A 57,671-nucleotide genomic window follows, 5' to 3' on the forward strand; every position below is an offset into this window, starting at 1 on the left:
AGTCATTGGTCATTGGGCATTGGGCATTGGTCATTAGGTATTGTAGATTATTCTGCCCAGTCCCCAGTCCCCAGTCCCTAGTCCCCAATCCCCAGTCCCCAATCCCCTACTTCACTGGCCAAGGAATCATCGGATCGTTAGCTAACTTTTTCGAGACTTCGTATGCACCAAAGCGGTTGAGGTGACTAGGATCAGAAAAGTAGTCATTTGCTTTTGGCCACTGTTGGCTCAAATCACGATAAATAAAGTTGGGATTAGTAGCCAAACGCAACATATATTGTTGAAATTGTTGCTCATATTGTTTACGCACTGGATCTAAATAATCTGCCGTCAGAGGCATGTTGACAAACACTAAGGAAATTTTCTGAGCCTGGGTAAACTGAAGCACTTCTTGAAAAGCAGTATCTTGCTGTCCTTCTACCTGGAAAGATTTATAGTCGTTGTCATAATTTCCAGGAACTCTAGAATGTTTTTGATAGTATCTCGCGGGATTAAAGCGAATAGACAAGGGTAGAAAGCCATCAAAGTCAACTGCTTGCTCAGAAATACTCTCATCTGAAGTCCCATCTGTGATCTGTTTTTCTGATGTAACTGTCTGATTATGATCAAATGCGAGGAATTGTTTTTGCAGTAAACCTTTTATTTGGTCACGGTTTTTATAACTAGCAGAAACAGATGCTAGAGCCTGATTTAAGGACTGATTGACAGCTTCATAAGTACTGATCTCCGGTTTTTCTTCCTTTGTCTTTTTTTCTCCTGAATTTACTGTATTCTCTGGCAAATCATTGCTATTTGCAGTGGTTGCTGTTTTTTGCAATGCTTGTTTATAACCAGCTGATGCAGCAAGCGATTTAAAGGTAATATCCTCGCGTCCACCGTTGAAAGCACGAGCGCCATCTGCCCAGATAATTATTTTGGGTAGTTCTGATGGTTCCAGTACATGGAGAATCACAAAGTCTACAACTTGTGCAGTAGCACCGTTGATTCCAAAGTTAAATACGTCAAGATTTGGATAGCCCTGAGTTGCTAAAGCTTTAGAAAGTGCTGCGGGATCTACTCCTCTGAGGGCGCGGGAGGAGCCAATAATCAACACGTCTGGCGGAGTACCAGTTGTAGCTAAACGCTGTTTATACAGTGCTAGTTGCTCATCTAATTGTCTGACGTTGAAACTTGGCATTTGCGATCGCGCTGCTAAAAGAATAGCTGTTGCGGTAGCTTTTTCCTTCAGTGGTGCGGCTGCCAAATTATTTTTTGGAGTATCATCACTTTGGGTAAATTCCGAAGCGTTAAATACAGAACTCTGATTTGGAGGAGATTTCGTTTTGGAAGTGCTGGTAAAAAATGTTGTTTTCTCACTCTGATTTTTCCCAGATGTCAAAGATGCTTGGCGCTCAGGAGATGATGGGAGGGAGACGCTAGCGACTTTTGACGAACTTGGTGTAGTACGTGCAATAATTTGACCCAGTACCCAATCAGTTTGGAGGGTGAGCAATAATCCCAGTGTTCCCCAAACTAGAGCAATCTTAATTCCTTGAACATCAGGGTTATGTTCTGCTGATTGGTTGCTTTCGATAAATACCTGGCTGTTCAACAGGAATTTTTTTGCTGTTGCCCTCGCCGTTGTCAGCCAATCTCGCGCTACTTCGGTTACTAAACTTTGAACTTCTTCTGTGGTTAATTCGGGGCGCAAAATTGGCTCACTAGTCTCAGAGGTTACTAAATCATTAATGTATTGAGAAGTAGCAGCAAATTCTGGGGTTGCCTCTGGTACTAAACGTTGGCGATGTTCAAGATCGACGCCATAATGCCAAAAAGGTTCTTTATTTCCAGCCCGGCGACCGTAGACACGTACTCCCATGATACCGGGAATTTTTAACTGGCGGATAAACTGCGTAATTTTACTTGCTACTTGTTGTCGCACTGGACAAACAGGCGCATCACACATGATGTGTAATAAATCATTTTTGTTCAGTAGCAGTACGCGAATTCCACCTGTTAATAGCCGCCAATCCAGGTCAGGATTAAGTAAACGCTCCAATAAAAATACGATCGCAGCTTCATCGCCAGTATTGGCTAAATCGAGCGGTGATGTGGCAAAGATGGGATTGTTTGCTGCGGGTAAAGTCAGCCAATCAATCCAAGTCGGCTGCATGTCGCCTGCTTTTTGTCCGTAGACGGTGGCGGCGAGAATGCCTTGAGGTGCGATCGCTTCTAGTTGCGGTAAAATTGCCTCTAAACACACTGCCTTGTCTGGGATAGGGGCAGTTCCTAAGAGATCAAAAGCTGGGATACAAAAGATATGTAGCGTTGATTCTTTTAAAGAAACTTGGACACCAACTTTTAACCCTGATAGTACCTCAGTTAATAATCGAGCGATCGCTTGGACATCTCCCCAACGCGCCCACTCTTTCAGCATTACCTCTGGTGGCGTCAAATCTATCCGCAGCAGCCAATCAGGGGCAGTCTCGCCGCTCACCTGAGAAACAATTATGGCATCTTGGTAGCCGGAAAGCTTGAGATAACGCAGCTTTTGTGCTATTGGTTCAGCAAGCAATGATGCATCAGGGCTATAACTCGACTGGCAAAAGATCCACAGGCGATTTTCTTCTGGCTGAGAATTCTTGGGCTTTTTATATGGCTTAATTTTTGCCAGTACCGATACACCTAACGTACTCAGAGTTTCGCTAAGATATCGAGCGATCGCCTCTGGGTTGCCTTGGCGTGCCAAACTTTCGTTAGAGACAATTAGCGCCCCGCCCGATTGTTTGGATTTTTCCGAGTCTGCTAGCAAGGCTTGCTCCACCTGCTCCAGATGCTTGTCTATTTGATTCAAGTGAACTCGATGGCACCATGAGGGGCGCTGTTCCCCTTTTCTGCGGCCATAGACAAATACTTGATATATTGAGGTTTGTTCGCTGCTGGTGAGGATATCTAAGTCTGTTTGCTGTAGTGCTTGCAGCAAGTCAGACAAAGTACGCCAACGCTGAGGACATTCAGTACCTTCACAAAGAATATGAAGGTCATTTCCCCGCAACCGGACTTTCACCCCGAAAGTGTTGATTCCTGTTGCCTGGCTTACCCATTGCGCTAAGGACTGCTGGCGATCTGGTAATACTGTTTTCATGCTCAGTTAACTTTACAGTCAGCGATTGTTGGGGGATAGTGCCTGCACTTGTAAACTAGAACCATAGGTTTATCACACTCTGACGTTTTTTTTTAACAATTTTGTTACCTTCGTAGCTCATAAAATCGTCCAAGATAGTCTTGTACGGGTTGTAAGTCTGACTAATGTTGAGTTTTGCGTTTATTTTACTAATAGGGAGTCAAAAATCAGAAGTTAGGAGTTAGGAGTTAGGAGTTAAAAGTTAGGAGCCAGGAGTCAGAATAATTCTATATGACTGGCTGATGACTTGTCCTTGAAAGCCGGATTTGCGTCCCACTGCCCTAATACCCCAAATGGGCGAAACAAACAATAAGCTTATCTCATTAAACTCCCTCCCTTTATCGTTGGAGTCATCTTAACTCCTAACTCCTGACTCATAACTCATAACTCCTAACTCCTAACTCCTAACCCGGATTTCTCATACTTCCCATAACCAAGAATTAGCAATGCCTCCTGCCAACCAACAGTCTTCACCTAAACCCGCATCCAATCTGGATTTATTTACCATTCCCCCGTCGTTCCTTTTACAAGTTGGTACAGCGTCTATATTACTGCTGCTGATTACCGGCAAAACTACAGTAAAAGCACTAGAAGCCATAGGAGAAGCCAGTGAAGAATTATTTCGAGGCGATCGCCTACCCAACCTAGATTTCCCAGATGAACACGAAATCAATCAAGATGAGAAGATATACACCAAATAATTATTTGCTCAGGAACAACCCAGTGAGCATTAAGTGCAAAACCTAGAACCGTAAACACTAATTAGCTTTACAAGAATAGAGAATATGGGTTCCCTTTTATACTCTTCGTCTCAAACTGCGGATATATACCCGGTGTCGGAATTATTTTTGCGCCATCGTCTCCAGGTAGTGGAAGAATTGTGGGAGTCAGTTCTCCGGCAAGAATGTGGTCAAAATATGGTAGAGTTATTGCGGCAGTTGCGCGATTTATGTTCACCAGAAGGACAAGCAACAAATGACCAAGCATCCTCAGCCGTCAAATTAATTGAACAACTAAATATCAACGAAGCAATTCGCGCGGCTCGTGCTTTCGCTCTATATTTTCAGTTGATTAACATCATAGAGCAGGAGTACGAACAAAGGCAGCAATTGAGTCGCTATGAGGCAGAAACCGAGGAAATAGAGTCGGAAAGACCAGCCAATGTCAACTATTCCTCTAATCAAAGAGAAGATGATGCGCCTGTTAGTAAGGGAATAGCAGCAGAATTCTTGAGAAAGAATTATCTCGAAAAGGCGCCAGTCAAACCCAAAGGTACTTTCGCTGCCTTATTTCCCTATTTATTCAAGCTGAATGTACCACCCCAGCAAATTCAACGTCTAATTGCACATCTGGATGTCCGCTTAGTTTTCACCGCGCACCCGACGGAAATTGTTCGTCATACCATCCGGGATAAGCAGCGACAAGTGGTACAACTTTTGCAAAAATTGGATGCCTTGGAAAACCATTCCGGGACTACACCAGGTGCATATCCTTGGGAAGCAGCAGATGTCCGCGAACAATTGCTCGAAGAAATTCGCCTCTGGTGGCGCACAGACGAACTTCACCAGTTTAAACCCACGGTGCTAGATGAAGTAGATTATGCCCTACACTACTTCCAAGAAGTTTTATTTGATGGCATTCCCCAACTTTATAAACGTTTCAAACATACCCTATCTAATACATTTCCTTGGCTAGAACCACCGAGTAAAAACTTTTGCTCTTTCGGTTCCTGGGTAGGCTCAGATAGAGATGGGAACCCATCAGTTACACCCGAAATTACCTGGCAGACAGCTTGCTATCAGCGCAAAATGGTGCTAGGGAGATATATTCAGTCAGTGAAAAATCTGATTGAATTGTTGAGTGTGTCGATGCACTGGAGTGATGTCTTACCAGACTTACTGGAATCTTTAGAAGCGGATCAATCCCAGTTGAGTGAAGTCTACGACGCACTGGCGCTACGTTATCGACAAGAACCTTATCGGCTGAAACTGGCTTATGTGCTGAAGCGGCTAGAAAATACTCGCGATCGCAATCTAGCTTTGTACAATCGGGAAACGCCAACAAATCAAGATAGTCCCCTGTATCGTTCGGGAGCCGATTTTCTAGCAGAACTGCGGATGATTCAGCGCAACTTGACAGAAACAGGTTTAAGTTGTCGAGAATTAGAAAATCTCATCTGTCAAGTAGAAATTTTTGGCTTTAACTTGACACAGCTAGATATTCGTCAAGAATCATCCCGCCACGCCGATGCGCTCAATGAGATACTGGAATATCTACAACTATTACCCCAACCTTACAACGACCTCTCGGAGGAGCAAAGAGTCGCTTGGCTGACAGGAGAACTGCAAACCCGTCGGCCATTAATTCCGGCAGAATTGCCATTTTCTGAAAAAACCAACGATGTCATTGAAACCTTTCGCGTCGTGCGATCGCTCCAACAAGAATTTGGTCTAAATATCTGCCAAACTTACATTATCAGCATGTGCCGCGACGTAAGCGATGTGCTGGAAGTATTGCTTTTAGCCAAAGAAGCCAGACTTTTTGACCCCGCCATAGCTGTCGGAACCATTCAAGTAGTTCCTCTATTTGAGACAGTAGAAGACTTACAACGCTCCAGAAGCGTCATGCGGAACCTGTTTGAACTCCCCTTATATAGCGCTTTATTAGCCGGTGGCTACGAACAAACAAAAGCAGATAATGAAAATTCATCCCCCCCTGCTTCCTCCCCCCTCACCCCTAATTTACAAGAAGTAATGCTGGGGTATTCTGACAGCAACAAAGACTCTGGTTTTTTAAGTAGCAACTGGGAAATTCATAAAGCTCAAAAATCACTGCAACAAATAGCAGAAAACTACAATCTAAATTTGCGGATTTTCCACGGACGCGGCGGTTCTGTGGGACGTGGTGGCGGCCCCGCTTACGAAGCGATTTTGGCTCAACCAGGTCATAGTATCAATGGGCGAATCAAGATTACCGAACAAGGAGAAGTTTTGGCTTCCAAATATTCCTTGTTGGACTTGGCATTATACCACATGGAAACCATCACCACTGCGGTGATTCAAGCTAGTCTGCTGCGGACAGGGTTTGATGATATTGAACCCTGGAATGAGATTATGGAAGAATTAGCAGCGCGATCGCGTCAACATTATCGTGCCCTAATCTATGAACAGCCTGATTTTGTTGACTTCTTCCACGAAGTAACTCCCATTGAAGAAATTAGCCAGTTGCAAATCAGTTCCCGTCCAGCCCGTCGTCCATCTGGTAAGAAAGATTTAAGTAGTCTGCGAGCTATTCCTTGGGTATTTAGCTGGACACAAACCCGCATTTTACTTCCTTCTTGGTATGGCGTTGGCACAGCTTTACAAGAATTCTTGAACGAAGAACCAGAAGAACACTTAAAATTGCTGCGCTACTTTTACGTTAAGTGGCCCTTTTTCAAGATGGTGATTTCTAAAGCTGAGATGACTTTGGCAAAGGTAGATATGCAAATGGCACATCACTACGTCCAGGAATTGTCTAAACCAGAAGATAAACTTCGTTTTGCCAAGGTGTTTGACCAAATTGCCAGCGAGTTCTATCTGACAAGGGATTTGGTGTTAAAAATCACCGATCACAATCGACTGTTAGATGGCGATCCTGTGTTGCAACGATCTGTGCAGTTACGCAATGGCACAATTGTCCCCTTGGGATTTATCCAAGTTTCACTACTCAAGCGTCTACGGCAGTCCCAAAATACAACTGCTACTTCTGGAGTAATTCATTCTCGTTATAGTAAAGGCGAGTTACTGCGAGGAGCGTTGTTAACTATTAATGGCATTGCTGCTGGGATGAGAAATACGGGTTGATTGGGAATTGGGCATGGGGCATTAGCCTCGTTCCCAGCCTCCAGGCTGGGAATGTATTCCCAGAGGCTCTGCCTCTGGTCAAGAAAGAGGAGGCGGCAGCCCCCCCAGAATGGGTTCCCAGCCTGGAGGCTGGGAACCAGTTTTAGATGACTAATGACTAATGACTAAAAATAGAATTTTAATTTGTACTTTTTTGGCTTTGTCATCAGGTTTTTTTGGTGCTTATACTAGTGGGCAAATCACCATGATGCTGCATAGCCAAAAGTGCCAAAACCAACCTTGGGGTTTAAAGGAGATGTGCAATGCTTGGATGACACCAGGGGCAATGTGGCAAGGTAGCACAACAGGACTTTGGACAGGCACTATCTTAGGGGCGTTTGTTGGTGGTGTGGTGACGCGACAAGCTCGTGATTAGTTAATCTTTGGCGGCTTTGGTGTCAGCAAGGCTGGTAAAATCTACCCATAGCTAAGAAGAGAAAATCACCATGCCTACCGAAACTAACTCAGGGAATCAAACTACTACTGGGGCTGATGCGATTGATGAAGCGATCGCACAGGGAATTGATTTTGATGGTTCTCCCATTCCGCCTGCTAAGTTAGAACTTTATGGTAAAGTTATGGCGCTAGAAGGCAATAGACAGCGCAGTGGTGTATCTAATACGATGCGATCGCGCATTGTGCGAATTGGCGCAAAGCATATTCCCCAAGCAGAACTCGACCAATTACTTGTAGATGCTGATTTCGCACCCCTAAAAGAAAAAGAAATTGCCTTTTTCTATAGCGGTAAATAATTGTTGATGTTTTACAACAGGTTTCATTTATTTGAACCAAATATGTTGTAGGGGCACAGCAATGCTGTGCCCTTAATACTATTCGGTTAAGGCAAGAGACGCGATGAATCATAGGCAAAAGACGCGATGAATCATAGGCAAAAGACGCGATGAATCGCCGTCTCTACAATAATCTCAATTCTTTACCTCACATATCCTAAATTGCCATCGATATTTTGGCTTCTTGAGTCTTTTCTCGATCGCGTTGAAAAGTGTATCTACAGCAAGATATTGTCAACTTTGCCTTGTGGTTGAATTAGCAGATGGCTATATGTACTTGAGTAATAGCTGAAAGACTTGGAGAACACATGTCAGGAACTACGTCAAATTCAGAAATGCAATATCGAGTACTCGGCAGCACAGGAGAGAAAGTTTCCGCGATCGGATTGGGTGGTTGGCACATCGCCTTGAAGCACGTTGATGAGCAATTGGCTATCCGTATTGTGAGAACAGCCATCGATCGCGGCATCACTTTTATGGATAACAGTTGGGATTACAACGGTGGAGTCAGCGAAATTCGTATGGGAAAAGCGCTGCGCGATCGCTACCGAGATAAAGTGTTTCTGATGACGAAAATCGATGGTCGTTCTAAAAAAGAAGCTGCAAAACAGCTAGACGAATCACTGAAACGCTTGCAAGTTGATTACATCGATCTGGTTCAGCATCACGAAATGATTCGATACGAAGATCCCCATCGAATTTTTGACCCAGAAGGAGCGAATGCTGCCTTCATTGAGGCGCGAAAAGCTGGAAAACTCCGATACATCGGCTTCACTGGACACAAAGATCCCCATATTCATCTACATACGCTAGAAGTTGCAGCAGCTCACGGGTTTAAATTTGATACAGTGCAGATGCCGCTAAATGTGATGGATGCCCATTACCGAAGCTTTGCAAAGCTAGTTGTACCAGAACTGGTGAAACAAAACATCGGCGTTTTGGGGATGAAAAGCTTGGCCAACGGTATTCTTTTACGGTCAAATACAGTAACGCCAATTGAGTGTTTACACTATGCTTTGAATCTGCCAACATCGGTTGTGATTACCGGAATTGACAGTATGGAAATTCTAGAGCAAGCTTTTGAAGCAGTGCGGACGTTCCAGCCAATGAATGATGAGCAAGTGCGATCGCTCTTAGCAAAAACGGCAGAAGCGGCATCACGCGGCGAGTTTGAGCCATTCAAAACCTCATCAATCTTTGACAGCACTGCCCAAAATCCAGATTGGCTGGGAGAGGAACCACAGCGCATCCAGCAATTGATGTCAGCGTGATGCTTTACTCCAAATGTGTATAGCATTGTATTGTTTCTACGACTTACGCAAAATATCTCTCAAACTCTGATTTCTCCGTGTTCTCTGCGCCTCTGCGGTTCGTTAGTCATTCCCTAACTCGCGCGTAAGTCCTAGTTTTAATAATTCCCAAAACTTACTGCAAATCTCTTAGACGTAATTGCGATCGCCACGCTATCTAATGCAACGTTCTGCAATGGCATTGTTTCAACTAACAATGCCATTGTTTTGACATGCAATGCCATTGTTTCGGCTAACAATGCCATTGTTTCAACTGACAATGCCATTGTTTCAACTGACAATGCCATTGTTTTAACATACAAAAATTAACTCACACTTTTTTTAACCTTATTCAATCTAAAAATCTCACTTTACGTTAGTTTTTTTGTTCTAATGGGCACATTAAATGTATGACCTATATCAGTATGCCTATATGCCCGCCCAAGATCAAACCCGCCGTCTGCCTTCTCAATCAATTAGTCAAGATATAAACTCATTGCACGGCTTGCAAACCATCAGCACATACAACACAACCCGTACTGATGCGTCTGTAGCAAACTTACAGCAAGCTTATCAGACGATGCTGGCGCAGCAACAAGCCGAAACTGAAAAACTAACTTTATACCGTGCTGCTGCTGACGCGGCGCGATTAGCAGAATGGGAATTTCACAATGCTGTATTAGCCATGAAAGAAGTGATTCGCGGCCAATATGGCTCAGATAGCGATCAAGCCCAAGCAGTCGGACTGAAGAAAAAATCAGAACGCAAGCGTCCCAACCGTAAAAAGTCAGTTGCGATAGCGTAACCACCCACTGGAAGCGATCGCAAGTTAATTAACTCAAAGAGCGATCGCCCATATCCAAAATTTGTAACCTGTTTAATTAGACCCTTGATTACCAAGAAATAATCTTTACTCAAAATTCAATCTATCAAAATAGTGAATTCGTTTCATAACTATTGACGTCAGAATTTCTATCTAGGGATCGATATGGCTAATAAGCTAAATGGAGTAAAAATAGTATACTAAATCACATGAGATTGTCTTTGTATGAAACAGAATTATGTTACAAAACAGCTTTCCACAGTAAAACGCTGGATGGCTACAGCATTGCTTGGTATGTTAGCGATCGCTTTCGTTTGGCAAGGTGCATTTTTCTCAAACATCTCAGCAATGGCTGATCCTGCTGCAACCTTGATCGCATCCTCAGACGCAAGCGATCGCGCTCAAGAAAAAGCCAGTAGAGATGCTGGACGAACCAAAAATTTCATTGATGATGCGGCAGATAAAGTTAAGGACGCTGCCAAGAGCAATGCCAGTAAAGTTGACCAAGCAACAGATAATGGTAGTTTTGCTGAACGCAAAGCCAAGAAGGATGCAGCTACAATTCAAAGAAGAGCAAATGAAGATGCATCTCGGACTAAAGAAGCAGTAGATAAAACAAAAAATGTTGTTGAACGCACTGTCGATAACATTAAAGATGCTTTTGGTAAATAAAGAATAGATATAGCAGCAACCCGTAGATCCCCGACTTCTTCAAGAAGTCGGGGATCTTGTTTTTCACGAATGATTCCGAAAAATATTAGGTTACTGACAATACTGAATTTCGCTCAAATAATTAAGTAATTTTATATACATATATATTGCAACTAGCTGAAGTAGCGATCGCTGATAAAATTAGCTCCTGTCACCGCAGAACAGAAGAAACAATAGTTAAATATTTACCAGCAAATATGCTAGATATATAGTTAGAAATAAAATATTTAACTTTCTTTTTTACTAACTTAAAAAGGTGAAATTGAGTAATCACCGTAGGGAACTTCCGCAAATTACTTCTGAAAAACTTGTTTTTCTATACGGATTACAAACAACTTTTAAGTAGCATCACTTATTGACAAATGTGTTATAACTTTAACTGATTGCAACCTAATTTGACGAATTGTTAATGGTTAACAAATTTTTCACCATTATCAATTACGAAATTATACTTTCCACTACAACTTAGTAACAAAGTAAGGGTTTGATTCTGTGGATAACCCGACCGTGGGAAAATCAAAATACCGAAACTCGAAGTTTAGAGAGGAAAACCTTATAATATGCATCTGAGCGAAATCACCCATCCTAATCAGTTGCACGGTTTATCTGTTCGCCAACTACAACAGATTGCCCGTCAGATTCGAGATAAGCATCTCCAAACAGTAGCAGTGAATGGTGGACACTTGGGGCCAGGGTTGGGTGTTGTCGAATTGACACTAGGACTTTATCAGACACTAGATTTAGATCGGGATAAAGTGATTTGGGATGTAGGACACCAAGCTTATCCCCACAAACTGCTTACCGGACGTTACGATCGCTTCCACACCCTCAGACAAAAGGACGGAGTTGCAGGTTATCTCAAACGCGGTGAAAACAAGTTTGATCACTTTGGGGCTGGACACGCTTCTACAAGTATTTCCGCAGCATTGGGCATGGCTTTAGCGCGAGACTTGAAAGGGGAAAAATTTAAAGCTGTTGCCGTGATTGGCGATGGGGCACTAACTGGCGGTATGGCTTTAGAAGCCATCAACCATGCCGGACACATGCCAAAAACTAACCTGTTAGTTGTTCTCAACGACAACGACATGTCCATATCTCGCAACGTCGGCGCGATTCCCCGCTATCTCAACAAAATGCGCCTCAGCCAACCGGTGCAATTTATTAAAGATAATCTTGAAGAACAGTTTAAGCAAATTCCTTTCGTGGGTGAATCCCTGTCTCCCGAACTCGGACGCATCAAAGAAGGTATGAAACGTTTGGCTGTTCCCAAGGTAGGTGCTGTTTTTGAAGAACTCGGCTTTACCTACATTGGGCCAGTGGATGGGCATAATCTCGAAGAATTGATTACCACCTTCCAACAGGCACATCAGATACCAGGCCCAGTTTTGGTACACGTCGCCACAGTAAAAGGCAAAGGCTATGAAATTGCCGAACTAGATCAAGTTGGCTACCACGCCCAAAGCCCCTTCAACGTAGCAACAGGCAAAGCCATTCCTTCTAGTAAACCCAAACCCCCGGCTTATGCCAAAGTCTTTTCTCACACTCTGGTGAAACTTGCCGAACAAAACCCGAAAATCGTCGGCATTACTGCGGCGATGGCAACGGGGACAGGCTTAGATAAACTTCAGGCAAAACTGCCAAATCAATATATTGATGTCGGCATTGCGGAACAACACGCGATTACTCTAGCAGCAGGACTTGCAACTGAAGGGATGCGCCCTGTAGCTGTTATTTATTCTACCTTCCTGCAACGCGCCTACGACCAAATAATTCACGATGTCTGCATCCAAAACCTGCCAGTATTCTTCTGCTTGGATCGGGCAGGAATTGTCGGTGCTGATGGCCCCACCCACCAAGGTATGTATGACATTGCCTATCTGCGTTGCATTCCCAACATGGTAATCATGGCACCCAAAGACGAAGCAGAACTGCAAAGCATGATAGTAACTGGTGTTAACCATACCAGTGGCCCAATTGCGATGCGCTACCCTCGTGGCAATGGCTACGGCGTACCCTTGATGGAAGAAGGTTGGGAACCTTTGGAAATTGGCAAAGGTGAAATTCTGCGTACAGGCGATGACGTGTTAATCGTCGCTTATGGCACAATGGTCTATCCAGGAATGCAGGCTGCGGAAATTCTCGGTGAACATGGCATTGAAGCAACTGTAATTAATGCCCGTTTTGTTAAGCCTTTGGATACCGAGTTGATTTTGCCTTTAGCTAAGAAAATTGGCCGTGTTGTCACCTTAGAGGAAGGCTGTGTGATGGGTGGCTTTGGTAGTGCGATCGCTGAAGCTTTACTAGATGCAGATATTCTCGTTCCTGTCAAGCGATTTGGTGTACCAGATGTATTGGTAGATCATGCAGAACCCAATGAATCTAAAACAGAACTTGGTTTAACTAGCCATCAAATAGCAGAGAGAGTTTTGCAAGCTTTCTTTAAGCAACAAGTATCTGCTGTAGTTTAGTTAATTTTGCTTAACCTCTACTTCCTAGAATAATCTTATGAAAATAACCTCTAAAACAGGGGTTATTTTTTTGAGTATCAATTTCTCTAGCAACTAATGAAAATTAGCTATGAAAATACCAATAACATACCAAATTAAGACTGAGCGCTGTATCCTCAGATGTGTCTCTTCCCAAGATATTCCATACGTGTTTTCGGCTACACAATTTCCAGGCTTTAACGACGGTATGCCTTGGGAACCTCCAGAATTCATCGAAGAACTTCACGAACACCTTCAACAAAGTTTGCAAGCTTGGGAATCTCATTCAGCCTATACTTTCACAATTAAATGTGCTAGTACTAGTAGATTTATCGGGAGAATTTCTATTAGAAAAAATCATGAATTAGCTCGGATTTGGAATCTTGCTTTTTGGACACATCCAGAACACCAAAGTCAAGGTTATATGACAGAAGTAGCTCAAGCTATTATCAAGTTTGGTTTCACGGTTTTGGCAGCAGATCGTATTGAAGCGTACCATGCTTTATGGAATAGGAGTAGTGAGAAAGTATTAAAAAAATTGGGATGTAATTTCTTCGCTATATTCCAGAGGGTTTTCAGAAGCGTGACCAGTGGGTGGAGGTAAATTTCTTGGCAATTGAAAGAAAAGATTGGCAGACTTAATCCTTTAGCTGACACCAATGTAGCGTGTTAAACTACCAAAGTGCTAACAAGCACTCATTAGCGATTTGATGCTTATTAACCAACTCTTTCTATGACACTTTCCACAAACCAGGTTTATCCCGTTATTTGGCACAACAACTCAGTGTCACTAATCGATCAAACGCGCTTACCTAACGAATATACCTTTGTGGAAATTCACCGCAGCGAAGATATGGCGCGGGCGATTAAAACGATGATTGTCCGAGGTGCGCCGGCAATTGGTGTGGCTGCGGGGTATGGAATGTATCTTGGTGCAAGGGAAATTGAGACTAGCGATCGCACCGAATTTTTGCAACACTTAGATCAAGTAGCCCAGTTGTTGCGTTCTACTCGTCCGACGGCAGTAAATTTATTTTGGGCAATTAGCCGGATGATCAAAGCCGCCTACGAAACTCTGGGAACAGTAGAAGACATTAAGCAAACCCTTTTCCAAACAGCCCAAGCAATCAATATTGAAGATTTGCAAACCTGTCAAGCGATCGGCGATCATGGTTTAGCAGTGTTGCCCACTACACCAAAAAAGCTGACGTTGCTTACTCACTGCAACGCTGGGGCACTAGCTACGGCTGGTTACGGCACAGCATTGGGTGTTGTGCGTTCTGCTTGGAGGGAAGGACGTTTAGAACGTTTATTTGCCGACGAAACCCGTCCCCGCTTACAAGGTGCAAAACTCACCACTTGGGAATGTGTGCAAGAAGGTATTCCAGTGACATTAATTACTGATAATATGGCAGCCCATTGCATGAAACAGGGTTTGATTCATGCTGTAGTTGTGGGTGCCGATCGCATTGCGGCTAATGGTGACACTGCTAATAAAATTGGTACATATAGTGTAGCGATCGCAGCTAAAGCCCATAATATCCCTTTCTTTGTTGCTGCACCCCTTTCCACCGTTGATTTTGAATTAGCTGATGGCAGCAAAATTCCCATTGAAGAACGCGAACCAACAGAAATATATCAAGTTGGCGATACTATTCTCACACCTGCGGGTGTAGATTTTTACAACCCAGCTTTTGATGTGACTCCGGCTGAGTTGATTACAGCCATCATTACAGAGAATGGAGCGATCGCACCTCATCATTTAGCAAAATCACAGCTAAACCAAGTAGTGTGAGTTCCACGAACCTCTCCCTACATTAAACTAAGGGACTTCCAAGAAATAAATTATCCAAATAAACGAACCACAGAGACGCAGAGAACACAGAGAGAAGAGAAATAGAGAGGATTTATGTGTCAGTTTTGGGATATTTTTTTATTTGGAAGTCCCTAAAGTTCAAGTCTGTCCCTCTCCGACTCGGAGAGGGACAGGTTTTGCGTAGTAAAACCAGGGAGAGGTCTTTTATTTTGTTGGGCTGCTAGATCCCCGACTTCTTCAAGAAGTCGGGGATCTAAACACCACTAACCTCTCAAAACTTTTGGGACAGACCACTAATAGACTTAACCAAAATGCTGAATAATTGCCTCGGCAAATTCAGAACATTTTAAGGGTTCAACTGGTGGTTCTAGCAATCGGGCTAAATCGTAGGTGACTTGACTATTTGCGATCGCATCGCTTAAACCTTTCTTAATTAGGTCTGCGGCTTCTTGCCAACCCAAAAATTCCAGCATCATCACCCCAGACAAAATCACTGAACCAGGATTAATCCGATCCAATCCGGCGTGTTTGGGTGCAGTGCCGTGGGTAGCCTCAAATATCGCACTAGAATCGCCAATATTTGCCCCTGGTCCCATTCCCAATCCGCCAACAATGGCAGCAGCAGCATCAGACAAGTAATCGCCGTTCAAGTTCATCGTCGCCAAAATCGAATACTCATCCGGTCTGGTTTGGATTTGTTGAAAAATACTGTCAGCAATCCGGTCATTCACCAAAACTTTATCTTTCCATTTGCCGTCGCCGTGGGTTGCCCAAATTGTGTTAAGAACAGTTTCAACTTCCTTGACAACTTGCGCTTGCTTGTCTGGGGTAAGACTATCAAACCCAGGTTCAATCTGGCGGGCGTTTTCTTCCAAGGAAATATGCGGATTTTTTTCCTTGTTACTCAAAATCCAAGATTCTTGTTCTGTAACAGTTTCTTGGCGAAATTCACTGGTTGCTAGTTCATAACCCCAATCGCGGAAAGCGCCTTCGGTGTACTTCATGATGTTGCCCTTATGCACCAAAGTCACTTGTCGCTTATTTTTTGGCAATAGCAAAGCGTGTTTGATAGCACGTCTAACTAGGCGCTGAGAACCAGTTTTGCTGATGGGTTTGATGCCAATACCAGAATCAAGAGGAATGCGTTTTTTCCCATGTTCTGGGGTGGCGGGGATTAGTTCTTCGTTAAGAATCTTAATTAAGCGATCGCCAATTTCGCTACCTTGTCGCCACTCAATCCCCAAATAAATATCTTCTGTATTTTCCCGATAAACAATTACATCCAGCTTTTCGGGATTTTTGTGGGGTGAGGGTGTACCTGCATAGTAACGGCAAGGACGCACGCAAGCATACAAGTCAAAAATTTGCCGTAATGCCACATTTAAAGAACGAAATCCCCCCCCAATGGGAGTAGTCAAAGGCCCTTTAATAGCTACACCATATTCTTCAATTGCCGTGAGAGTATCTTGAGGCAAATACTGATAAGTACCGTATAAATCGCAAGCTTCATCTCCAGCGTAAACCTTAAACCAGCTAATTTGACGCTGACCCTTATATGCTTTGGCTACCGCAGCATCTAGCACTTTTTGGGTAGCAGGCCAGATGTCTATACCTGTGCCGTCGCCGCGAATAAAGGGGATAATTGGATTGTCCGGTACGATTGGTTCACCATTTTTGAAGGTGATTTTTGCTCCGGCTGCGGGGGGGGTAATCTTTTCGTACATCGTTCACACACTCCTAATCGATACGCTGCTAGTTAAAAAAACCTTATGTGGGAGGCTTGTATATTGGGGATTGGGTACTGGGTATTGGGGATTGAGAAGAGACACGAAGTGATTTTTTCAATAATTCACCCTTGTCCTCCATGTCCCCTCAGTCGTAGTACCCAGTCCCCAGTACCCAGTCCCCAGTCCCAGTCCCTAATCTCCAGATTTTCCCCCTATTCCCCTTGTACATTATTTGGGGATTAAGTGTGGGATTCAGTGAAGCGATCGCAATTTTGTACGATCAAAAGTAGTAAACTACTTTTCGCTATCAGTGCTTCACTTTAGAGAAGCCCAATAGCTTACCGCTCTTTCACTGACCGCTAAAACGAGAATGGCATGACAGACCCAATGATTTTATCAGACTCGGCAAATGACATCGACTCCCTCCGACGACCGTTAATCGCTGGGTCTGAAAAAGTCCAACAACAGATAATCCCACAGTTAGCTGAGTTGGGTAATGAGGGATTAGACGTGTTGATGGAATTTTTACTGAAACGACGTGAGAACCCAGCAACTTGGATTGATGGCAAAGCTTACCAAGTCCTCTATAACTCTGATGCACCTCAAGTCAAAGAATTTCTGCGCTCCTCTTTTCCTGAGGGAATTGTACCTCTAAAATCAGAGTGCGGGATTAACTACAATTCTTTGCAACAGCTACTTGCAGTTCAAGACTTCCAAGCAGCTGATCGCGTCACCATCGAAAAAATGTGTGAACTATCAGGGCCAACGGCTGTACAACGAAAATGGTTGTATTTTACTGAGGTAGAAAATACCTCGGCTGTTGACTTGCAAACCATTAATAACCTCTGGTTAATCCACTCGGAAGGTAAATTTGGCTTTTCAGTGCAACGAGAAATCTGGTTAAATTTGGGTAAAAATTGGGAGAATTTCTGGCCGAAAATTGGCTGGAAAGCAGGTAATAGCTGGACGCGATACCCTAACGAGTTTACCTGGGATTTGAGCGCCCCTAGAGGTCATTTACCCCTCTCTAATCAACTCCGGGGAGTACGAGTCTTTGCTTCTTTACTCTCTCACCCAGCTTGGTCGAAGAATCCAGAAAAATGATTTTGAGCCTATGTATAAAGAGATTATGATCAATCCCACTAACCGAGAATTCTACGTCATCATTGAACGGGATGAAGATGGCTACTATGTCGGAGAAGTCCCTCAGCTAAAAGCCTGTTACAGTCAAGGAGAAATAATTGATGAGTTGATGGCTAATATGAAACAAGTAATTGAACTTTGTTTAAAGGATGTCTGAGAAGTCAAAAATATCGTGCTGTAGTCTACGATCAGAGTATGACTTAAAGAGCCTAAAAGTCAGAAAGTTTGGTTCTGAACGAAAGAGCTTTGGTAAGATAACAATTCGTTTAGAACCTGATGTTGCAGAGGTTTTTCCCAATGCTGATGCGGTCAACGAGGCTCTAAGATTTCTGATTAGATTTGTGCATAACAACCAAGTTTATGCACTTGCAAAGCAGCCTCACAGTTCCTCGGAGGGGGCGGATCAAACCTCCTAGTAGTGAGTTGGAAGTGCCGCAGATCCCAAACTGAAAATATCAAATCAGATCATGGCAAACGTTCGTCTAGAAGATATTAAGCGTAGATTTAACAATGTCACCGCTATTGAGGATATTACCTTTGAAATTCCTGATGGCGAATTTTGGGTTTTAGTTGGGCCATCGGGTTGTGGTAAGTCTACAATTTTGCGAACGATCGCAGGTTTAGAAACCGCTACATCTGGTAAACTCTTTATTGGCGATCGCTTGGTGAATAATATCCCCGCCAGACAACGGGATGTGGCGATGGTGTTCCAAAACTACGCTCTCTATCCTCACATGAGTGTGGCCCAAAACATCGGCTTTGGCTTGCAAATGCGGAAAGTTGACCGGAAAATCATTCAAGAACGGGTGATGAATGTGGCGCGATCGCTTTCTCTGGATCACCTGCTGGATCGTAAACCCAAACAACTTTCCGGGGGACAGCAACAACGGGTAGCATTAGGAAGAGCGATCGCTCGTGAACCCCAAGTGTTTTTACTTGATGAACCTTTATCTAATTTAGATGCTCAATTGCGCGATGATACCAGGGCTGAATTGAAACAGTTACATCAAGAGTTAGGCATTACAACTATTTACGTCACCCACGATCAAGTTGAAGCCATGACTTTGGCTGATAAAATTGTCGTACTCAATCGCGGACGGATTCAACAAATCGGCGATCCCCAAACTATTTATGCAAGTCCTGCTAATCAGATGGTGGCAAGTTTTTTAGGCAGTCCACCAATGAATATTCTGCCTGCAATCTATGAAAATAACAGCTTTGATGTGAGTGGGCAGTTATTAGGAATTTCAGCAGATGTGAAAGAAAAATTACAGTTGCGTCAGGGATACAGTTATGATTTGGGGATTCGTCCAGAGCATATTTTTATTAACGAATCGCCCTCCGGGTTCACAGTCGCCTACGGCGGGAAACCCGCCTACAGCGCTGATTCACCAAAACGCCAAGAAGGAAATGAGAGTCAGCTGATTGTGGAAGTTAAGGTGGTGGAACCTTTGGGGAGGGAAACTTTGATTCGTGCTGGCTTACCTGGTTCGGCGGTGGTGTTGAATATTCAGGTAGGTGGGGATGTGCGCCCACGTCCAGGCGATCGCCTTTCTCTACAACTCGATTTAAATCAATTGTTTGTATTTGATCCCAAAACTGGGGATAGAATATTATAAGCGCTTCGGAGTGTAAAATATAATTGTTTTCACTTTTCACCGCTACACCCCGTTAACTCTTAATTTTCAGGTTACAGCAGAGAGAAGTGTTTATATCCATAATCAGGATGAAATAATGATTCAATCACTACAAAAACTATTTACATTTGATGAATATTTTGAGTTTTTAGAAACACAACCGGAAAACATTCGTTATGAATTACACGATGGAGATATTATTCAAATGCCGCCACCACCAGGGAAACACGAGCAAATAGTGGCATTTTTAACAATGACGTTAGGGTACGAGTGTCTTCGTCTTAAACTTTATTACGGCATACCTAAAACCGCCACAGTGAAGCCAGAAAATAAAATGTCAGGGTACTATCCTGATGTTTTATTAATGAATTTTTCTAACTTGGATAATGAACCATTATGGGAGAAACAATCTATCCTTAGTAAACCAGCTTCAATTCCATTAGTGATTGAAGTGGTCAGTACTAACTGGAGAGATGATTATCATAAAAAGTTTGCCGATTATGAAGAAATGGGTATTCAAGAATATTGGATTGTGGATTATGCTGCTTTGGGTAGCAAGGAATTGATAGGCGACCCCAAACAGCCAACAATCACAATTTACTCTTTAAGTGATGAGGGTGAATATCGTGGTAAACAGTTTAGAGGAGACGACCGTATAGAGTCGCCAACATTTCCAGATTTAAATCTAACTGTTGAACAAATTTTTTCAGTGCGTTATTGATGAATTAGACCGTAACCGCCACAGGCAACGTACTGAAAGACGCTCTAAAAATCCTGTAAAAAATAAAGAATCACACCAGTACTGTCTAAAATCGTTACTAGGCAGTTATAAGTCACTAAAGGTGCGATAATATTTGAAAGCTCTCAATCGGTTTCTGAATTTTAGTATGAAACGTAACTTAGTACTGGTAAAAGCTATTAACCACCCAATACCCCATAATTCCCTTAACACCCCGTAGCGCCTCTTGTGGTGACGGGGTTTATTTTTGGTGGTTGGGTGCGAACCTATGATTAGTTGTAAAAAGATAGCTTAAGTAAAAATACATAAAGTTTTGAATGTTAGTACTTAATATTACAAGTTTAAAAAAAGTTTCTTAAACTGCCAGCAATAATCGCCAATTCCCAATTTTTTGTAGCCACAATCTAAGAAAATAAAAACTGCAATAGAGATTTAATCGATTTCGCTGTAAAACTTATATGACTATTAATCGACGCCATTTCTTGTTCATATTCACAGTAGGTGCGGGTGCTTTTGCATTAGATGCTTGTGCATTAGCAGAAAAATCTCCTGAGGGAAATACTGCAATTCCCGATACAACACCAAATACAACAGGTGCTATCCAAGTGCCCCCTTTAGCTTACGCCTACGAAGCACTGGAACCGCACATCGATGCCAAAACGATGCAATTTCACCACGACAAACACCACGCAACGTATGTGAAAAACCTGAATGCAGCTTTAGATAAACACCCAGAACTCAAAGGTAAAACTGTTGAAGAACTGTTGCAGAAACTTGACAAAGTACCACAAGATATTCGCAAAACAGTACGCAATAATGGGGGTGGTCATGTCAACCACTCAATGTTCTGGAAAATTATGAAGCCAAAAGGTGGGGGAGAACCAACAGGAGATATAGCGTCTGCTATTAATCAAAACTTTGGCTCTTTTGCAGCTTTCAAAAAACAGTTTAACGAAGCTGGTGCTGGTCGTTTTGGTAGTGGTTGGGTTTGGCTAGTACGTAACAAAAATGGCAAGTTGGAAGTGACAACTACAGCTAATCAAGATAGTCCTTTAAGTGAAGGCAAATATCCTATCCTGGGTAATGACGTATGGGAACATGCATATTATCTCAATTACCAGAATCGCCGCACCGATTATTTAGATGCTTGGTGGAAGGTAGTTAATTGGGATGAGATTAACAAGCGGTTTGCAGCCGCAAGTAAATTTGCTTAAAGATTGAGACAAGGAGAAAAGCAGGAAGAGATAGAAAAGAGAAAAACTTGATCTTCCTCTCCTGTCCAAATAATTCGTAATTCGTAATTACGAATTAGCAAAAAAAATTGTAGGTTGGGTGGAGGCTTTGCGTAACCCAACATCCTGATATATGTTGGGTTGCACTCCGCTCCACCCACCCAACCTACATCTAATGAACTATTTTAAGCTTGCCACGCCACGAAGCATTTTTTTAGAAATTAAACCGGATTCTTATAGCTCTGTACCCTTTGGAATTACGAATTACGAATTAGTTAAAGAGGCTTTTGGGTAGGTACACCAATAGCACGGGGAAACTGAATTGGTGTGGTGGCTACCTTACGCAAATAGACACAGTGGCGGATGCTGTGACTCAGGGGTGTTGTAAATTGTTCGATTGATTCAATCACGCCACCCAACTGCTTCACAGCATTCTGCAAAGCAGTTGTTTCATCTTCTGTCCAATTACCGCGATAAATTATGGCTAAACCGCCCTGTTTGAGCAGTGGTAGGGTATATTCTGCACATACCGAGGCTGCACCTACAGCACGAATCAATGCAATATCGTAAGCTAATCGATGCTGGGGATGATGACCGATTTCTTCAGCCCTACCAACAAGAGTTTTGGCATTGGTAAGGGCAAGTTCAGTTAATATATCATCGATAAAAGTAATTTTTTTACGAGTGGAATCGAGAAGAGTAATTGTGCAATTAGGTACAGTAATTGTCACTGGAATACCTGGAAAACCTGCACCTGTACCAATATCAATGAGAGCAGGGGAAGCAGTAGAGAAATTTGTTGATAATAGGGGTGCAATTCCTCGCAGAGAATCCCAGAGATGTTTTTCCCAAAATTCTTGGGGGTCAGTAATGCGAGTTAAATTTAGTTGGCGATTACCTTCTAGAATTAACTCATAAAGCTTTTGAAATTGCGCTTGCTGTTGGACAGTTGGTTGCCAATTGAGAGTTTGCTGCCAGATTTCTGCCATCTCAGGCAATAAGTTAGTCATTGGGAATTGGGAATTGGGCAATTCAATTTTGGATTTTGGATTTTAAATTTTGGATTATTCAATTTGGTTCTTCGGTTATTTTTATGGAAAACCTGGTTCAAAACCATTAAAAGCCTTACCCTGTAAGCATTTCATTTAAAACAGTACCATAATTTCTTATAACCCTTACCCCGCAAGGGTTTTGTCACAATCAATCCTCAATCACCATAAAAGGGGCGCAAGAACCTTCAATTTAAAATCCAAAATCTAAAATCTAAAATTCTTGCCCTCTCATTTCCCCACTCCCTATTTATACTGCTGGTAGAGGTTCTTTAGCTTTGGCTTCTAGTGTCTTTGGGTCTACTGATTCTAGTTCACCGTGGTTGAGTGTCCAGCAACGATCTGCGATCGCTAGCAAATCCCCAGCATCGTGTGTCACTATTAACAGTGTCCAATCTTGTTTCAGTTTCGCTAATAAATTTACCAGTTGCCGACGCATTGACCAATCTAACCCAGCGGTGGGTTCATCTAATAACAGTAAATTTGGCTGGCGAATCAATTGCACTGCTAAAGCTAAACGTCGTTGCTGACCACCACTCAAAGCATGAGGAGCAACGGAAAGCGATAAATGCTCTAATCCCACTTCACTCAGCGCTTGTCTGACTCGTTCTGACCCTAACTCAGGATGTCCTAAACGCAATTCTTCTAAAATCGAACCGCCGCAAAAGTGCCGCTCTGGAAATTGAAATACCAACCCAGCCAATTGTTGTAGCTGTTCGGCTATCAGTTCTTGTTCCCGCCAGAAGAGTGCGCCGGTTGTGGGTTCGGCTAGACCCGACAAAATTTCTAGTAAGGTACTTTTACCTGAACCACTTGGGCCAATAATCAGACCTAGCTGCTGGGGTGCTAATTCCAAGTTGATCGATTTGAGAATCGCTGTTGGGCACGCTGTAGGATGATAATTTACATTTCGGAGATAGAGCATTTGTTAAGATTACCAAAAAGTCAGCAAATTACTGATTAACTACACTGAGGTATCTAGAAAATTCTGGAAAAATTTATAGCGAATTATCTGCCTTAACACCTTAATATCGCAGCAAGAATCATTTACATTTTCTCTATTGTGGCAGACTCACCTTGAAACAGTGCTGAGTGCTGAGTGCTGAGTGATAGAGAAATAACTCCTGCCCCCTGCCTTTTTTCAGTTAAATTAAACTTAACCATTTTTTGTATTCTAAGTAACACATACAACTATTTCAACCGCAATTATTCTGAGGGTTAAAATGACTAAAAGGTTTTCTTCTCCTCGATTAATAGTGTCTGCTCAACTCATTACCCTTGCTCAGACTGCTTTTGCAGCTGCGATCGCCTTTGGTGTTGCCCCTTGGGCAATCGCACTTAATTTGTGGGTAAGTCCTTCTCTAGCTGGCGATCCCTTTCGCGATCGCGAACCTCATCAAATTGGCGACCAAACAGAAGCAGCTTTTAAAGCTATTTTCCAACAGGGCAATTATCCAGCCGCAGATCGTTATCTACAACAAGCAATATCCAAAGAGCCAAACGAACCTCTAGCTTATGCCATAAAGGCATCTTTAGCATACGGAAATAAGGATTGGGCTAAACTCGACACCTACAGCCAGAAAACTTTAGAAACTGGACAAAAACTGATTTCTAGCGATCCATTGCGTGGTAATTTATACACTGCTGTTGGTCATTTTTTAGAGGGTGCAGTAGTTATCACCCGTGAGGGTACAGTCAAGGGTGTACCGCAAGCCTTTAGTCAGTTGCGACAAGTTTATGAATATTTAGATAAAGCCGAGGCAATCTCTGCCAACGATCCAGAACTGAATTTAATCAAGGGTTATATGGATTTATTATTGGCGGTTAATTTGCCTTTTGCTAGCCCAGATCAGGCAATTGGACGCTTAGAACAAAATGCTGCTCCCCAGTATCTAGTAGATCGGGGTGTTGCTCTTGCTTACCGGGATTTAAAAAGGTATGCACAAGCACTAGAGTATGTCAACCGAGCAATTAAAACCACATCCGATAATCCAGAAATTTATTATCTCAAAGCCCAAATCCTGAAAGAATTGGGGCAAAAAGAAAAAAGCCAGCAGATAATCCAGGAAGCGATCGCAAATTTTGACAAAGCATTGACTAAAAAATCCCAACTCCCAGGCGATTTAGTCAAACAAATTGAGAGTGAACGCAAAAATGCTATTAGCCTGAAAAATCCTTAACCCCCATTCCCTATTCCCCATTTCCCACTCCCTACTTTGATATGCTTATTTGCAGAACAGTAATTGAGATATTAGACCAAAATGGAGATTCAGTTTCGCGAAATTAATCCTTTTGATATGTGGATTTGGCTGAAATTCAGTACAAATCCTTCTGCGCGTGAAAAGCAGTATGTAGAAGAAGTTTTCAATTCCTGGTTTTATCTGGGTAAATTGGGTGCATTTAATGCAGAGAATCTTCAGGTGCAGGACACTGGACTCGATATCAGCTATATGAATTATGATGAACAAGGTTATGACAAAAGCCTATTAGCACTGATGCACAACATCGGTGAGTTTGAATATGAGGGACAGTGGGGGCGCTGTTGGTTTGACTTAGGAACCAGTGATGCGATCGCACTGGATATTTTAATCAACGCTCTCACACAACTAAGTCAGGAATATGTCACCATTGAAGAATTGTACATCGGTGGCGAAAATCCCGATTGGCCTATTGAGGATAGTGAAAGTCGTCCTCAGTCTATCTACGATAATTAGTTATAAAAATGAATAAAGCAGGTGAAATTCGGGTAATAGCCTTGGGGCTAATTCGGAATGGCGAACGCATATTTCTTTCTGAAGGCTACGACCCCGTAAAGCAAGAAACATTTTATCGGGCTTTAGGCGGTGGTGTTGAATTTGGCGAAACCAGCCACGCCGCCTTAAAACGTGAGTTTCAAGAGGAAATTCAAGCAGACTTAACGAATATTAAATATCTCGGTTGTATAGAGAACCTGTTTATATTTAATGGCAGGCAAGGTCATGAAATTATTCAGCTTTATCAATGTGACTTTGCTGATTCAAAATTTTATCAACTAGAAAGTTTAGTTTTTTCAGAATCACAACATCATAAACATAGAGCATTATGGATAGATATATCTCGCTTGAAATCAGGAGAATTCAAATTAGTACCTGAAGTCTTTTTTGAATATTTATAGCTTATCTGAAAATTTACTAAGAGGATGTTTGAAAAGTCTAATTTATTACTAGCCCTGGCGACTAGAAGTCGCACGCCAGTTGCTCATGGGGGAAACCCCCAAGACCGCACTGGCTTGGCTATACAGACAAAACCCACCTCCGTGGGTTAAAAATTCTTGATTTTCTCTTAGTCCACGGAGGTGGACTAAGTTTTGTGTAGTAGCGAATTCTATTCGCCTAATACTTTTCAAGCATCCTATAAGATTGCTGCACTCAACAAAGACACAATATACTGGTTGAGACTAACGCCTTCCCGTTCAGAAGTCTCAGCTAAACGTTGATGTAAAGATTTTGGCATCCGTAGTATTAGTTTACCGCTATAGCTATCATTAGTACTTGGTAAGGGAATGCGATCGCCAGCTTCATAAGCTGTCTCAATCCACAATTCCCGCGCTTCATTGAGATTTGCCATTGTCTCTTCAAGGGTTTCGCCTTGGGTAAGACATCCAGGTAAATCTTTAATTTGAGCTACATATCCTTCCTCTGGGTCGGGATAAAGTGTTACAGGGTACTGAAGATTTAAATAATATTCTAAGGACGGCTTCTCAATCTGCTGGTTCTTCTGGTTCAGTGTCTTCATCAATCTACTCTTCTAAATTTAATAGTTCAACTATTTGCTGTGCGCGATCGCACTGTGTCACTACAACAGAGAGAGCAACTTGTTATACTCTGCGTGTGAACCAAGCCAAAACCAAATAACGGTATCTCCATCTAACTGTCCAACCGCTCGATAATTTTTGCTAATCCGTGCTGAATAAATTGGTAGTTCTGGATGTACTTTTTTGAAGCGCAAGCTGGGATGGCTCGGATCTTGTTTGAAGAAGCGGTATGCCTGACGCGTTTGCTCTTGAATTTGCTCAGGAAGATCAGCAAACCCTTGACGAAACTGAGCGGTTATACGTGACTTCACAATGTATCTGGATCTAACTCTTGGGTTTTTCCTGCGCGGTATTCAGCCATTGCCTCAGTTGCCAGGAAAGCGAGTACATCAGGGGAACGGGCGAAAGCTTCATCCCAAGAGCGCTCATCTTCTAGTTCTTCTAAAATCATTGCCGCGATCGCATCTTGTTCATTGGCAGGCAAGTTTTTTAGTTTGGCGATCGCTTGTTCAAGTAGCTCTGTCATGGCTGTCAATCGTTACGAAAGTCATACTATAAATTATCTCTGCTTGCACTCTGTTGGGGTTGTTTGCGATCGCCACTTGGGCGTTTATGCTTGGATTTAACCTAAAATAATACCGGACTATTAACACCAGGCCAATGTGCGATCACTCTGTCTCTAATAGGACTGATCGCTTGACAATTAGAGTATTTCTCGTGCGGCTTGGGAAGAAGGGGAGCTAGAGTGGCTAGTCAACCCTGAAGAATTATTAAAAGCTACGATCGACGAGATGGCTGGAATAGTGCTTAAGGAAAATGAAGACAATAAGGGTAAACCTGCTGAAGTGGGTCGTAAAGAAGCAGCCTATCGTGGTTGCTATAGCGTCATAGTTATGGAGTTGGCTCAACGGGGTATCCTGACCTCATAAGTTTATGGGCTAGATGGATAAATTGGTCTTAAACTTTAATCTGTCCGACCCTCTAAGGTGTTCGGACTTTTTTTCTAAGATAACTGGCAAACCAAGTTATTTTAGGATCTCCATACCAGCGATAAGCTTGCTCAATATGAGCTTCCGCAATTGGGGTAATCTAAACCTGAAATGCTATACTTTTGCTGATGTTCTGACCAAGTTAGAGTGCCATTTTCTGCGATATCTTTTAATCCCTCTTCAAAGTCTCTTTCGTCCGACTCTCTTCCTGTTTACGGATTTGCAACAGGGATAAAATCTCTTGCAATGTATCGTCATAAGCCAGTTCTAATTGTTCATTAATAGCCTTGATTAACGCTTGCCTTTTAGTTGGAGTTTCCATGTTTTCACTCTTTGCAACTGCTTGTCATTGTCTATGCTTTGAACACCTTATTTTACTCTAAAATACTTCTCAGTAAGTCTGAGATGTGTTTTCACTTGATGACTAATCTTTTTCTACTGATCAAAGAACAGCGACCTCTGGAATTGCACCTTGCATTCTCCCGAAAGCATCAATCAAATTTTGTAATTGTTGATCTGCTTTAAAAACTCCTAACCCGCGCACCGTCACTTTCCCAGGAGAATAGACAAAGCGGGTCTTGAGATTGTCTGGTAAATTCGCCGCCAACAAATTCCAAGCTGGTTCCTCCATCGGCGTTTCTAAAACGACGTGCTGTTTTTGTTCTGGTTTAATGCGGCTAAATCCGAGTTTTTTCGCTAGCTGTTTGAGTTCCATGACTCGCAAAAGTTGATTTGCAGGGACAGGTAAACTACCATAGCGATCGCTCCACTCGGCTGCAATCTGCTTTAATTCTGATTTAGATTTGGCTGTAGCTACCGCCCGGTAAGCACTCATCTTTTGATCCAAATCGGTGATGTAATCTGCTGGAATAAACGCCGTCAGGTTGAGGTCAATCTGGGTATCCTCCACTTTCGGAATTTCTTGTCCTCGGATTTCCCGAATTGCTTCTTCGAGCATTTCCATATATAAATCAAAACCGATGGCATCCATCTGACCGGATTGTTCAGCACCTAACAAGTTACCCACGCCTCTGATTTCCATATCGCGCATCGCCAGTTGATATCCAGAACCTAACTGAGTAAATTCCTGAATCGCTCGTAATCGTTGCCGTGCTGCATCAGATAATGCCCGTTGCTTCGGATAAAATAACCAAGCATGAGCTTGTATCCCTGCACGTCCCACACGACCGCGTAATTGATACAACTGTGCTAATCCAAAGCGGTGAGCATCTTCAATCAAAATCGTGTTGACTCGTGGAATATCTAAGCCAGATTCAATAATTGTCGTACAAACAAGGATGTCTGCGTCGCCATTGCTGAAAGTGAGCATGGTTGATTCTAACTCGCTTTCATCCATTTGACCGTGAGCGATCGCAAATCTAGCTCCCGGTATGACTTCTCGCAAATTGGCTGTTGTCTCTTCAATGCCGTCCACTCGTGGAACTACATAAAATACCTGTCCGCCTCTGTCTAATTCTTGACGAATTGCACTGCGGATACTTTCAGAATTTATCGGTGACAAATGGGTTTTAATCGCACGTCTGGTTGGGGGTGGTGTAGTAATCAAACTCATTTCCCGAATTCCCGACAAGGACATATACAAAGTTCGGGGAATGGGAGTGGCAGAGAGGGTAAGCACATCCACTTGAGTTTTCAAGCTTTTAATTTTCTCCTTCTGATTTACCCCAAATCGCTGTTCTTCATCCACCACCAACAGTCCTAAATCCTTGAATGTCACACCTTTACCTAGAAGTTGCTGTGTACCAACAACTACATCTAATTCACCCGTTGCCAATCGCTTTTGAATATCGCGGCGTTCTTCAGCAGACCGAAAACGGTTGAGCAAACCGACATTCACGGGGTAAGGTGCAAAACGTTCTTTGAGTGTATGGTAATGCTGCTGTGTTAAAATAGTCGTTGGCGCAAGGAGTGCCACTTGTTTACCGGCGGTAACTGCTTTAAAAACAGCACGAATCGCCACTTCCGTCTTTCCAAAACCGACATCGCCACAAACTAAGCGATCCATTGGGCGATCGCTTTCCATGTCGCGTTTTACATCTTGGACAGCTTTAAGCTGATCCGTCGTGGGTTGGTAGGGGAAAGAATCTTCCAATTCCTCCTGCCAAGGCATATCATTGGGAAAGCTAAAACCTTGTTGTTGCGATCGCGCTGCATACAGTTTCAACAAGTCCACCGCCAATTTTTTGATCGCTTTGCGGACTTTATTCTTGGTATTTTCCCAAGCTTTACCAGTCATTCTGTTGAGTTCCGGTGCTTTATCACCTCCGGCGCGGAACCGGGATAAAGCCCCTACTTGATCGGCTGCGACTCTAAGTAACCCATCAGCATATTGCACCACTAAATAATCACGGGTTTCGTCATTAATCGTCAAACTTTCCAGCTTGACAAATTTACCAACACCATGATTTCTGTGAACTACATAATCACCGGGACGTAGCTTATTGGGATCAACTTGTTTAGAGGTAGCTTTGTGGCGCTTGCGGATATAGCCGGGAGTCGCCAAGGAATGCTGCCCAAAAAATTCTCGATCTGTAACGATTACTACTCGATAAGTAGGCAGGATAAAACCTTCAAGTTCCGCAAGACCAGAATATTTTAGGGCTATGGGAATATGGTTGATTTGCAGTTTATCAATCGCTTGGTAATCGCGGGGATTGGGGATAAACTGAGCCGGACAATCATGTTCTTGCAACAGCGAGACAGAACGGGAAGGTTGAGCAGAAAGCAGCCAAATCGAGAAATTGCGATCGCGTTCTTGGCGAATAGTTTCAGCTAGTTTAGCAAACTGGTGTGGCGTAGCTGGAACCGGACGGCTGGCAAGATTGATCCCATTATTTTCCTCTGACAGTTCTGATAAATATAATGTTTTAAATTTGGCAACATCAGCCAAACAGTCATCAAAAGAACGGTGAATTTTCGGTAATGAATGGGGAGTTGGGAGTAGGGAGTGGGGAGTAGGGGAAGAATCTACCCCATTCCCCATTCCCCATTGTTCCTCAGCATTTTCTACCCAGCGATCGCTATGAGCATGACACTGTTCTGGCTCATCAATGGCAATCAGGGTGTTTTCTGTTAAGTAGTTTAGCAGAGATGCTGGTTGCTCAAACGCTAACCCCAAAAAGCGCCGACTACCCTCAATCAGGGATGAGTTAGGAGTTAAAAGTTCTGAGTCAGAATTTAACTCAGCACTCAGCACTCGGAACTGGGCACTCTTGTTGAGTGCTGCCATCACCACAGGAGTAAAGCTAGTGGGGGTAAGAATTATCTGATCAACTTTATCGAGGGCGGAACGTTGGGTTGTGGGATCAAATTCTCGCATTTGCTCAATTTCATCGCCAAACCATTCCAACCGGACTGGAAACTCAGAGGAAACCGGAAACACATCAACAATATCGCCCCGTCGGCTCCATTGTCCTTCCATTTCCACCAAAGGCACTCTTTCGTACCCCAAAATAGTTATTTTCTCACTGAAGGCATTCAAATCTAATTCCATCCCCTTTTTCAGAGTAAGACAGAATTGCCCAAAAGCTTCTGGTGGAGGCAAATGAGGTTGCAACGCCCCTTGAGTAGCGACAATCGCTAAGGGTCGCTTCGCTCCGGGATTGGGGACTGGGAATTGGGAATTGGGAAGAGACAAGGGAGTAACTTTTTCACTAATTCCCCCTTGTCCCCCCAGTCCCCAGTCCCCAGTCCCCAGCCCTCGATCCCCCATCCCCAAATCCGCCAATACCTGCATTTGTCCCCAACTCATTTCAGTTTCCGGGTCAAAGGGTTCGTAGGGAGAAGCCTCGGAGGTGGGATAAAAATGTACTGTTTGCCATCCCATTGCCTCCAGTTGTGCATAAACGCGTCCAGCCTCCTCCAGAGTGGCGCAAACCACGAACAAATCCTTGCCCTGAGCCTGTGCTAATGCTGAAGCTACCAGAGTCTTGGGCAGTCGGGAAATGCCATTTAACCGCAATTCTTGTTGTCGATTCAGCTTAGAAATAAATTCAGTAGTGAGCGACGATCGGCCTAAGGCACGCACAATAGAAGAAAATGACATAAGTACTACTTAGCTATGGAAGTCTTTGTGGGTCAGAAAATCTTGAGGCAGTTTATGTCAACCATTTTAAAAGTGTTAACAGCTTTCTTATTGCTTCGGTGGAAAAATAATGCACAGCCACTATTAACAATTCAAAATTCAAAATGACGTTCGCGGACTCGCTCATAGCGTTGCCATGCCGTTCGCGTAGCGTCTCGTAGAGAAGGCTTTACGCTGCGCTAACAAAATTCAAAATTAAAGACATTTCAGACGGGGATTTAGCGAGAAACGCGGTCTTGGGATGCATCCCAAGTGGAGCGATTTCTCAAGACAAACCCCGACTGAAATGGGTGCTACATATAGATTGCAGGTTCTTAAACCCTTTAATTTACGATAAACTTAAGAACTATAAGTAGGTGGGCGTCAATATTTGTCGTTGGGATAAGGCATCTGAACAAAGCACCTTTAATACTAGATACTAGGGATTGAGCTACGTTCGCTCTGATAAACCGCAATTTTAAACATGTCCTCCATAACTTTTGAAATTTTAATCATTTTGGTGCTAATTATTGCCAATGGCGTGTTTTCTATGTCTGAGATGGCGATTGTCTCGGCACGGAAAGTTAGGCTACAGCAGCTTGCCAATCAAGGAGATGCCAAAGCAAGGGCAGCATTGAAACTAGCTGAGTCTCCAAATCACTTTTTGTCAACCGTCCAGGTAGGTATTTCCCTGATCGGTATCCTGACTGGTGCTTTTGGAGGAGCAACAATTGCTAGCCGAGTAGCAGTCTATGTGCGACTTATTCCCTTATTAGCACCTTATAGTGAACCGATATCCTTTGGAATAGTGGTTTTGCTCATTACGTATTTCTCACTCATTGTTGGGGAATTGGTACCGAAGCGTCTGGCATTAAATAACCCAGAAAGGATTGCCTCAATTGTAGCTATTCCAATGCAAGCCTTGGCTGCGATCGCTTCTCCTGTAGTCTTTCTCTTAAGTGCATCTACAGATTTGATCCTGCGATTACTAGGAATTACAGCTTCTACCGAGCCGCAAGTCACCGAAGAAGAAATTAAAATTTTAATTGAGCAAGGGACTGAGGCGGGAACCTTTGAGGAAGCTGAACAGGATATGGTGGAGCGAGTCTTTCGTTTAGGCGATCGCCCTGTCAGCTACTTAATGACACCCCGTCCCGATATTGTCTGGCTAGATTTAGACGACTCTGCCGAAGAAAATCGCCAAAAAATGGTTGATAGTTCCTATTCTCGGTATCCAGTTTGTCAAGGGGGACTTGACAATGTACTGGGTGTTATTCCTGTCACCGACTTGTTAGCTAGGAGTTTCCGAGGGGAAGCTCTAGACTTGACCATTGGATTGCGACAGCCCGTATTTGTGCCAGAAAGTACCCGTGGCTTGAAAGTTTTGGAATTGTTTAAGCAAACCATCACTCACATGGCGCTAGTAGTGGATGAATATGGTGTGATTCAAGGATTAGTCACTCTCAATGACATCATGATCGAAATTGTCGGTGATGTTCCTTCCACAGATGGACAGGATCAACCACAAGCTGTCCAACGCGAAGATGGTTCCTGGCTTTTAGATGGGATGTTGCCTGTGGAGGAGTTTTTGGAACTTTTCGGTATGGAACAATGGGAATCTGAGGAACGCGGTAGCTATCAGACATTAGGCGGTTTTGTCATCACCCATTTAGGTCGTATTCCTGCCGCCGCAGATTATTTTGAATGGCATAGTATGCGAATTGAAGTGATGGATATGGATGGTAATCGCGTTGATAAGGTGCTAGTTATACCGAAGGCAGCTAAATCAGCAGATACGAAAAAATCTCACTAGGATTGGGGATTGGGGATTGGGGATTGGGGATTGGGGATTGGGGATTGGGCATTGATAATTATTGTTTACTATTTCCCATACGTCATAGCCAATGCCCTATTTATGCAATTTATCAAGTGCGAGATAGACGTTTGACCTCTTCACCTACCAACAACTGATGAGCTTGTTCTAGAAGTTGAGGGATTTTGTCGGCGTGGGGATTGCGGGCGATAGATCGCCGTAAGTCTAACTCGTCTAGCCGATCGGCCTTATTGCCGGGGAACCAGTGGCCACCATTGCCAAGGAGGTTGTAGCGCATTTTAGCGTACTCTACCAGATCGTAGGCGATCGCTAAATTCCGCAGCCACAAAATCACCCGAATATTTACCTCACCAGGGGTTTGGTCAAAGGTTGGTAGATTTGTTTCCCAGGATTTTACCCAATCTTCTCCCAAAGTCGCGATCGCTTCTTCTTCCAACCTTGCTAAAATTGGTGGCAAAATTTCTGATGCCCGATCGATTAATTCTAAAGTCTTCAGGTGTTCATCAAAATCTTGTGGTTTTGCTGCTCCTATGCTTAGAGTATGTACCTCTTGATGACTCAAACAAAATAAATCATTAAACACCATTGGACTCAACGGGGCGCAAAGATTTACTAATTTTTGTGGAGGTTCATACAACAAACCACCTTTATTAGATGGACTAATAATAAACACCCCCATGTCGTGGCGTTTAGCTGCTTCAATTGCTGCCCAATTCCATTGATTAATGTAGTACCAATGCAAGTTTACATAATCAAATTGATTGGTATTAATTGTTTGCACAATTAACTCTGTTGAGCCGTGTGTGGAAAAGCCAATAAATCTAACTTTTCCCTCTGCTTGCAACTGCTGCGCTACTTCCAAACAACCACCGGGACGGATGCTGTCATCTAACGACTCAGAATGATTGATACCGTGCAACCCTAAAAGGTCAACATAATCTAGTTGGAGATTTCGCAATGATTGTTCAAATGTGTCACGGAATTCTTTCGCATCTGCCTTTGGACTGATTTTGGTTTGAACAATCAACTTTTCGCGGGGAAACTTGGGTAATATTCTCCCCAATTGCATTTCGGAAGTGCCATAGCCACGAGCAGTTTCAATATGATTAATTCCAACCTCAACCGCCCTTTTAATCGTCGCTTCTAGATTCGCCTGGTTATCAGCAGGAATTTCATGATTGGGAACATCCTCCCATTTGAACTGATATCTCATGCCACCACAGGAAAACACTGGCATCTGTAATTCGGTGCGTCCAAATCGTCTATATAACATCAGTGGATTGTGGATTGTTTACTAACTTAAAGTCTAATAACAAAAGTTATTCGCGCTTTTAATGCCACAAGAATTACCTCTGTTCAATTTGTAATACTAAATAAGTGGGCAAGAATAAATCAAACAAAGCCATGCCACAAAACGAGAAGTTAAGACTTAATTCTCTAATATTAACTCAGACCCTCATCTATAGAAAGCTCTAATTTTTTAGCGATTAACCGGATGCTAGGCTCTTGGAAAATACTAATGTGATCCCCAGGAATCTCATGTATCTCCAATCCTCCATTCGCCAACTTAGTCCAACCTAGTTCAGGCTCATCCTGAAAACGCCTATCACTAGCCATAAAAAGAGTTATACGACCTAAATAAGGTTGCGGTATATACTTTGTTGCATATTCTTTTACAAGTTTAAAGTATGCCGCTTGGCTAACTAGATATTGGAGTTTTTTAATTCTAATAAATTTATTTTTCAGAGCGAAATTACCATATTTTTTTGACAACCGTTCTATGCCATATTTTAGAAGATAGGCAGGCCCAATTTTTAAAAGTTGATTCAAGTTGTATGATAGGCTCTTGGATACAGACCCTTTTTTAATTGTACTTGGTACATAAGAATCAAACAAAGCTAGTAAAGCTATTTGCTGACCTTGTGATAACAATTGTTGAGCCATTTCAAATGCTATGACTCCTCCAAAAGAATGACCCCCCAAAAGATAAGGGCCTTCAGGTTGGAAAGTTCTTATTTCATTGATGTAGCGCGATGCTAGTTCCTCTATTCCATTGAATCTAATTGGCATTCCCTGTCCATCCTCTGATATTAGGGCATAAACAGGTTGTTCTGAATCTAAATAAGGAACTAGAGACTGATATAAGCTAAAACCTTGACATAAAAATAAAGGTGGTTTAAAACCATTAGCTTTAATTGGTACTAAAGACGGTAAAGACGGCGAAAACTCTAATTGGCGAATAATTATGGCTAATTGCTCAATAGTCGGATTTTGATAAAGAATAGCCAAAGGCATATCTTTTTTAAAGGCTTTTTGGACTTGGGCAAACAGGCGTATGGATAGCAACGAGTTGCCTCCTAAATCAAAGAAGTTATCCTTGATGCCAATAGGCTTGATACCTAGCACTTTTTCCCAAATCCTTGCCAGTTTGAGTTCTATCTCATCGCTGGGAGGGACAAAAGTTTCTTCTGCTTGTTGTCTAGTTTGAGCAGGTTCTGGAAGAGAACGGCGATCTATCTTGCCGTTAGGAGTCATTGGAAAAGCTGTCAAGATAACAAAAGCTGAAGGCATCATGTAGATAGGTAGTTTCTGTTGTATGAAACGACGCAGTTGCTCAACTTTAACTGTTTGTTCCAGGTTTAAAGTCAGATAAGCTACAAGACGCTTGTCACCTTGAACTTCTTCTCTGCTGATAACAACAGCTTCTTTCACAGAGAGGTGTTGTCTAAGAACAGCTTCAATTTCTCCTAATTCAATTCGGAAGCCACGTATTTTAACTTGGTGGTCAATGCGACCAAGAAACTCGATATTACCATCGCTCAAATAACGTGCCAAATCCCCAGTTTTGTAGAGGCGTGCCCCAGGTTTAGAGCTAAAAGGGTCGAGAATGAACTTATCTATGGTTAATCCTGGACGGTTGAGATAGCCTCGCGCTAGACCAATACCGCCAATATGCAGTTCGCCTGATTCGCCAACAGCTACAGGTTGCAAGTTTTCATCAAGGATGTGAATCTCTGCATTCGTAATGGGGCGACCAATGGGAGCAATTGCATAATTAGTTCCACGCTGGCAAGTCCAGAAAGTGGTATCAATAGAAGCTTCTGTTGGCCCATAACAATTATGTAGAACATTGTCCAAATTCAGTTGGGCGAAAAAGCGTTCTAGGAGTTCGCCAGGTAAAGCTTCGCCACCACAAATAATATGTCTGAGGAATCGGCAATTCTCAATTCCCTTCTCTTCTAATAAGACACGCAGTATAGAGGGTACTAAGGCCAGGACGGTAATTTGCTGTTCAGTAATCACCTTTACCAGGTAGGCAGTGTCCTGATGTCCAGCAGGGCGAGCCATGAACAATTGCCCTCCAAAGCACAATGGCCAAAATATCTGCCACACGGAGGGGTCGAAACTAAAAGAAATAGTCAGTAAAACTTTGTCTGTTTGAGTTAATCCAAAGGTTGTTTGCTTCCAGTGGAGTTGATTGCAGATACCACGGTGAGCAATCATTACACCCTTGGGCTGTCCTGTAGAGCCAGATGTGTAGATGACGTAGATGAGATTATCAGGCGTCGCCTCATTGACAGGATTTTCTTGATTGTTTTGGATATTCCCTTGCCAGTTTGAGTCCAAACAAACAACTTGCGCCTGATGCGGTGGTAAATTATTGAGAAATTTTTCTTGGGTTAACAATACTGGTGTCTGGGTGTCTTCCAAGATAAAGGCTAAACGTTCTGAGGGATATGCTGGGTCTAAAGGCACATAAGCGCCTCCAGCTTTGAGAATGCCCAGTAGACCTACGATCATCTCCAAGGAGCGCTCCACGCAAATGCCTACAAGTACTTCAGGACCAACGCCTAAAGTACGTAAGTGGTGTGCTAGTTGATTTGCCCGTTGATTTAATTGCCGATAAGTAAGTTGTGTATTTTCACATACTACAGCAATTGCTTGGGGCGATCGCTCTACCTGCATCTCAAACATTTGATGGATGCAGAGATCCTGACAATGAGCAACTTGGGTATCACTCCATTCTTGTAAAACTTGAGTGCCGATGATGTTAGTTTTAGTTAAGGTATTTAACGGAATATCTTGCTTACAATCTGAAGTCTGGTTATTTATCTGCATTTTCTATATATCAACTCCATCAGGAAATGGCAATTTTTATTTATTTTATTATTTATTGTATAGTTGTGATTATAGAAAATTATATTTAGCTCTGCAAATTAACATCATCAGGGAGCAAGTTTTATCTATATAAACAAAACCTAGCTAACATTAAAACGTTATGCTACAAATAGTTTGACTTCCACCAAGGACACGAATTCTGAGTTGTGATACCCGGATTAGTAAATATGCCATCCTCAAATAAAATTCGTAATTTGGCATTATCACATTGTTAACTTACAGCCAGAAAACAGCAATTTCCCTACAACTTTATACTTAAGCTAATAAGTTTATTTTATGATTTTCATTAATGTAAATATAATTTTCATTAATGTAAATAGGTATACCACCAAAAATATTTTATCCTTTTCTACGAAAAATCGCTGAAAAAAAAATTAATTATTACCAAATCTTCATTAGGTTTGTTCCTATGTAAAAATTATGTAAATTCATGATTATAATTTTACTTAAGTAATTAAGTAAGTACCCAATAGGTATAATAGACTGGAGACACCAAAAAAACATGAGATAGCTAATGGCATAGGGGATTAGATATCAGTAATTTTTTACTTAGCACCCAGCAACAAGTCCTTTCTTGGAGCAAATCTAAAATTTAATCTAGGGACAAAAAAATGTATCAAAGAAATCGACTCTCTCTCAGGATGTAAAATGACTACAAGGCATATATGACAACGCTCATAGATATCATACTATCAGTTATTCATGAGAATTTTTTCATTAATCTGTTACCAATTATCTAGAGTTACCCATGAAGATAACCCAAGTTCAACGATAATAATCACGTTATGTAAATTTTTGTTACGAAAATCAAATTTTTGATGCATTTCGTTATAAGTTATCCATGTAAGTTTTGTAAATCAGTAATTATGCGTAAGCAAACAAGAAAATTTTTAAGCAAAACCGAATTAGTCTAGCTAAACATGCTACAGTGACTTGTGAAGAGATATGAATTGTATCTCTAATAGTATAGAAACATTAATCTGCAATAAAAGTCTAGTAAGCAAGTCCAACTATTTATTACACGCCTTAAAAATTCTAATTAATATTTCTACCTGACTTGTTTGATTACTAAGTTAATGTCAGGAGTTTCACTATAAGTTAATCCAACAATAAATTCTTTCCTTGGCACAAAGCTCAATGTTTACGGGCTAAACCAGGCGCTAATTATCAAACAAGTTAAGCATTCGGGTAGTAGCCGCAAGAAGAAAGACCAACCCTAGAATATGCTTTTGATCAAAAAATTAAAGTTACTCTGAAGAAAATCGTTAATAGTAAACTATAAAGGACAGGTTTCTTTGAGAGAAAAATGTGAGATACCCCGCTTGTATAGGTTTTCATCAAATTTTAACTACACCAAATTTTATTAAGTATGAGTAATCAAAGCATTGCAACAAATAAATTGAGTGAAGTGCCTTTAGATTTACGTGCGTCTGCATTTGTAACGGTACGCAAAGGTTCATGGTGGTTGAGATTAACAACATTATTTTTGGTAGACTATGCTCTTTTATCATTAGCTTGGATTTTAGCTGGATATCAATATTATGAGCATTTGACTTGGTATATACCTAGTAATTATTTACCAATCTTAATAACTATTGGAATTCAAATAGGCTCACTAGCTGTCCAAGGTATTTATCGAGAAGGTCAAAAACGCTATGACTATTTGAATATTATCAAATCGCTAACTTTTGCTCATGGATTAATACTCCTTGTTTGTTTTTTGTATAAACCAGTTGTTGATATTACACAACCAAGATTAATATTATTATCTTGGCTGCTAAGTATACTATTCATTTGTACTGGTAGATATACTGTAAATCTTACTCTTGAATATCTCCGCAAACAGAAAAAAATAGTTCGTTCTTCTGTATTTATTATTTGTGACCCTCAAGATCATGAGCAGATTGCTAGCTTTATCAAAAAGGAGAAACATTACATAATATCTGGAACCGCGAATGCTAAATCATTAGACAGATATCAACGTCAAAAAACATTGAATCAACTTAATGAATTAGGTGTAACAGAAGTTTTTATATCTTGGGATGCTCTAAAAAATAGAATGTTTTTGTGCTGGTTATTTCAAGCATCTGGCATCCAAGTACATATTTTACCGATGGAATTAAAACCAATTTATAGAAACGTAGAATTTAACAAAATTGGGGGAATGCCTTGTCTGAGTTTAGATTGCCCAATAATTACAGGTAAAGATTTTTGGATAAAACGTAGTTGTGATTTTTGTTTCGCGACTTTATTTGTAATGTTATCATTCCCTATCTACATAGCTATAGCTATAGCTATAAAACTGGACTCTCCCGGCACAGTGTTTTATAGACAAACACGTATAGGTTTACATGGGCAACAGTTTAAAGTATGGAAATTCAGAACCATGAGGTCTGATGCGGAAAAATTACAGAAAGAATTAGAAGCTTTAAATGAAACCAAAGATGGGATTATCTTTAAAATTAAAGATGATCCTCGTATTACCAGTGTTGGTAAATTTCTCCGTCGTTACAGCTTGGATGAGTTACCCCAACTTTTTAATGTTATTCTTGGAGAAATGAGTATAGTAGGACCTCGACCTTTACCTACGAGAGATGTAGATAAGTTTGCTGAACATCATTTTATTAGGCATGAAGTTTTACCTGGCATTACAGGTCTTTGGCAAGTCTCAGGCCGCTCGGATATTGTAGATTTTGAACAAGTTATAAACCTTGATCTTAACTACATTGAAAACTGGTCTCTTGGATTAGATTTTGAAATCCTGCTCAAAACAGTGATGGTAGTTTTGAAAAAAGAAGGTGCCTACTAAGCTGATGAAAATAAAATAAATCATAGTAGATAGCAATAATTATATATTATATTGTTTATATAATTAATATAACTATTGCAATTTACAGTGAAGTTTTTCACTCATTAAATTTAGTTAGATTTTCTTACTTTGAGTAGTTAATTATTTTATTAAGAGTGATAAAAGCTTTTGCATTCAACACTTAAATTATTTGTTAATTTAATAAAATATTGATTGTGAGGAATGCCAAATTCAAAATTATGATTTATAGAAGCTAAAAAAATGTATTTTTGTACTTAACTTGTATGACTGATATGTATGAAAAAGCTAGAAAAACTTCTAACATTTTATCAGTATTGGTGATTTAAAACTAACGATATAGGCTGATTAATAATTCAGAATGGTAGAAAAGTATAAATTAATAAGTAATTCCCTTTCAATGATAGTCAATCGGTTAGCGCAAAGCATTACAGCCTTTGTATTAACCGCTGCTATTGCCCGCACTCTAGGAGCTGAGGCTTTAGGTCAGTATCTACTAGCGTATAGCTACTATTTTATTTTTGTGGGCATTGCTTCACAAGGGCTAAAGACATTGTTTACCAGAGAAATAGCCAGTGAACCACAAAAAACATCAGTCTATTTAATTAGTGGCACTTACTTACAATTAATATTTACTTTTTTGAGCTATGGGGCTTTAGTTATTGTAGTGTTTTTACTTCCCTACAGTTCCAAGACCTCTACTATTTGCTACATCATGGGCTTAACCATCATTCCATTTGGACTTTCCAACGTAACGGAGGCAATTTTCCAAGCTAAAGAAAAGATGCATTTGATTGCTATTGCTACAGTCCCAGTGTATGTGCTACGCGTACTAATAATGATCTGGGCAATGAAACTGAAGTATGGAATTGAATATCTAGGAGCAATACTATTTTTTTCGGAAACATTAATTCTGATAATTGAATGGATTCTGATTACACGGCTCATCAAAATACAATGGCAGATCGATAGAGTTTTTGTATGGAATATAATTAAGACTGCACGGACATTTTTTGCTATTGAAGCAATATCTGTAGTTAGTAGCAGAATTCAAATCTTGATTCTTTCATTGTTAGGCAATGAGTTTTTAGTAGGTCTTTTTGGTGGAATAGTACAACTGCTGCAACCTTTTTTAATTATTGCCAACAGTATAACTGTAGCAATGTTTCCCAGACTCTCCAAAGTAGTAGACCAAGGGCGGCAAAAGCAGCAGCAAATCACTGAAAGCTTTATTGAAATTCTACTAATTATGGGATTACCCCTATTCCTTGGATTGTTATTTTTTGGCGAAGATTTACTTATTTTTATTTATGACTCTAGCTTTGCCCAAGGAAGTTTAGCTCTTAGTGTAAGTGCTGTATCACTTCTTTTGCTGCCATTCACACGCACACTCTGCTATCTACTTGTTGCCAATCATTTTGAGATAGTTAACCTACGTGAAGTGGTTATTACAACTACATTAGGAAGCTTGGCAGGTGTGGCATTAGTTTCACAATATCAGCTACTAGGTGCAGCTATCATGGCATCGCTAATGACTATTATTGGCTTTAGTCAATATGTTTACTTCAGCTATACTCTCCTATTTCCATTAAATTTATGGCGAATTATTCGCCGTCCCTTTATAATTGGCGCTTTAATGCTAACTGTATTCTTAATTTTAAAGAAAATTAATTTAGACTTTTCATTAACTCTTATTATTTCGGTTTCATCCTATATCTTATTTGTTACTTTTATGAGTATTTATACTTTAGGCGGAATTGGTTTTGTATTGGGAAAATTTGTAAAGAAGGGATGAAGCTTTAATCACTAACCTTGTTTCTAAAACAGGAAAATTGCAAAAAACAAGATAACTACTAGAGCGATGAATATTGAATCTTTTCAATCAGAAAAAACAAGAAACCAAGAATTAGCAATGGTAAATGAAAGTAACCAAACAATAGTTAGCGTCGTAATTCCTACACGCAATAGACCACAAATTGTTGTTAGGGGTGTCACAAGTGCATTAAATCAAACGCTGCAATCAATTGAAGTGATTGTGATTATAGACGGTCCCGATCAGGAAACAGTGAATGTACTATCTCAGATAACTGATCCAAGATTAAGAGTGATAGAACTATCAAAAAATGTTGGGCCATCAGGGGCTAGAAATACTGGCGTGAGAGAAGCTAAAAGTGCTTGGATAGCTTTTTTAGATGATGATGACGAATGGCTTCCACAAAAACTGGAGCGTCAACTTGAAGTAGCAAATAGTTCCCATTATGATTTTCCAGTTGTTGCTAGTCGTTTTATTTCCCATACTCCAAAAGGTGACTTGATTTGTCCTAGAAGGCTACCTAACATCTCTGAACCTCTAAGTGAATATCTTTTCGCACGTAACTCATTTTTTAAAGGAGAGGGCTGCATACAAACATCAACTATTTTTGTGAAAAAAGAGTTAGTGCAAAAAATGCCTCTAGAAGAAAAATTTTACAGACATGAGGATTGGGAGTGGTTGCTTCGGGTTACTGCTATGGAAGGTGTAGGAGTTGAGTTTGTGCCTGAACCTATGGCAATTTGGCATTCAGACATGGGAATCAAGCGCTTAAGCAATATCAACGAATGGCAATATTCCTTGGATTGGATTCGTTCCACTCGCAATTTAGTAACACCAAAAGCTTATTCAGGCTTTATTACAACAATTATTACTCCTTCTGCGTCCTTAGTAGGTGATTGGAAAGCCTTCTTTCCTTTGTTGGGGGAATCTATACGCTGGGGCAATCCCCGACCCATTGATATATTCTTGTACTTAACTATGTGGCTGTTCCCTCAGCAACTTAGGCAGCAAATTCGCTCTGTTTTCCTCAATAAGCCCAAAATATAAGAGACTGTTTACAAAAAGAAGGCAGAAAGCAGAAGATAAAAATAATGACAAAAAACCTTAAAGCGTGAATTTCAAGTCTCCCAAAAAAATACTTCTAAAGATAAGTATAGTGCGATATAGCAATCCGATAGCGAAGCGGTAGCAAGTCATCGAGCGTCTTTGATTTCTGAATCACTCGTACAGATAAGGGACTGGGGACTGGGAAGAAGGAATAAAGGTGTACTGAGTTTTGTTCAAAAATTAAATATGAGTCCTATATATAAAGCCTCTTTGCTCAATTTTCTAGCTTTTCAGTGCGGATTAGTTCTGTCTTCCATAATTTGTTTATTAAGTGATAACGTGCAACAAAGAATACAAATTACGGTATTAGCCTTCTGTTAGCAAGGTTTGAGTTGCTGAAATATTACCTGTTTGAACGACAATATTTCTCGCAAAGATATAAAAAAATAAATGTTTTGGTCAATTTATAAAAATATGAAAAAACTGCTAATTTTTGCTGAATATGGATTCACAGTTGCAGCCTTGCTGATTTATTCAGGCGCTATATTAACTGTTCTACTTTCAGGAGGGGCACTACAACAGGATCAGGGAGAATATGATAGCTCCTCAATCCGGATTATTTATTCTTTAATCTACGCAGTTACATTCTTACTACTGGTTTTACGTTGGAAGAAAACTCTATATATATTGAGCAAAGGATTCTGGTTTTATCCAATATTCATATTGGCAGCTGTTTCTATTATTTGGTCTGCTGAACCCTCAACAACATTAAAAAATAGTTTTACTCTCATTAACTCTAGCTTGTTTGGCCTTTATTTTGCCTCGCGATACAGCTTAAAACAGCAATTCCATCTATTAGCTTGGGTTTTTGGAATTATTATGATACTGAGTATTTTTTTTGCTATAGCTTTACCGCAGTATGGTATACAGTCTGACGTAGGAAAGTGGCGTGGAGTATTCACTCACAAAAATGGTCTAGGGGCAAGGATGGTTATTAGTAGTATAGTTTTTTTAATCCTTGGTTATGAAAGTAAAAGATATAGTTGGCTTTTCTGGGGTGGGTTTAGCTTGTCAATACTGCTATTACTACTTGCTGGTTCAGCTTCATCATTAGTAAATCTAGTAATTTTAATATTTGCATTTTTTGCTTTTCAAATTTGGCGATGGTCGTACTCCATCATGATACCAACCCTAATAATAATGGCAACAATAAGTCAAATTTTATATTTTTGGTTGTCTAATGGTGCTGATGTCGTGTTTACTGCACTTGGAAAAGATTCAACACTAACGGGTCGAACAGACTTGTGGCCACTAGTGATGGATATGATTTGGAAACGTCCTTGGCTTGGTTATGGTTATGGTGGATTCTGGCTAGGATGGAATGGTGAGTCTGCCTATATTTGGCTTAATGCAGGATGGCTGGCACCTCATCCCCACAATGGTTATCTTGCTCTTTGCCTTGATTTGGGTTTTGTAGGGTTGGGAATATTCTTATTAGGATTTTGGCACACTTATCTCCAAGCATTGACTTGGGTGCGTCGTAGTACAACAGCATTAGATATTTGGCCACTGATACATATGACATATATAGCCTTAGCTAGCCTTACTGAATCTGCTTTGCTGGAATCTAATAGCTTGAATTGGATTCTCTATGTAGCGTTATCTTTCTCAGTGAGAATGACACATGAAACAAGAATAATAAATGCAAAAAAAAAGTTACAGGATAGATTTTATAAAGTGTAAAAACATTCTAAACTAGTTGTTTTTGTGATCGTCATTCATGAACATACTAGAAACAATATGAACTATGTAAACACATTCTTGAAAAAAAACTTTCGGCCCAATAAGATTGAAAAATACAGAGGTTTGCGTAGTTAGAAGATACACTATGGAGAGTATTTAAAAATAACATAAATGGCAGCATATTCAGTCGATTTTCGAGCAAAGATAGTAGCAGCTTATGAGGAGGATAAGACCTCAATCCGAAAGGTAGCAGAGCGATTTATGGTCAGTAAGGGTGTAGTCCAAAGATTACTCAAACAAAAAAGTTTAACAGGAGACATAACACCCCGAAAACCGGATAAAGCGAAACAAATTCAACTAGTAGGAATTGAGCAAGTGATCATTGAAATGGTTGCAGAACATCCTGAGCTATGTTATTTAGCTTTCCTTAATACTTCCAAAACTGCTTTACCTATTGCCGTTATTGTACCTCCTAACGACAAAATCCGCTTTAATAAATTTTTGATAATAAATATTTTTAGTTTAAGATTCTATCCGCTGATTTTCGTTCATGGGAAAAAATTAAAATGAGCAACTCTAACTGTAAGGATAGAACAATTATAGAAACAGTACAGCCGATGTGTAAACCGAAAAGTCTCAATATTATTCTGTTGGGTCCTAGTTTACTCCAGCAGGGTGGCATTTCCAATTACGAGAAGCTTTTTTTTGAGTATGCTCCTTCTGAAGTTAATATATGTCATATTATTACTCACGAAGAAGGAGATATAGCAATCAAAATCATGGTATTTTTGAAAGCTATATGGAGATTTGTTTGGTTGCTGCTAAGGGAAGAATTTGATATTGTTCAACTGGAAATTTCACAGCGCGGCAGCGTTTTACGACAAGGAATTATGATATTTTTAGCTTGGATATTCCACAAGCCCATCATTCTACATGCTCATGGTAGTCAATTTCATGTTTTCTATGCTCATCTTCCAAAATGGATACAGAATTTGCTAAGTTGGCTATTTTGCAAGTGTCAACGATTAATTGTCTTATCAGAAAGTTGGAAAACTTTTTACATAGAAAATCTTGGTCTTAAACCCGAAAAAGTTGTAGTTTTTTATAACCCAGTAAAAGTTCCTGATGAAGTTCCACAGCGTTCAGTTTCTAATCAAGTAAACTTACTTTTTTTAGGGCGGATTGGTCAGCGTAAAGGAGCATTTGATTTGATTAAAGCCTTCTCTCTTTTACCTCTTGAAGATCAAACTAGATCAACTCTCATTATGGCAGGAGACGGAGAGGTAGAGCAAGCAGGTAATTTAGTTAAAACTCTAAATTTGGAGAATTATATAAAATTGCCTGGCTGGATAGGGTCAGGTGAACGTGACATTCTTCTAACTCAAGCAGATATTTTTGTATTGCCTTCTTACAATGAAGGTCTTCCATTATCAATGTTAGAAGCAATGGCTTGGGAGCTACCAGTCATCGTTACACCAGTGGGAGGTATACCTGAGATAGTTACTCAATCTGAAAATGGATTAATTGTTAGTCCAGGGAATATTGAGGAATTATCAAATGCTATTAAGTCTTTAATTGAAAATGAGAATTTGAGGCTTTCTCTAGGAGCCAAGGCAAGAACAAGTGTTTTTCCTCTAGATATTAAAAAACATTGGGTTTCTTTTATGGATCTATATCACTCAGTCTTGAATTAAGATGCTAGAAAAGATCACTCTTAGAGCCTGATTGTTTTGTAACGTATGAACGTATAACAACTTTACTCTTACTGTATAGATATGAAAATTAGCATTTTTGGATTAGGATATGTCGGTGCTGTAACAGCAGCTTGCTTGGCACGAGATGGACACGAAGTCATTGGGGTAGATGTCAATCCCGAAAAAGTGGATTTGATCGCCAAGGGAGAGTCGCCTATTGTAGAGCCAGGACTAAGTCAGTTGTTAGTTGATGGAGTTGCAGCCAAGTTAATCACAGCTACTACAGATACGGAAGCGGCAGTACTAGGATCAGATGTTTCGCTGATTAGCGTCGGCACACCTCCTATGGAGAGGGGAGAACCCGATCTTACTTATGTTTGGAATGTGTGCAAGCAGATTGGGAAAGCCGCCATCCATAAGAATGAAACCCATGTGGTTGTTTTGCGTAGCACTGTTCCCCCAGGAACATTGGAAAAGTGTCAAAATCTGTTAGATAGTATCACAGGTGATAATTCTATTCATCTAGCATTTAACCCAGAGTTTTTACGCGAAGGTTCGGCTATCAAAGATTACGATCAACCACCGTACACGATTATCGGTACTGAATCTCCTGTGGCAGAAGCAACAGTACGACAGATGTATGCCAGAGTGGATGCACCATTCACCGTAGTCCAGCCATCTGTGGCGGAAATGGTTAAATATGTAGCCAATTGCTGGCACGCTACCAAGGTAGGATTTGCTAATGAAATCGGACGAGTTGCTAAAGCCTTTGGTGTAGATGGACGGGAAGTAATGAATATCATCGTGCAGGACACGAAGTTAAATATTTCCCCTGTTTATATGCGTCCTGGATTTGCCTACGGTGGTTCCTGTCTGCCCAAAGATCTGAGTTCTTTGCTTTACCACGCAAGGAATATGGATGTACCAGTCCCGTTACTAAATGCCCTTCCAACTACTAACAGCCTTCAAGTGGATTTGGCTGCCCAGCAGGTGTTACGTCTTGGTGTCAGACAGGTTGCTGTTTTGGGATTGGCATTCAAACCAGGTACAGATGATTTAAGAGAAAGTCCAGCGGTACTGTTAGTCAAGCGGTTGATTGGGGAAGGCTGCCAGGTGAAAATATACGACCCTGCTGTATATGAAGCTCGACTGATGGGAACCAACCTTGCCTATATCCAGAGTAACATCCCTCATTTTGAGGCTTTCCTAGTACCAAATTCCCAACAAGCTTTAGAGGGAGCAGAACTGGCAGTAGTTACACATGCTACACCAGAATTTCGCCAAGTACTACTTGAGGCTCCCAAAGAAATGCAAATTTTGGATCTAGCCGGAGTCTTTAATCAAACAAGTAAGGAGTTAGGTTATCATGGCATCGCTTGGTAGGGTACTGATTATTGTCGAGAATCTCCCCCTTCCCTTTGATCGGCGGGTATGGATGGAAGCCTCTACCTTGATAAAAGCTGGGTATGAAGTTTCGGTGATTTGTCCCAAAGGTAAAGGATTTGAACAAGAATATGAGGTAATCGATCAGGTTCACATTTATCGTCATGAAATGCCTCCTGATATCAGTTCGGTATCAGGTTATCTAAAGGAGTATGGTACAGCGCTTTTTTGGGAGTTTCGCCTTGCCCATCGGGTGTGGCGAGAGCGAGGTTTTGATATTGTTCACATTTGCAATCCTCCAGATTTGCTATTTTTGGTGGCGGGATGGTTTAAGTTGTTTAAAGGTGTAAAAGTCATATTTGACCACCATGATATCAATCTGGAGATGTACGAAGCCAAGTATGGACGAAAAGATATCTTCTACTATGGACTTTCTCTGGTTGAACGATTGACCTTTGCAACAGCAGATGTCGTGATCTCAACTAATGAGTCTTATCTTTCAGTAGCACTTACCCGTGGGCACAAAAGTCCAGAGGATGTTTTTGTTGTTCGCAGTGGACCTGATCTTTCTCGTTTTCAACCCGTACCGCCCAACCCAGTCTACCGTAAAGGTCGGAAGTATTTGGTGGGATATGTTGGCGTTATGGGAGAACCTGAGGGAATCGATTATCTGCTGCAATCAGTGCGCTACATTGTCTATGAAAAAAAACGCCAGGATATTCACTTTATGCTCATTGGTAGTGGGCCAATGTTTGAGAAGCTTCAGGCACTCTCCGAAGAGTTGGAAGTTAATGAGTTTGTAGAATTTACGGGGCGTATTACTGATAATGAGCTTCTGGCAAGACTTTCTAGCTGTGATATATGTGCCAATCCCGATAAAAAAATGCCCTACAACGACCGTTCGACAATGAACAAGATCATGGAGTATATGGCAATGGGAAAACCTATTGTTCAGTTTGATCTTTTGGAAGGAAGGCGATCGGCAGAGGGAGCATCTGTTTATGCCAAAGGCAACGACGTGGTGGATTTTGCCGAAAACATTCTTGAACTTCTAGAAGACACTGAGCGGCGACAAAAGATGGGAGAGCTAGGTAGACAAAGAATGGAGAAAAAACTAGAGTGGCGACATCAAATACCTAAGCTGTTAGAGGCTTATGATAAAGCTTGGCAACCTAAGTAGGAACACGATAGATGAAAATATCGTGAAAATTTATAGTTGGGGTGAAGTAGGAAGGAAGAGAGTTTTAGCCCAGTTTATCTTCCTTCATATAATTTATTTTTATTGCGCCAACATAACTTAGACGGCAAATTTTTGTCCTGGGATTTATTTTGGATTAGGAGGTTTGAAAAATATGGACTTTCTAAGAAGGTGTAGAGACGTATGTGCGTCGAACTATGCAAATATTTGATATTTAACAAAGCAAATTCGATATTAATGGTAAAAAATATTTAAAATAACCTGATACTAAATAGTTGATTATTTATAGGTGGCAATCCTTTATGACAATCTTGTATTAAATCTACTATTGAATTAGCTCTCTTTTACCACTTTCGGATAAATCGACGCATTTTTGAGGATACAGCCAATGAAGGTTTAAGGTTTCACCCGACAACTTTGATGACAAAGGGTTAATTAAGGCATAAATGCAGTATCAGCTGTTAACGTATGTGTTTTTAATAATGCTCCTCTCCGCTCCTAAGTATTGGCTGTTAGATTCTTGAAACCAAAGCCTGTAGATGATTTCAAGTTTTTTTACTTAAATAGTCTATACTATATGTCATATTGTAAAATAGTATCACTAGGTGTGCTTTGTAGCTAATCTGAGTAGATCAATAATTGAGTTTCTCGTTTAAAACCTGTACTTTGGAAGATTTATGTCAGAAAAATCTATGGAATCTAGAGAATCTATTGATTTAGACCTTAATCATTACTTATCGATATTGAAACGATGGTGGTTACCTGGTACTGCGATATTTGTCGCTACAGTTATGCTGAGTGCTGTAGCTACACAATTTATGAAGCCATCCTATGAAGCAGAAGGAAAACTGTTATTCAAACTTCCCTCTTTTAAAGTAGCAGGAACTAATCTTTCGCCTGGTTCCTCGGAAGGGGGAGACTCAGGAGATTTGAAACCCTTGGTAGCAACTCAAAATCCCATAAGTAGTCAAATAGAAGTTATTTCTTCCCCTACTATATTGCAACGGACAATAGACAAACTACAACTCAAAGACAATAAAGGTGAACCTCTGGGAATAAAAGCGCTACAAAAATCCCTGAGCCTCAAAATTGTGGGTGGGACAGATGTATTGCGAATTAGCTATAGCAGCCGTGACCCCGAAGAAGCAGCGGCAGTGGTCAACACAATTATGAATTCGTATTTAGAAAATGATATTTTGACAAATCGCTCTGAGGCAGGAGCAACTCGTCAATTTATGGCCAAGCAGCTGCCAAAAACTCAAGCCGCTGTTAATAATGCGGAAGTAGCGCTACGTATATTTAAACAAAAGTATCAGATTGCAGATTTAACAGAGGAGACAAAGACAGCCGTTGCGACTATTGGAAGTTTAGACAATGAGATGAATACTGTTAAGGCTCAATTGGATGAGGTAAGCGCCCAAACCAATGAACTGCGACAGAAAGTAGAGCTAAATTCTCAGGAAGCTATGGCAGTAAGTGCTCTCAGTCAGTCACCCGCAGTGCAGGGAGTCCTTACACAACTTCAAGAGACCGAGCTGCAGTTAGCAATTGAACGCAGCCGTTTCCTAGATGACAACCCCGTAGTTGTTAACCTAGAAGCAAAAAAAGCTAGTTTAAAATCTCTTCTGCAACAGCAAATTGGTCAGACTGTTGGCAATCAAACACAAGTTCCCCAGGGTCAATTACACATTGGAGAACTCAGACAAAGTCTGATACAAAATTTTGTCCAGTCAGAAATACAGCGCTTGGGTTTAACTCAAAGACTCTACTCTCTATATAATTCTCGTTCTAACTACGAACAGCGGATGAGAATCATACCCCAGTTGGCACAAAATCAGCGGGAGTTAGAACGAAAAGTTGAAGTTGCAGAATCTACCTATCAAACTCTATTGAAAAAGGTTCAAGAATTACAGTTAGTTGAGAATACAAATACAGCCACTTCCCGAATTATTGCTCAGGCTTCAGTTCCCAAAGACCCAGTATTAACTAAAAAAATAATTGTTTTGGTGCTAGGAGTGATGTTCGGTTTATTTTTTGCGACTACAACCGTACTTTTCCTGGCTATGAGAGATAGATCTCTAAAAACACTTAAAGAAGTTAGAGATGTATTTCGATATACCTTACTGGGAATTATTCCTTTGTCTGTTAAAAAGATTCGCTCCCGTTATTCTAATGCAGAATCAATATCTCAAACAATTGCTGTCAGAGATACTCCCCACTCTTTAACGAGCGAAATGTACCGGATGATTCAGGCCAATCTGAAATTCCTGAGTTCAGACAAAGTTCTCAAAACTATCGTCGTAACTAGCGCAGTTCCTAAAGAAGGCAAGTCTACAGTTTCTGCTAATTTGGCAGCGGCGATCGCTCAACTAGGACGTCAAGTTTTATTAATTGATGCAGATATGCGGATTCCTTCTCAGCATCATCTCTGGCAACAAACTAATGCAGTTGGGTTGAGTGAAGTTCTTGTAGGTCAGGCTGAATTTGATATCGCTGTATCTAAGGTAATGGATAACCTTGATGTTTTAACTGCTGGAGTTAGACCTCCCAACCCACTTGCTTTACTTGACTCGAAACGGATGGCATCACTAATTGAAAATGTCTCATCTCAATACAACTATGATTTTGTCATCATTGATGCTCCCCCCCTACTTTTAGCAGCCGATGCTTTGACTTTAAGCCAAATGACTGATGGTATTTTGTTAGTAGCCCGACCGGGAGTAATTGATTCTAACAGTGCAGCTGCTGCTCAAGAAATGCTAGAGAGATCCAGTCACAACGTCTTAGGTTTAGTTGTGAATGGTATCATTGATAAAAATGAATCTAGTAGTTATTTCAACCATGCTAAAGAATACTTTACCGATCAAGATTTGAGAAGAGAGGTTAAGAAACAAAAACGTATTCCGAACAAAAGCTCTGTTTGAAGAATTCAGAATCAATTAGTGGGGAGTCTTAAAAGCATTTAATCCTAACTTGATAAATTAGGATTTTGTCTTACTAATGAACTGAAGACCATAATTGGTATATCATGTTTATTTAATTAGCTACAAAATAACAAGCCTGTGGAAGCAGGCTTGTTATTTTGTGTAATCGTAGACCTCAGTTTGACATCACTATGGGCAGATGGCAGGATATGAGATTGCAGTTACCTATATTCGTATGCCCCAATATCATATCCACTACCACTAGGACGAGGATTACCTTCAAAATCAGTTGTCAAACCACTCCAATAGTAACCCCTATTGATTGCTGGACTGCTTGATCTGAGATGAAAGTCACTATTTGAGGGATTCACAAACTGTGGATCTCCAATAATATCGTGAGTACCTCTCACAATGACCACAGCAACGTTGGGGTAAAGATTGTAGTCATAGGTGACGTTTCTATTCATCAGGTTGCTATACAAGTTGGTGTTCGTATTTGTTCCAGGAGAAGGATATATAATGTTGTTGAAAATCTTGAGATCAGATGAATAACCAGCATAAATATCCCCTTTCTTTTTAAGCTCTGGACTTTGCTGATTGAAATATGCCGTGTTGTTGACAATATCGACATGCTCGCTTTCATGTGTAAGAATACCTGAACCACCATTCTTGTAGCTAATATTGTTTGCAATTAAAGTCCGTCCTTTATATGCACCATTTGTACCACTTTTTGAAATATCTACAATAATGCCATTACCATCTGTGATAGTTCCAGTTTTAATCCAGGGAACGTACATACGATTGTTGTAGACTCTGTTGTTGGTTATGAACATCTTGTATCCCTGGTTGCCGTCAGAATTCCAATTCTGTAAGAAGGAAATGCCGCTAGTACCATAGACACTATACCAGGAGTTATTATACACAGTGTTATGATCCACTGTCACATAATCAGCTCCGGATACTGAAATACCAGCTCCTCCACAGTCATGCACTTTGTTGTTCAGAATATTTATGTGATGAATACCACCACCGCGTCCGTCAAGGTTTATGCAGTTTCCGTTTGTCAGCACATTTGATGTGTTACTCTTCTGACTTAATGCATAAGCAAGGGTGACATTGGCATTGTTTCCTATGACCTCTAACCCGTTGATCTCAATATATGAAACTCCCTTTGCAAACCCGATACCATTCGATGTATTGTGCCGGATTCTTGGAGAATTGCCAGGATACGCTTTAAATTTAATCCAGGCATTTGCAGTTCCAGAACGACTAATACTTAATACAGCTCCACGTCCGGGTGCATTGGTGTATTCCCCGTTCAGAATCAGTACTGTGTCACCAGGTCTGGTAAGGTCTGCGGCCCTTTGAATTGTCTTAAAAGCGGATGAGGTAGTGAGTCCGCCATTTTTGTCATTTCCTGTAGCACTCACATAGTATGTTGTCGCAGTTGAAACTTGGCTGATCAGCTTGCGGCTAGGTAATGACATTTGCTGAACAGGGGATGACTGACGAACATCTTTAACTAAAGATTCTGTTATTTTCTGTCCTTGAACCAGACCTGTTAATGCCCAGGGAAGTACAAGAGATGCGCTCAAACTGAGAAAACCTAAACCATGAATCATCATAGGGAAAAATAGGGTATGTTGCAAAAACTCAATTGTCAACGGTCAGTAACTCTAGCCTTAATCAGTAACTCAGTATTGGATACGGTCGTGTAACTGCTATTTGTAAGTTTATACACGGTTTTCTAGGTTTACACCTGCGGATTTTCGCGTAAATATGGCTGAACTGCCTTTTTAGCTTGTGTTCCAAAAAAAATCAAGTATCTAGTAAAAGTACTGAAAAAGAATTATCAGTATCCAGAGCTACTCTATTCATGGGCACTAAGCAACTGTACAAATAGCGTCATTTCCAATTGCACATCATTCTACTGTGTATACGCAGTATCTGTGTTTAAGATAGTATATCTGTCATCAATTAGTTAATTTACTTAAATAATTCTTATGATAATGAGAATCACTAAATGCTAAAAAATCAATTGCAGAAGAGTTTTTGCCGCCTATGCCTTCTCAAATATTCTCATTATCACAATTAATCTGGGTATATATAACAAGGTTTGCAAAAGCCTATCAATGCACATTAAGAATTTTTAGTCAGACTCTTAGAGTCTAACAATTTGTCAATGAGTAATATTACTTGATTTTTTATAAATCGTGAGAAAATACGGAGATAAAAATACTTATTGAGTAAGCTTTTTAGCTTTTTTATCTCTCACGAATGATTAAGTAGGGCTATATTAATTCTTGACTATTGAGCTTTGATTCAAGGATAGTGCAACTTTAGGGACGAAGAGGGTTGTCCAAGGCCCCCAATTTGCATCTATATCTTAAACTAGAGTCCAAAGATGTTCAGAAGATTAAGGATAATACCTAGAGGCCCAGTTATAGTGTTGATGGTATCACCAGTCTTAGCGGCACCAGAACGGTTGACTAGCACAACGTCATTATTACGGAGTATGGGATTAGTTTGCTCATTAATCCCAGCCGAGAAATCCACTTTTACTATACGTTTAGTGACAGAACCATTAGGATTGAGGCGAATCAAATCGACAGCATTACTGCTAGCTCTGGCATCATTAAATCCACCAGCAGCGAGTATAGCTTGATTTAAAGAGCTATTCGGCTGAACCTGTGTTAACCCTGGTTTTTTAACTTCACCGACCACACCAACTTGAATATATGTAGGAGATAAAGTAGTACTAGCTAATTGAGTAGCTTCTGCGGGGTTGATTTCAGTGGCCGTTGGAATAACAATTGTATCTCCGTCTTGCACAATGATGTCTTGATTGGCGTCACCGCTCTGCAATAGTTGCCAAAGATTAATATCTATAGCTTGTTCTGAGCCATTTCTTGTCGGTCGGCGTAGCCTGAGATGACGAACGTCAGCCTGTGCTGTAATTCCCCCAGCTAGTTGAATTACCCGCGTCACATTTGGTAGACCTGTAGGACTGGCAGTGGGAGTGGCAGCAGTGCCAGCAGTTGCACCTGCCTGAGCCTGAGCATCTGTGTTGCCTGGAGTGACAAGATAGGAACCGGGACGGTTAACTTCACCAATAATTGTTACTGTGCGGGGCGTGGTTTGGCTGGCGGCAAAGTTAGCTGCAAATAGATTGCGGGATTCTGCAATGTTGAAGTTGGTTGCTGTTGGCACAACTATGGTGTCTCCATCCCGCAAAGTAATATCCTGTGATGACCTGCCTGTTTGAATAAGTTCCTTCAAATTAACGGTGACGGTTTGCTCTGAGGAACGTCCTGTTTTACGCCGTAATTGAACTTGAGTGACATCCGCAGCTAAAGTCACTCCTTGCGCTGTTGTTAATGCGGCTAATACAGTGGGGTATTGTACGCCTGGATTGTTACCGGCACCTCCACTCAAGCTCAGAGTGTAAGCTCCAGGACGTGTCACCTCTCCGGCAACGAAAACATTGATGGGACGAGGTGATAACAGATTGACTGAGATCAAGGGACGTTTGAGGAAGCGAGCATATCTTCTAGCAATTTCGTCAGAAGCCTGTTCAGTTGTTAGCCCAAGGACTGACACACTACCAATTAAAGGTAGATTGATTGCTCCACCTGGGGGGACTTGGTATTCACCTGTATATTCAGGTACTTCAAATACATTTACACGGACGAGATCGCCACCACCTAATAAATAGCTAGTATCTATTTGTGTTTGTATGCTTGGTGATGGTGTAGTTGGTGGTAATGGTTGTCCCTGAGCGAGACTGGCAGATGACACAGCGGCATTGAAAGCAGTTAACAAAGCCATACCCACAGATGGCTTAATTATGAATTTAGACAAACTTTTGTTAAGCATATTTACCTGAGACTCTGAAACTACAATCAATAAAGTACTGTCTAAACATTTTTATTTTGACTATACCTAAGTATTCAAGTTCCCCAACACTCTTATTTTCCTAGAAAAGTGTGATTTTCAGGAATAAATTTGTTTATTGAATTTGAATTTTTAGTGAAGTTAACTTAAAGTTAATGCTGTTTGAATAGAGCAATTCTCAAAAAGTATAAAACTTACGCACCTAAAGCCAGTTTATAGAACCAATTATTTTTTCTCCAATCAAGCACTTACGAACAAGATTTATTACCATAAGTCAATTTTATGACATTGAAACTGTGATTTTAAATCTACTATCAGTACCCAGGGAGTAGTAAAATTATGAATAACTTCATTAATTAAGTCTAAATAGACTTAGAAAGAGGTCGTAATTTTATTTTTGTGGGTTGGATTGAGCAAAGATCAACTCAAAAAAGCAGAAAGTTTGGGTTTAGTTCTTCAAGTCATCCGATAATTTAGTATTTGTCAACAACACTAACTAATTAAGCGAGTCATTTTTTATTTGGATTTGTTGAATAAAAAATTCTTCTAGGGAGTGACGCGACAAGTTCATGGCAATAATTTTGCCCTCCATAAGACGGAGACTAGCAAGAAAATCATAGTAATCATCTTGTAGTGTACCGTGCCAGGAACCATCAGGCTCAAAGATGAGAGTGGGTATCCATTTTTTGAGGATTTCCCAGTCACCACCTTGACCTTTGATTTGATATGTGTCTTTTCCGCCTAAGAGTTCATGGAGGGAACCAGAGCAAATTAGTTCACCTTGAGCGAGGATGGCAATGCGATCGCAAATCTGTTCTACTTCACTAAGGACATGGCTATTAAAAAAAATCGTCTTACCAGCGGCTTTGAGTGACAGAATAATTTCCCGCATTTGGTAGCGCCCCACCGGATCAAGCCCAGACATCGGTTCATCCAGAAAAACCAAATCTGGCTCGTTAATTAGTGCCTGTGCCATCCCGACACGCTGGAGCATTCCTTTAGAATAGCGGCGCAAAAGCTTTTTACGGGCATCAGCTTGGGATAAACCGACTAATTCCAGCAGTTGGGGAATGCGTTGGCGTTGGACACTTTGAGGAATTTGGAATAAACCAGCAGCTAACTGCAAAAATTCCCAGCCAGTGAGATAGTCATATAAATAGGGATTTTCCGGCAGATAGCCGATATGTTGCTTAACAGTGCGATCGCCTATTGGCTTACCCAACAACGATCCTCCTCCAGAGGTGGGATGAATAATTCCCAGCAACAATTTTAAAAGGGTAGTTTTACCAGCACCGTTTGGCCCTAGCAACCCAAAGGTTTCGCCTTTGTAAACCGTTAAAGAACAGTTTTTAAGAGATACGACTTTTTGATTTAGCCAAAAACCGGTGCGATAGACTTTTCGCAACTCAGAAGTTAGGACTACTGGTGGAATGTCTATCGTATTAAGTTGAGAATTAGAGTCATCTGCAACAGACTTCATCTCGGTTAAATCACTATTTATCAGCTTGGTATTAATTAAAAATTACCTGCTAGGCTGATAATAACCATCACAAACGAGTGTGTCAATTTATTGGGGAGTGGGGATTGGGGACTGGGGATTGGGGATTGGGGAAGATTACTAAACCCAATGCCCAATGCCCAATTCATAGAACTCCCTTAGAACTAGGAATTAAGCCAGTGCGACGGGGGTCGATTTCCACCGCCTGCCGTGTTGCTCTTGCAAAGGCTTTAAATGTCGCTTCAATGATGTGATGGGAATTAATACCATCCAGTTGCCGG

Annotated in this window: 45 protein-coding genes (1 of these 45 running past the window's edge); 29 read left to right on the top strand and 16 right to left on the bottom strand. The window is 41.1% G+C overall.

Features of this window, described 5'->3' with window-relative positions:
• Nucleotides 1-106: 106 nt before the first annotated feature.
• Nucleotides 107-3,124 (bottom strand): DUF1574 family protein, encoded by a 3,018-nt coding sequence (locus V7K76_RS18835; protein WP_334777788.1) that lies wholly within the window; start codon nt 3,122-3,124, stop codon nt 107-109.
• A 485-nt stretch (nt 3,125-3,609) separates the two neighbouring features.
• Between V7K76_RS18835 and V7K76_RS18840 the strand changes: the two genes are divergently transcribed.
• The 5 genes from V7K76_RS18840 to V7K76_RS18860 all read left to right on the top strand — a co-directional run bounded on the left by V7K76_RS18840 (nt 3,610) and on the right by V7K76_RS18860 (nt 9,109).
• Entirely contained in the window at nt 3,610-3,864 is a 255-nt protein-coding gene (locus tag V7K76_RS18840; RefSeq protein ID WP_334777787.1) for a hypothetical protein, read from the top strand.
• Nucleotides 3,865-3,948: 84 nt separating this feature from the next.
• Complete coding sequence (gene ppc, locus V7K76_RS18845) at nt 3,949-7,008, top strand: phosphoenolpyruvate carboxylase (protein WP_334952532.1); 3,060 nt, start codon at nt 3,949-3,951, stop codon at nt 7,006-7,008.
• Between the two features lie 160 nt (nt 7,009-7,168).
• The gene (locus V7K76_RS18850) at nt 7,169-7,423 is read left to right on the top strand and encodes a hypothetical protein (protein ID WP_292853389.1); all 255 of its coding nucleotides are present in this window, start codon (nt 7,169-7,171) and stop codon (nt 7,421-7,423) included.
• Nucleotides 7,424-7,493: 70 nt separating this feature from the next.
• The gene (locus V7K76_RS18855) at nt 7,494-7,799 is read left to right on the top strand and encodes a small RNA NsiR4-regulated ssr1528 family protein (protein ID WP_179065827.1); all 306 of its coding nucleotides are present in this window, start codon (nt 7,494-7,496) and stop codon (nt 7,797-7,799) included.
• Between the two features lie 347 nt (nt 7,800-8,146).
• Nucleotides 8,147-9,109, top strand: coding sequence for an aldo/keto reductase (locus V7K76_RS18860; RefSeq protein WP_334777785.1), 963 nt, complete (start codon nt 8,147-8,149; stop codon nt 9,107-9,109).
• A gap of 137 nt (nt 9,110-9,246) precedes the next feature.
• Here the strand turns inward: V7K76_RS18860 and V7K76_RS18865 are convergent, their stop codons facing one another.
• Nucleotides 9,247-9,435: a hypothetical protein gene (locus tag V7K76_RS18865; protein ID WP_334952530.1), complete on the bottom strand. Its 189-nt coding sequence runs from the start codon at nt 9,433-9,435 to the stop codon at nt 9,247-9,249.
• Between the two features lie 125 nt (nt 9,436-9,560).
• Here V7K76_RS18865 and V7K76_RS18870 point away from each other — a divergent pair, with 125 nt between their 5' ends.
• From V7K76_RS18870 to mtnA, 5 genes are all read left to right on the top strand, one after another.
• Complete coding sequence (locus V7K76_RS18870; protein WP_179069139.1) at nt 9,561-9,932, top strand: hypothetical protein; 372 nt, start codon at nt 9,561-9,563, stop codon at nt 9,930-9,932.
• A gap of 243 nt (nt 9,933-10,175) precedes the next feature.
• Complete coding sequence (locus V7K76_RS18875) at nt 10,176-10,622, top strand: hypothetical protein (RefSeq protein ID WP_334952528.1); 447 nt, start codon at nt 10,176-10,178, stop codon at nt 10,620-10,622.
• Nucleotides 10,623-11,221: 599 nt separating this feature from the next.
• Nucleotides 11,222-13,129 (top strand): 1-deoxy-D-xylulose-5-phosphate synthase, encoded by a 1,908-nt coding sequence (dxs, locus tag V7K76_RS18880; protein WP_334777782.1) that lies wholly within the window; start codon nt 11,222-11,224, stop codon nt 13,127-13,129.
• Between the two features lie 109 nt (nt 13,130-13,238).
• A complete protein-coding gene (locus V7K76_RS18885) occupies nt 13,239-13,751 on the top strand; it encodes a GNAT family N-acetyltransferase (RefSeq protein ID WP_334777781.1) in 513 nt (170 codons plus the stop codon).
• 129 nt (nt 13,752-13,880) lie between these two features.
• Entirely contained in the window at nt 13,881-14,942 is a 1,062-nt protein-coding gene (gene mtnA / locus V7K76_RS18890; protein ID WP_334952525.1) for an S-methyl-5-thioribose-1-phosphate isomerase, read from the top strand.
• Nucleotides 14,943-15,265: 323 nt separating this feature from the next.
• Here the strand turns inward: mtnA and V7K76_RS18895 are convergent, their stop codons facing one another.
• Nucleotides 15,266-16,687: an NADP-dependent isocitrate dehydrogenase gene (locus V7K76_RS18895; protein WP_334777779.1), complete on the bottom strand. Its 1,422-nt coding sequence runs from the start codon at nt 16,685-16,687 to the stop codon at nt 15,266-15,268.
• Nucleotides 16,688-17,065: 378 nt separating this feature from the next.
• Here V7K76_RS18895 and V7K76_RS18900 point away from each other — a divergent pair, with 378 nt between their 5' ends.
• The 5 genes from V7K76_RS18900 to V7K76_RS18920 all read left to right on the top strand — a co-directional run bounded on the left by V7K76_RS18900 (nt 17,066) and on the right by V7K76_RS18920 (nt 21,423).
• Entirely contained in the window at nt 17,066-17,794 is a 729-nt protein-coding gene (locus tag V7K76_RS18900) for a GUN4 domain-containing protein (protein ID WP_334777778.1), read from the top strand.
• 25 nt (nt 17,795-17,819) lie between these two features.
• Nucleotides 17,820-17,990: a type II toxin-antitoxin system HicB family antitoxin gene (locus V7K76_RS18905; RefSeq protein WP_334777793.1), complete on the top strand. Its 171-nt coding sequence runs from the start codon at nt 17,820-17,822 to the stop codon at nt 17,988-17,990.
• A 310-nt stretch (nt 17,991-18,300) separates the two neighbouring features.
• Nucleotides 18,301-19,452, top strand: coding sequence for an ABC transporter ATP-binding protein (locus V7K76_RS18910; protein WP_334777777.1), 1,152 nt, complete (start codon nt 18,301-18,303; stop codon nt 19,450-19,452).
• Between the two features lie 115 nt (nt 19,453-19,567).
• On the top strand, nt 19,568-20,191 hold the full coding sequence (locus tag V7K76_RS18915) for a Uma2 family endonuclease (protein WP_334777776.1): 624 nt from the start codon (nt 19,568-19,570) through the stop codon (nt 20,189-20,191).
• 476 nt (nt 20,192-20,667) lie between these two features.
• Nucleotides 20,668-21,423: a superoxide dismutase gene (locus tag V7K76_RS18920; RefSeq protein WP_335029947.1), complete on the top strand. Its 756-nt coding sequence runs from the start codon at nt 20,668-20,670 to the stop codon at nt 21,421-21,423.
• A gap of 293 nt (nt 21,424-21,716) precedes the next feature.
• On the opposite strand, the gene rsmG is transcribed toward V7K76_RS18920, so the two are convergent.
• The gene (rsmG, locus tag V7K76_RS18925; RefSeq protein ID WP_335029948.1) at nt 21,717-22,451 is read right to left on the bottom strand and encodes a 16S rRNA (guanine(527)-N(7))-methyltransferase RsmG; all 735 of its coding nucleotides are present in this window, start codon (nt 22,449-22,451) and stop codon (nt 21,717-21,719) included.
• Between the two features lie 289 nt (nt 22,452-22,740).
• Nucleotides 22,741-23,415, bottom strand: coding sequence for an ABC transporter ATP-binding protein (locus tag V7K76_RS18930; RefSeq protein ID WP_334730008.1), 675 nt, complete (start codon nt 23,413-23,415; stop codon nt 22,741-22,743).
• A gap of 298 nt (nt 23,416-23,713) precedes the next feature.
• Between V7K76_RS18930 and V7K76_RS18935 the strand changes: the two genes are divergently transcribed.
• The 3 genes from V7K76_RS18935 to V7K76_RS18945 all read left to right on the top strand — a co-directional run bounded on the left by V7K76_RS18935 (nt 23,714) and on the right by V7K76_RS18945 (nt 25,644).
• On the top strand, nt 23,714-24,670 hold the full coding sequence (locus tag V7K76_RS18935; protein ID WP_334777773.1) for a Sll0314/Alr1548 family TPR repeat-containing protein: 957 nt from the start codon (nt 23,714-23,716) through the stop codon (nt 24,668-24,670).
• An 81-nt stretch (nt 24,671-24,751) separates the two neighbouring features.
• Nucleotides 24,752-25,204: a DUF3531 family protein gene (locus V7K76_RS18940; RefSeq protein ID WP_069070833.1), complete on the top strand. Its 453-nt coding sequence runs from the start codon at nt 24,752-24,754 to the stop codon at nt 25,202-25,204.
• Between the two features lie 8 nt (nt 25,205-25,212).
• Complete coding sequence (locus tag V7K76_RS18945; RefSeq protein ID WP_334777772.1) at nt 25,213-25,644, top strand: NUDIX hydrolase; 432 nt, start codon at nt 25,213-25,215, stop codon at nt 25,642-25,644.
• A gap of 236 nt (nt 25,645-25,880) precedes the next feature.
• Here V7K76_RS18945 and V7K76_RS18950 read toward each other — a convergent pair whose 3' ends face one another.
• From V7K76_RS18950 to V7K76_RS18960, 3 genes are read right to left on the bottom strand one after another with little or no spacing between them, the layout of a single operon-like run.
• Nucleotides 25,881-26,264, bottom strand: a complete 384-nt coding sequence (locus V7K76_RS18950; protein ID WP_334777771.1) for a type II toxin-antitoxin system HicB family antitoxin — start codon at nt 26,262-26,264, stop codon at nt 25,881-25,883.
• Between the two features lie 60 nt (nt 26,265-26,324).
• The gene (locus V7K76_RS18955) at nt 26,325-26,594 is read right to left on the bottom strand and encodes a ParE family toxin-like protein (protein WP_334777770.1); all 270 of its coding nucleotides are present in this window, start codon (nt 26,592-26,594) and stop codon (nt 26,325-26,327) included.
• The gene (locus V7K76_RS18960; protein ID WP_334777769.1) at nt 26,591-26,809 is read right to left on the bottom strand and encodes a hypothetical protein; all 219 of its coding nucleotides are present in this window, start codon (nt 26,807-26,809) and stop codon (nt 26,591-26,593) included. Before V7K76_RS18960 ends, V7K76_RS18955 begins: the two co-directional genes overlap by 4 nt.
• A 265-nt stretch (nt 26,810-27,074) precedes the next feature.
• On the opposite strand from V7K76_RS18960, the gene V7K76_RS18965 reads away from it, so the two are divergent.
• Complete coding sequence (locus V7K76_RS18965) at nt 27,075-27,212, top strand: hypothetical protein (RefSeq protein ID WP_334777768.1); 138 nt, start codon at nt 27,075-27,077, stop codon at nt 27,210-27,212.
• A 229-nt stretch (nt 27,213-27,441) separates the two neighbouring features.
• On the opposite strand, the gene V7K76_RS18970 is transcribed toward V7K76_RS18965, so the two are convergent.
• Both V7K76_RS18970 and mfd read right to left on the bottom strand, forming a co-directional pair.
• Nucleotides 27,442-27,594: a hypothetical protein gene (locus tag V7K76_RS18970; RefSeq protein WP_334777767.1), complete on the bottom strand. Its 153-nt coding sequence runs from the start codon at nt 27,592-27,594 to the stop codon at nt 27,442-27,444.
• A 120-nt stretch (nt 27,595-27,714) separates the two neighbouring features.
• Nucleotides 27,715-31,338: a transcription-repair coupling factor gene (gene mfd, locus V7K76_RS18975; RefSeq protein WP_334777766.1), complete on the bottom strand. Its 3,624-nt coding sequence runs from the start codon at nt 31,336-31,338 to the stop codon at nt 27,715-27,717.
• Nucleotides 31,339-31,840: 502 nt separating this feature from the next.
• Between mfd and V7K76_RS18980 the strand changes: the two genes are divergently transcribed.
• Nucleotides 31,841-33,169: a hemolysin family protein gene (locus tag V7K76_RS18980; RefSeq protein ID WP_334777765.1), complete on the top strand. Its 1,329-nt coding sequence runs from the start codon at nt 31,841-31,843 to the stop codon at nt 33,167-33,169.
• A gap of 112 nt (nt 33,170-33,281) precedes the next feature.
• On the opposite strand, the gene V7K76_RS18985 is transcribed toward V7K76_RS18980, so the two are convergent.
• Both V7K76_RS18985 and V7K76_RS18990 read right to left on the bottom strand, forming a co-directional pair.
• A complete protein-coding gene (locus V7K76_RS18985) occupies nt 33,282-34,463 on the bottom strand; it encodes an aldo/keto reductase (protein ID WP_334777764.1) in 1,182 nt (393 codons plus the stop codon).
• Nucleotides 34,464-34,633: 170 nt separating this feature from the next.
• Nucleotides 34,634-37,309, bottom strand: coding sequence for a non-ribosomal peptide synthetase (locus tag V7K76_RS18990; RefSeq protein ID WP_334777763.1), 2,676 nt, complete (start codon nt 37,307-37,309; stop codon nt 34,634-34,636).
• A gap of 1,429 nt (nt 37,310-38,738) precedes the next feature.
• On the opposite strand from V7K76_RS18990, the gene V7K76_RS18995 reads away from it, so the two are divergent.
• The 9 genes from V7K76_RS18995 (at nt 38,739) to V7K76_RS19035 (ending at nt 51,998) form a co-directional block, all read left to right on the top strand.
• A complete protein-coding gene (locus tag V7K76_RS18995; RefSeq protein ID WP_334777762.1) occupies nt 38,739-40,178 on the top strand; it encodes a sugar transferase in 1,440 nt (479 codons plus the stop codon).
• Nucleotides 40,179-40,557: 379 nt separating this feature from the next.
• The gene (locus V7K76_RS19000; RefSeq protein WP_334777761.1) at nt 40,558-41,991 is read left to right on the top strand and encodes an oligosaccharide flippase family protein; all 1,434 of its coding nucleotides are present in this window, start codon (nt 40,558-40,560) and stop codon (nt 41,989-41,991) included.
• A gap of 66 nt (nt 41,992-42,057) precedes the next feature.
• Nucleotides 42,058-43,056: a glycosyltransferase family 2 protein gene (locus V7K76_RS19005; protein ID WP_334777760.1), complete on the top strand. Its 999-nt coding sequence runs from the start codon at nt 42,058-42,060 to the stop codon at nt 43,054-43,056.
• A gap of 450 nt (nt 43,057-43,506) precedes the next feature.
• A complete protein-coding gene (locus V7K76_RS19010) occupies nt 43,507-44,799 on the top strand; it encodes an O-antigen ligase family protein (RefSeq protein WP_334777759.1) in 1,293 nt (430 codons plus the stop codon).
• A 171-nt stretch (nt 44,800-44,970) separates the two neighbouring features.
• Nucleotides 44,971-45,369 carry a hypothetical protein gene (locus V7K76_RS19015; protein WP_334777758.1) on the top strand — a complete coding sequence of 133 codons (399 nt, stop codon included), beginning with the start codon at nt 44,971-44,973 and terminating at the stop codon, nt 45,367-45,369.
• The gene (locus V7K76_RS19020) at nt 45,366-46,493 is read left to right on the top strand and encodes a glycosyltransferase family 4 protein (protein ID WP_334777757.1); all 1,128 of its coding nucleotides are present in this window, start codon (nt 45,366-45,368) and stop codon (nt 46,491-46,493) included. Before V7K76_RS19015 ends, V7K76_RS19020 begins: the two co-directional genes overlap by 4 nt.
• Before the next feature lie 81 nt (nt 46,494-46,574).
• Entirely contained in the window at nt 46,575-47,876 is a 1,302-nt protein-coding gene (locus V7K76_RS19025; protein ID WP_334777756.1) for a UDP-glucose/GDP-mannose dehydrogenase family protein, read from the top strand.
• Nucleotides 47,860-49,056, top strand: a complete 1,197-nt coding sequence (locus tag V7K76_RS19030) for a glycosyltransferase family 4 protein (protein WP_334777755.1) — start codon at nt 47,860-47,862, stop codon at nt 49,054-49,056. Before V7K76_RS19025 ends, V7K76_RS19030 begins: the two co-directional genes overlap by 17 nt.
• Nucleotides 49,057-49,751: 695 nt before the next feature.
• Nucleotides 49,752-51,998 (top strand): GumC family protein, encoded by a 2,247-nt coding sequence (locus V7K76_RS19035; RefSeq protein ID WP_334777754.1) that lies wholly within the window; start codon nt 49,752-49,754, stop codon nt 51,996-51,998.
• A 221-nt stretch (nt 51,999-52,219) separates the two neighbouring features.
• On the opposite strand, the gene V7K76_RS19040 is transcribed toward V7K76_RS19035, so the two are convergent.
• From V7K76_RS19040 to hisB, 4 genes are all read right to left on the bottom strand, one after another.
• A complete protein-coding gene (locus tag V7K76_RS19040) occupies nt 52,220-53,662 on the bottom strand; it encodes a choice-of-anchor Q domain-containing protein (RefSeq protein ID WP_334777753.1) in 1,443 nt (480 codons plus the stop codon).
• A 727-nt stretch (nt 53,663-54,389) separates the two neighbouring features.
• Entirely contained in the window at nt 54,390-55,874 is a 1,485-nt protein-coding gene (locus V7K76_RS19045) for an SLBB domain-containing protein (protein ID WP_334777752.1), read from the bottom strand.
• 514 nt (nt 55,875-56,388) lie between these two features.
• Entirely contained in the window at nt 56,389-57,372 is a 984-nt protein-coding gene (locus tag V7K76_RS19050; RefSeq protein ID WP_334777751.1) for an ABC transporter ATP-binding protein, read from the bottom strand.
• Between the two features lie 163 nt (nt 57,373-57,535).
• A protein-coding gene (hisB, locus tag V7K76_RS19055; RefSeq protein ID WP_334777750.1) for an imidazoleglycerol-phosphate dehydratase HisB crosses the window boundary here: on the bottom strand, nt 57,536-57,671 show its final stretch. 494 nt of this gene lie beyond the right edge of the window; the window shows 136 of its 630 coding nt (coding positions 495-630); its start codon lies off the right edge, out of view — the gene reads right to left on this strand; it ends in the stop codon at nt 57,536-57,538.

It is taken from the genome of Nostoc sp. (assembly GCF_036917975.1).
Taxonomy (GTDB): domain Bacteria; phylum Cyanobacteriota; class Cyanobacteriia; order Cyanobacteriales; family Nostocaceae; genus Nostoc.

Bases quoted from the DNA above. Each gene is read 5' to 3' on its own strand.
- V7K76_RS18835 (WP_334777788.1), bottom strand. From the start codon at position 3,124: ATGAAAACAGTATTACCAGATCGCCAGCAGTCCTTAGCGCAATGGGTA.
- V7K76_RS18840 (WP_334777787.1), top strand. From the start codon at position 3,610: ATGCCTCCTGCCAACCAACAGTCTTCACCTAAACCCGCATCCAATCTG.
- ppc (WP_334952532.1), top strand. From the start codon at position 3,949: ATGGGTTCCCTTTTATACTCTTCGTCTCAAACTGCGGATATATACCCG.
- V7K76_RS18850 (WP_292853389.1), top strand. From the start codon at position 7,169: ATGACTAAAAATAGAATTTTAATTTGTACTTTTTTGGCTTTGTCATCA.
- V7K76_RS18855 (WP_179065827.1), top strand. From the start codon at position 7,494: ATGCCTACCGAAACTAACTCAGGGAATCAAACTACTACTGGGGCTGAT.
- V7K76_RS18860 (WP_334777785.1), top strand. From the start codon at position 8,147: ATGTCAGGAACTACGTCAAATTCAGAAATGCAATATCGAGTACTCGGC.
- V7K76_RS18865 (WP_334952530.1), bottom strand. From the start codon at position 9,435: ATGGCATTGTCAGTTGAAACAATGGCATTGTCAGTTGAAACAATGGCA.
- V7K76_RS18870 (WP_179069139.1), top strand. From the start codon at position 9,561: ATGCCCGCCCAAGATCAAACCCGCCGTCTGCCTTCTCAATCAATTAGT.
- V7K76_RS18875 (WP_334952528.1), top strand. From the start codon at position 10,176: ATGAAACAGAATTATGTTACAAAACAGCTTTCCACAGTAAAACGCTGG.
- dxs (WP_334777782.1), top strand. From the start codon at position 11,222: ATGCATCTGAGCGAAATCACCCATCCTAATCAGTTGCACGGTTTATCT.
- V7K76_RS18885 (WP_334777781.1), top strand. From the start codon at position 13,239: ATGAAAATACCAATAACATACCAAATTAAGACTGAGCGCTGTATCCTC.
- mtnA (WP_334952525.1), top strand. From the start codon at position 13,881: ATGACACTTTCCACAAACCAGGTTTATCCCGTTATTTGGCACAACAAC.
- V7K76_RS18895 (WP_334777779.1), bottom strand. From the start codon at position 16,687: ATGTACGAAAAGATTACCCCCCCCGCAGCCGGAGCAAAAATCACCTTC.
- V7K76_RS18900 (WP_334777778.1), top strand. From the start codon at position 17,066: ATGACAGACCCAATGATTTTATCAGACTCGGCAAATGACATCGACTCC.
- V7K76_RS18905 (WP_334777793.1), top strand. From the start codon at position 17,820: ATGATCAATCCCACTAACCGAGAATTCTACGTCATCATTGAACGGGAT.
- V7K76_RS18910 (WP_334777777.1), top strand. From the start codon at position 18,301: ATGGCAAACGTTCGTCTAGAAGATATTAAGCGTAGATTTAACAATGTC.
- V7K76_RS18915 (WP_334777776.1), top strand. From the start codon at position 19,568: ATGATTCAATCACTACAAAAACTATTTACATTTGATGAATATTTTGAG.
- V7K76_RS18920 (WP_335029947.1), top strand. From the start codon at position 20,668: ATGACTATTAATCGACGCCATTTCTTGTTCATATTCACAGTAGGTGCG.
- rsmG (WP_335029948.1), bottom strand. From the start codon at position 22,451: ATGACTAACTTATTGCCTGAGATGGCAGAAATCTGGCAGCAAACTCTC.
- V7K76_RS18930 (WP_334730008.1), bottom strand. From the start codon at position 23,415: ATGCTCTATCTCCGAAATGTAAATTATCATCCTACAGCGTGCCCAACA.
- V7K76_RS18935 (WP_334777773.1), top strand. From the start codon at position 23,714: ATGACTAAAAGGTTTTCTTCTCCTCGATTAATAGTGTCTGCTCAACTC.
- V7K76_RS18940 (WP_069070833.1), top strand. From the start codon at position 24,752: ATGGAGATTCAGTTTCGCGAAATTAATCCTTTTGATATGTGGATTTGG.
- V7K76_RS18945 (WP_334777772.1), top strand. From the start codon at position 25,213: ATGAATAAAGCAGGTGAAATTCGGGTAATAGCCTTGGGGCTAATTCGG.
- V7K76_RS18950 (WP_334777771.1), bottom strand. From the start codon at position 26,264: ATGAAGACACTGAACCAGAAGAACCAGCAGATTGAGAAGCCGTCCTTA.
- V7K76_RS18960 (WP_334777769.1), bottom strand. From the start codon at position 26,809: ATGACAGAGCTACTTGAACAAGCGATCGCCAAACTAAAAAACTTGCCT.
- V7K76_RS18965 (WP_334777768.1), top strand. From the start codon at position 27,075: ATGGCTGGAATAGTGCTTAAGGAAAATGAAGACAATAAGGGTAAACCT.
- V7K76_RS18970 (WP_334777767.1), bottom strand. From the start codon at position 27,594: ATGGAAACTCCAACTAAAAGGCAAGCGTTAATCAAGGCTATTAATGAA.
- mfd (WP_334777766.1), bottom strand. From the start codon at position 31,338: ATGTCATTTTCTTCTATTGTGCGTGCCTTAGGCCGATCGTCGCTCACT.
- V7K76_RS18980 (WP_334777765.1), top strand. From the start codon at position 31,841: ATGTCCTCCATAACTTTTGAAATTTTAATCATTTTGGTGCTAATTATT.
- V7K76_RS18985 (WP_334777764.1), bottom strand. From the start codon at position 34,463: ATGTTATATAGACGATTTGGACGCACCGAATTACAGATGCCAGTGTTT.
- V7K76_RS18990 (WP_334777763.1), bottom strand. From the start codon at position 37,309: ATGCAGATAAATAACCAGACTTCAGATTGTAAGCAAGATATTCCGTTA.
- V7K76_RS18995 (WP_334777762.1), top strand. From the start codon at position 38,739: ATGAGTAATCAAAGCATTGCAACAAATAAATTGAGTGAAGTGCCTTTA.
- V7K76_RS19000 (WP_334777761.1), top strand. From the start codon at position 40,558: ATGGTAGAAAAGTATAAATTAATAAGTAATTCCCTTTCAATGATAGTC.
- V7K76_RS19005 (WP_334777760.1), top strand. From the start codon at position 42,058: ATGAATATTGAATCTTTTCAATCAGAAAAAACAAGAAACCAAGAATTA.
- V7K76_RS19010 (WP_334777759.1), top strand. From the start codon at position 43,507: ATGTTTTGGTCAATTTATAAAAATATGAAAAAACTGCTAATTTTTGCT.
- V7K76_RS19015 (WP_334777758.1), top strand. From the start codon at position 44,971: ATGGCAGCATATTCAGTCGATTTTCGAGCAAAGATAGTAGCAGCTTAT.
- V7K76_RS19020 (WP_334777757.1), top strand. From the start codon at position 45,366: ATGAGCAACTCTAACTGTAAGGATAGAACAATTATAGAAACAGTACAG.
- V7K76_RS19025 (WP_334777756.1), top strand. From the start codon at position 46,575: ATGAAAATTAGCATTTTTGGATTAGGATATGTCGGTGCTGTAACAGCA.
- V7K76_RS19030 (WP_334777755.1), top strand. From the start codon at position 47,860: ATGGCATCGCTTGGTAGGGTACTGATTATTGTCGAGAATCTCCCCCTT.
- V7K76_RS19035 (WP_334777754.1), top strand. From the start codon at position 49,752: ATGTCAGAAAAATCTATGGAATCTAGAGAATCTATTGATTTAGACCTT.
- V7K76_RS19045 (WP_334777752.1), bottom strand. From the start codon at position 55,874: ATGCTTAACAAAAGTTTGTCTAAATTCATAATTAAGCCATCTGTGGGT.
- V7K76_RS19050 (WP_334777751.1), bottom strand. From the start codon at position 57,372: ATGAAGTCTGTTGCAGATGACTCTAATTCTCAACTTAATACGATAGAC.